This is a genomic window from Arcticibacter sp. (genome assembly GCF_053551015.1).
The window spans coordinates 345,420-401,144 of sequence record NZ_JBMQOB010000022.1 but is presented as its reverse complement, the minus strand read 5'-3'; the positions used below and the strand labels follow the sequence as shown (position 1 = coordinate 401,144).

51 protein-coding genes (1 of these 51 cut by a window edge) are annotated in these 55,725 nt (G+C 46.1%); 19 read left to right on the top strand and 32 right to left on the bottom strand.

Going from position 1 to position 55,725, the window contains the following annotated elements:
* The first annotated feature begins 252 nt into the window (after positions 1–252).
* The gene (locus ACO1NU_RS17040) at positions 253–729 is read left to right on the top strand and encodes an Lrp/AsnC ligand binding domain-containing protein (RefSeq protein ID WP_106292375.1); all 477 of its coding nucleotides are present in this window, start codon (positions 253–255) and stop codon (positions 727–729) included.
* A gap of 85 nt (positions 730–814) precedes the next feature.
* On the opposite strand, the gene ACO1NU_RS17035 is transcribed toward ACO1NU_RS17040, so the two are convergent.
* Complete coding sequence (locus ACO1NU_RS17035; protein WP_448819699.1) at positions 815–1,801, bottom strand: pyruvate dehydrogenase complex E1 component subunit beta; 987 nt, start codon at positions 1,799–1,801, stop codon at positions 815–817.
* 230 nt (positions 1,802–2,031) lie between these two features.
* Positions 2,032–2,526, bottom strand: a complete 495-nt coding sequence (locus ACO1NU_RS17030; protein ID WP_448819698.1) for a hypothetical protein — start codon at positions 2,524–2,526, stop codon at positions 2,032–2,034.
* Between the two features lie 126 nt (positions 2,527–2,652).
* On the opposite strand from ACO1NU_RS17030, the gene ACO1NU_RS17025 reads away from it, so the two are divergent.
* Genes ACO1NU_RS17025 through ACO1NU_RS17015 form a run of 3 tightly spaced genes read left to right on the top strand, consistent with a single transcriptional unit; the run spans position 2,653 to position 6,711 of the window.
* Positions 2,653–3,144 carry a thioredoxin family protein gene (locus ACO1NU_RS17025; protein ID WP_448819697.1) on the top strand — a complete coding sequence of 164 codons (492 nt, stop codon included), beginning with the start codon at positions 2,653–2,655 and terminating at the stop codon, positions 3,142–3,144.
* A 41-nt stretch (positions 3,145–3,185) separates the two neighbouring features.
* Positions 3,186–5,708 (top strand): M1 family aminopeptidase, encoded by a 2,523-nt coding sequence (locus ACO1NU_RS17020; protein WP_448819696.1) that lies wholly within the window; start codon positions 3,186–3,188, stop codon positions 5,706–5,708.
* Between the two features lie 16 nt (positions 5,709–5,724).
* Positions 5,725–6,711 carry a hypothetical protein gene (locus ACO1NU_RS17015; RefSeq protein ID WP_448819695.1) on the top strand — a complete coding sequence of 329 codons (987 nt, stop codon included), beginning with the start codon at positions 5,725–5,727 and terminating at the stop codon, positions 6,709–6,711.
* Here ACO1NU_RS17015 and ACO1NU_RS17010 read toward each other — a convergent pair.
* Positions 6,688–7,308: a rhomboid family intramembrane serine protease gene (locus ACO1NU_RS17010; protein ID WP_448819694.1), complete on the bottom strand. Its 621-nt coding sequence runs from the start codon at positions 7,306–7,308 to the stop codon at positions 6,688–6,690. The two genes, ACO1NU_RS17015 and ACO1NU_RS17010, sit on opposite strands and share 24 nt — an antisense overlap.
* Before the next feature lie 49 nt (positions 7,309–7,357).
* Between ACO1NU_RS17010 and pepT the strand changes: the two genes are divergently transcribed.
* Both pepT and ACO1NU_RS17000 read left to right on the top strand, forming a co-directional pair.
* On the top strand, positions 7,358–8,611 hold the full coding sequence (gene pepT, locus ACO1NU_RS17005) for a peptidase T (protein WP_448819693.1): 1,254 nt from the start codon (positions 7,358–7,360) through the stop codon (positions 8,609–8,611).
* Positions 8,612–8,686: 75 nt separating this feature from the next.
* Positions 8,687–11,500, top strand: coding sequence for an outer membrane beta-barrel protein (locus tag ACO1NU_RS17000; RefSeq protein ID WP_448819692.1), 2,814 nt, complete (start codon positions 8,687–8,689; stop codon positions 11,498–11,500).
* A 41-nt stretch (positions 11,501–11,541) separates the two neighbouring features.
* Here ACO1NU_RS17000 and ACO1NU_RS16995 read toward each other — a convergent pair whose 3' ends face one another.
* Positions 11,542–13,296, bottom strand: a complete 1,755-nt coding sequence (locus tag ACO1NU_RS16995) for a glycoside hydrolase family 3 protein (RefSeq protein ID WP_448819691.1) — start codon at positions 13,294–13,296, stop codon at positions 11,542–11,544.
* A 110-nt stretch (positions 13,297–13,406) separates the two neighbouring features.
* Positions 13,407–13,658 (bottom strand): hypothetical protein, encoded by a 252-nt coding sequence (locus tag ACO1NU_RS16990; protein WP_448819690.1) that lies wholly within the window; start codon positions 13,656–13,658, stop codon positions 13,407–13,409.
* A 266-nt stretch (positions 13,659–13,924) separates the two neighbouring features.
* Between ACO1NU_RS16990 and ACO1NU_RS16985 the strand changes: the two genes are divergently transcribed.
* Both ACO1NU_RS16985 and ACO1NU_RS16980 read left to right on the top strand, forming a co-directional pair.
* Positions 13,925–14,419: a hypothetical protein gene (locus ACO1NU_RS16985; RefSeq protein WP_448819689.1), complete on the top strand. Its 495-nt coding sequence runs from the start codon at positions 13,925–13,927 to the stop codon at positions 14,417–14,419.
* Positions 14,420–14,537: 118 nt separating this feature from the next.
* Positions 14,538–15,839 (top strand): UDP-N-acetylmuramoyl-tripeptide--D-alanyl-D-alanine ligase, encoded by a 1,302-nt coding sequence (locus tag ACO1NU_RS16980; protein ID WP_448819688.1) that lies wholly within the window; start codon positions 14,538–14,540, stop codon positions 15,837–15,839.
* Positions 15,840–15,884: 45 nt separating this feature from the next.
* Here ACO1NU_RS16980 and ffh read toward each other — a convergent pair whose 3' ends face one another.
* The 8 genes from ffh to recQ all read right to left on the bottom strand — a co-directional run bounded on the left by ffh (position 15,885) and on the right by recQ (position 23,655).
* Positions 15,885–17,225 carry a signal recognition particle protein gene (gene ffh / locus ACO1NU_RS16975; protein ID WP_448819687.1) on the bottom strand — a complete coding sequence of 447 codons (1,341 nt, stop codon included), beginning with the start codon at positions 17,223–17,225 and terminating at the stop codon, positions 15,885–15,887.
* A 66-nt stretch (positions 17,226–17,291) separates the two neighbouring features.
* Positions 17,292–18,293, bottom strand: coding sequence for a DUF3078 domain-containing protein (locus ACO1NU_RS16970; protein WP_448819686.1), 1,002 nt, complete (start codon positions 18,291–18,293; stop codon positions 17,292–17,294).
* A 56-nt stretch (positions 18,294–18,349) separates the two neighbouring features.
* Positions 18,350–18,676: a hypothetical protein gene (locus tag ACO1NU_RS16965; protein WP_448819685.1), complete on the bottom strand. Its 327-nt coding sequence runs from the start codon at positions 18,674–18,676 to the stop codon at positions 18,350–18,352.
* A complete protein-coding gene (locus tag ACO1NU_RS16960; RefSeq protein WP_448819684.1) occupies positions 18,676–19,428 on the bottom strand; it encodes a hypothetical protein in 753 nt (250 codons plus the stop codon). The genes ACO1NU_RS16965 and ACO1NU_RS16960 overlap by 1 nt, the downstream gene beginning before the upstream one ends.
* A 55-nt stretch (positions 19,429–19,483) precedes the next feature.
* Positions 19,484–20,347: a glucosaminidase domain-containing protein gene (locus ACO1NU_RS16955; RefSeq protein WP_448819683.1), complete on the bottom strand. Its 864-nt coding sequence runs from the start codon at positions 20,345–20,347 to the stop codon at positions 19,484–19,486.
* A 95-nt stretch (positions 20,348–20,442) separates the two neighbouring features.
* Entirely contained in the window at positions 20,443–21,114 is a 672-nt protein-coding gene (locus tag ACO1NU_RS16950; protein WP_448819682.1) for a glucosaminidase domain-containing protein, read from the bottom strand.
* Between the two features lie 3 nt (positions 21,115–21,117).
* Complete coding sequence (locus tag ACO1NU_RS16945; protein WP_448819681.1) at positions 21,118–21,753, bottom strand: O-methyltransferase; 636 nt, start codon at positions 21,751–21,753, stop codon at positions 21,118–21,120.
* Positions 21,754–21,846: 93 nt separating this feature from the next.
* The gene (gene recQ, locus ACO1NU_RS16940; RefSeq protein ID WP_448819680.1) at positions 21,847–23,655 is read right to left on the bottom strand and encodes a DNA helicase RecQ; all 1,809 of its coding nucleotides are present in this window, start codon (positions 23,653–23,655) and stop codon (positions 21,847–21,849) included.
* Between the two features lie 58 nt (positions 23,656–23,713).
* On the opposite strand from recQ, the gene ACO1NU_RS16935 reads away from it, so the two are divergent.
* Positions 23,714–24,064 carry a phage holin family protein gene (locus ACO1NU_RS16935; protein ID WP_448819679.1) on the top strand — a complete coding sequence of 117 codons (351 nt, stop codon included), beginning with the start codon at positions 23,714–23,716 and terminating at the stop codon, positions 24,062–24,064.
* Positions 24,065–24,264: 200 nt separating this feature from the next.
* On the opposite strand, the gene ACO1NU_RS16930 is transcribed toward ACO1NU_RS16935, so the two are convergent.
* The 5 genes from ACO1NU_RS16930 to panC are packed head-to-tail and all read right to left on the bottom strand — an operon-like array spanning position 24,265 to position 29,407.
* Positions 24,265–26,373 (bottom strand): M1 family aminopeptidase, encoded by a 2,109-nt coding sequence (locus ACO1NU_RS16930; RefSeq protein WP_448819678.1) that lies wholly within the window; start codon positions 26,371–26,373, stop codon positions 24,265–24,267.
* A 1-nt stretch (position 26,374) separates the two neighbouring features.
* Positions 26,375–27,619, bottom strand: coding sequence for a TlpA disulfide reductase family protein (locus ACO1NU_RS16925; protein ID WP_448819677.1), 1,245 nt, complete (start codon positions 27,617–27,619; stop codon positions 26,375–26,377).
* Positions 27,620–27,644: 25 nt separating this feature from the next.
* On the bottom strand, positions 27,645–28,139 hold the full coding sequence (gene rfaE2 / locus ACO1NU_RS16920) for a D-glycero-beta-D-manno-heptose 1-phosphate adenylyltransferase (RefSeq protein ID WP_448819676.1): 495 nt from the start codon (positions 28,137–28,139) through the stop codon (positions 27,645–27,647).
* A 25-nt stretch (positions 28,140–28,164) separates the two neighbouring features.
* A complete protein-coding gene (gene panD, locus ACO1NU_RS16915) occupies positions 28,165–28,515 on the bottom strand; it encodes an aspartate 1-decarboxylase (RefSeq protein WP_448819675.1) in 351 nt (116 codons plus the stop codon).
* Positions 28,516–28,570: 55 nt separating this feature from the next.
* Entirely contained in the window at positions 28,571–29,407 is an 837-nt protein-coding gene (panC, locus tag ACO1NU_RS16910; RefSeq protein ID WP_448819674.1) for a pantoate--beta-alanine ligase, read from the bottom strand.
* A gap of 260 nt (positions 29,408–29,667) precedes the next feature.
* On the opposite strand from panC, the gene ACO1NU_RS16905 reads away from it, so the two are divergent.
* Complete coding sequence (locus ACO1NU_RS16905; RefSeq protein WP_448819673.1) at positions 29,668–30,492, top strand: glycogen/starch synthase; 825 nt, start codon at positions 29,668–29,670, stop codon at positions 30,490–30,492.
* Positions 30,493–30,564: 72 nt separating this feature from the next.
* Here the strand turns inward: ACO1NU_RS16905 and ACO1NU_RS16900 are convergent, their stop codons facing one another.
* On the bottom strand, positions 30,565–31,599 hold the full coding sequence (locus ACO1NU_RS16900) for a Kelch repeat-containing protein (protein ID WP_448819672.1): 1,035 nt from the start codon (positions 31,597–31,599) through the stop codon (positions 30,565–30,567).
* A 4-nt stretch (positions 31,600–31,603) separates the two neighbouring features.
* Positions 31,604–33,085, bottom strand: a complete 1,482-nt coding sequence (locus ACO1NU_RS16895; RefSeq protein ID WP_448819671.1) for a DUF4270 family protein — start codon at positions 33,083–33,085, stop codon at positions 31,604–31,606.
* Between the two features lie 108 nt (positions 33,086–33,193).
* Between ACO1NU_RS16895 and ACO1NU_RS16890 the strand changes: the two genes are divergently transcribed.
* On the top strand, positions 33,194–34,552 hold the full coding sequence (locus tag ACO1NU_RS16890; protein WP_448819670.1) for a DUF4270 domain-containing protein: 1,359 nt from the start codon (positions 33,194–33,196) through the stop codon (positions 34,550–34,552).
* 66 nt (positions 34,553–34,618) lie between these two features.
* The gene (gene glmS, locus ACO1NU_RS16885; protein WP_448819669.1) at positions 34,619–36,451 is read left to right on the top strand and encodes a glutamine--fructose-6-phosphate transaminase (isomerizing); all 1,833 of its coding nucleotides are present in this window, start codon (positions 34,619–34,621) and stop codon (positions 36,449–36,451) included.
* 68 nt (positions 36,452–36,519) lie between these two features.
* Here glmS and ACO1NU_RS16880 read toward each other — a convergent pair whose 3' ends face one another.
* Entirely contained in the window at positions 36,520–38,013 is a 1,494-nt protein-coding gene (locus ACO1NU_RS16880; RefSeq protein ID WP_448819668.1) for a catalase, read from the bottom strand.
* 103 nt (positions 38,014–38,116) lie between these two features.
* On the opposite strand from ACO1NU_RS16880, the gene ACO1NU_RS16875 reads away from it, so the two are divergent.
* Complete coding sequence (locus tag ACO1NU_RS16875; protein ID WP_448819707.1) at positions 38,117–39,058, top strand: LysR substrate-binding domain-containing protein; 942 nt, start codon at positions 38,117–38,119, stop codon at positions 39,056–39,058.
* Positions 39,059–39,079: 21 nt separating this feature from the next.
* On the opposite strand, the gene ACO1NU_RS16870 is transcribed toward ACO1NU_RS16875, so the two are convergent.
* The 4 genes from ACO1NU_RS16870 to ACO1NU_RS16855 form a co-directional block, all read right to left on the bottom strand.
* Positions 39,080–39,247 carry a hypothetical protein gene (locus tag ACO1NU_RS16870; protein ID WP_448819667.1) on the bottom strand — a complete coding sequence of 56 codons (168 nt, stop codon included), beginning with the start codon at positions 39,245–39,247 and terminating at the stop codon, positions 39,080–39,082.
* A 54-nt stretch (positions 39,248–39,301) separates the two neighbouring features.
* Positions 39,302–39,904 (bottom strand): superoxide dismutase, encoded by a 603-nt coding sequence (locus tag ACO1NU_RS16865; RefSeq protein WP_448819666.1) that lies wholly within the window; start codon positions 39,902–39,904, stop codon positions 39,302–39,304.
* 81 nt (positions 39,905–39,985) lie between these two features.
* On the bottom strand, positions 39,986–40,456 hold the full coding sequence (locus ACO1NU_RS16860; protein WP_448819665.1) for a nucleoside deaminase: 471 nt from the start codon (positions 40,454–40,456) through the stop codon (positions 39,986–39,988).
* 16 nt (positions 40,457–40,472) lie between these two features.
* Positions 40,473–40,808: a tRNA-binding protein gene (locus ACO1NU_RS16855; protein WP_448819664.1), complete on the bottom strand. Its 336-nt coding sequence runs from the start codon at positions 40,806–40,808 to the stop codon at positions 40,473–40,475.
* 55 nt (positions 40,809–40,863) lie between these two features.
* Between ACO1NU_RS16855 and ACO1NU_RS16850 the strand changes: the two genes are divergently transcribed.
* A complete protein-coding gene (locus tag ACO1NU_RS16850; RefSeq protein WP_448819663.1) occupies positions 40,864–42,051 on the top strand; it encodes a class I SAM-dependent rRNA methyltransferase in 1,188 nt (395 codons plus the stop codon).
* A 55-nt stretch (positions 42,052–42,106) separates the two neighbouring features.
* Here ACO1NU_RS16850 and ACO1NU_RS16845 read toward each other — a convergent pair whose 3' ends face one another.
* The 3 genes from ACO1NU_RS16845 to pnuC all read right to left on the bottom strand — a co-directional run bounded on the left by ACO1NU_RS16845 (position 42,107) and on the right by pnuC (position 44,324).
* Complete coding sequence (locus ACO1NU_RS16845) at positions 42,107–42,904, bottom strand: TerC family protein (RefSeq protein WP_448819662.1); 798 nt, start codon at positions 42,902–42,904, stop codon at positions 42,107–42,109.
* 290 nt (positions 42,905–43,194) lie between these two features.
* Complete coding sequence (locus tag ACO1NU_RS16840) at positions 43,195–43,731, bottom strand: AAA family ATPase (RefSeq protein ID WP_448819661.1); 537 nt, start codon at positions 43,729–43,731, stop codon at positions 43,195–43,197.
* Positions 43,710–44,324, bottom strand: coding sequence for a nicotinamide riboside transporter PnuC (gene pnuC, locus ACO1NU_RS16835; RefSeq protein ID WP_448819660.1), 615 nt, complete (start codon positions 44,322–44,324; stop codon positions 43,710–43,712). Before pnuC ends, ACO1NU_RS16840 begins: the two co-directional genes overlap by 22 nt.
* Positions 44,325–44,569: 245 nt before the next feature.
* Between pnuC and carB the strand changes: the two genes are divergently transcribed.
* On the top strand, positions 44,570–47,389 hold the full coding sequence (gene carB / locus ACO1NU_RS16830) for a carbamoyl-phosphate synthase large subunit (RefSeq protein WP_448819659.1): 2,820 nt from the start codon (positions 44,570–44,572) through the stop codon (positions 47,387–47,389).
* Positions 47,390–47,430: 41 nt separating this feature from the next.
* Here the strand turns inward: carB and radA are convergent, their stop codons facing one another.
* The 4 genes from radA to ACO1NU_RS16810 all read right to left on the bottom strand — a co-directional run bounded on the left by radA (position 47,431) and on the right by ACO1NU_RS16810 (position 51,995).
* A complete protein-coding gene (gene radA, locus ACO1NU_RS16825; RefSeq protein WP_448819658.1) occupies positions 47,431–48,816 on the bottom strand; it encodes a DNA repair protein RadA in 1,386 nt (461 codons plus the stop codon).
* 203 nt (positions 48,817–49,019) lie between these two features.
* Entirely contained in the window at positions 49,020–50,570 is a 1,551-nt protein-coding gene (locus ACO1NU_RS16820; RefSeq protein ID WP_448819657.1) for an Rne/Rng family ribonuclease, read from the bottom strand.
* A 237-nt stretch (positions 50,571–50,807) separates the two neighbouring features.
* The gene (locus ACO1NU_RS16815; RefSeq protein WP_448819656.1) at positions 50,808–51,653 is read right to left on the bottom strand and encodes a tetratricopeptide repeat protein; all 846 of its coding nucleotides are present in this window, start codon (positions 51,651–51,653) and stop codon (positions 50,808–50,810) included.
* A gap of 9 nt (positions 51,654–51,662) precedes the next feature.
* A complete protein-coding gene (locus tag ACO1NU_RS16810; RefSeq protein ID WP_448819655.1) occupies positions 51,663–51,995 on the bottom strand; it encodes an HU family DNA-binding protein in 333 nt (110 codons plus the stop codon).
* 369 nt (positions 51,996–52,364) lie between these two features.
* Between ACO1NU_RS16810 and mutY the strand changes: the two genes are divergently transcribed.
* The 4 genes from mutY to argG form a co-directional block, all read left to right on the top strand.
* Positions 52,365–53,414, top strand: a complete 1,050-nt coding sequence (mutY, locus tag ACO1NU_RS16805; protein ID WP_448819654.1) for an A/G-specific adenine glycosylase — start codon at positions 52,365–52,367, stop codon at positions 53,412–53,414.
* A 22-nt stretch (positions 53,415–53,436) separates the two neighbouring features.
* Positions 53,437–53,874 carry a single-stranded DNA-binding protein gene (locus ACO1NU_RS16800; RefSeq protein ID WP_448819653.1) on the top strand — a complete coding sequence of 146 codons (438 nt, stop codon included), beginning with the start codon at positions 53,437–53,439 and terminating at the stop codon, positions 53,872–53,874.
* 432 nt (positions 53,875–54,306) lie between these two features.
* Positions 54,307–54,987 carry a GNAT family N-acetyltransferase gene (locus ACO1NU_RS16795; protein ID WP_448819652.1) on the top strand — a complete coding sequence of 227 codons (681 nt, stop codon included), beginning with the start codon at positions 54,307–54,309 and terminating at the stop codon, positions 54,985–54,987.
* A 98-nt stretch (positions 54,988–55,085) separates the two neighbouring features.
* Positions 55,086–55,725, top strand: the 5' portion of a protein-coding gene (gene argG / locus ACO1NU_RS16790; protein ID WP_448819651.1) for an argininosuccinate synthase. The gene runs 557 nt beyond the window's last position; only the first 640 of its 1,197 coding nucleotides appear in the window; the start codon lies at positions 55,086–55,088; its stop codon lies off the right edge, out of view.

Below are 55,725 nucleotides of genomic sequence, written 5' to 3'. Positions count from 1 at the left end.
GAGCTGTAAGGGAAGGAATCGAACCTTCAAGGAGTGGTTAGCCATTGCTGGTTTCCCATATTCTCCGCCACCGAGACAAGGAGGTGTGTCTGCCTGTTTCACCACCTTACAGTATTTAAGCCCGCGTTTCCGTTTGCTTGACACAAATATAGCAGCGGATATGTATTTGTTGCAAATATTTTAACAAAATATTTTAATTTTTGTAAACTTATTATTTACTTCGTATATATATTAATATCTTTCAAAAAATTTATGGAAAAGAAGAGCCTTAATTTAGAAATTGATAATCTCGATATGCAAATTCTGTCCATCCTGATGGAAGACGCTACAATCCCCTATACAGAGATCGCAAAGAAGCTGATAGTATCAGGCGGAACCATTCACGTCAGAATGAAAAAGATGCAGGACCTTGGGATCATTAAGGGATCTAACCTGCTGGTTGACGCGCAAAAGATAGGTTATGACGTTTGTGCCTACCTCGGAATTTATCTGGAGAAAGGCTCCACGTATAAAGATGCCGTTGAAAAATTAAGGGGTATAAAAGAAATCGTAGAGCTGCACTATACAACAGGTGCCTGGAGCATGTTTGCAAAAATTATATGCCGTGACACCAATCACCTTCGTTTGGTTCTGAATGACCATATCCAGTCTGTCGCAGGTATTCAGCGTACCGAGACATTCATCTCTCTCGAAGAAAGCATTAAAAGGCAGATCAGCCTGGATCTGTAAGATCTAAAAACAATCTTCTTAAGGCTCCACATAAAAAAAGCCAATCCTGTTATCCGGGATTGGCTTTTTTGTATGCTATAAATTCTTATTTGTTTACGTACAATACGTTTTTAACGGCTTTTACAACACGCTCTGCATTAGGCAGCGCCTCTTTAATCAAGGTTGGAGCGTACGCAAGTGGAACGTCAGCAGATACCACACGCACAACCGGTGCATCAAGATAATCAAACGCCTCATTCTGTACCTTAAACGCGATTTCAGTTGCAATAGATCCAAGTGGCCATGCCTCTTCAACGATAACCAGACGGTTTGTCTTTTTAACAGAGTTGATAATCGTATCGTAGTCGATCGGACGTACAGTGCGTAGGTTGATCACCTCTGCGCTGATTCCTTCTTTAGTTAACTCCTCAACAGCTGGATGAACCACGCGAGGAAGCATCTTTCCGAAAGAGACGATAGTAACATCTGTACCTTCTGTCTCAACATGCGCCTTTCCAATCTCCAGGTAATACTCTTCTTCAGGAACGTGGCCCTTATCGCCATACATTACCTCTGATTCCATGAAGATAACAGGATCCGGATCTATAATGGATTGCTTCAATAAGCCTTTTGCATCATAAGGATTAGACGGAACAACAACCTTTAATCCAGGTACGTTTGCAAACCAGTTCTCAAAGTTTTGAGAGTGTTGAGCACCTAATTGTCCTGCATTCCCGGTTGGGCCACGAAATACGATAGGAACCTGAAATTGTCCTCCACTCATGGAAAGGATCTTCGCAGCTCCGTTAATGATCTGATCTATAGCAACCAGGGAGAAGTTGAAGGTCATGAACTCAACGATAGGTCTTAAGCCGTTCATAGCAGCACCGGTAGCAATACCGGCAAAACCTAGTTCCGCGATTGGTGTATCGATTACTCGCTTTGCGCCGAATTCTGCAAGCATACCCTGGCTTACTTTATAAGCACCGTTATACTCAGCAACTTCTTCGCCCATTAAGAATATCTTTTCATCTTTGCGCATTTCTTCGTTCATTGCTTCACGAAGCGCTTCTCTGAACTGTATTTCTCTCATTATTTGCTAAATCAATATTTGGAACGCAAATATAAGCTAGTAATGCTTGGGAAACAAGTAGCAAAGCGCAGGATATTGCCTGATATCGATTCCAACAGGAATTAAATCGTAATTTTCCTCTCCCGGTAGGGGAACGAAGCAGGGCCATCAGGTAGATACACAGCAATTGTTACACTTCATCAACAAAAAAGGCTCCGCAAGGAGCCCATCTATGATGCTGGAAATTCAGTTTATCTGCCAGGTCTGACAGATGCCCTGCTGCGGTTGCTGGAGTCACGTCTGGCCATATCCCCTCTCTTTTTACTTGAATAGGCTCTCCGGTCTTTAAATTTTTCTGCTCTCGACTGCTTTAGGGATGCATATTTTGCCTGCTGCTGGCTATTCAAGATCCTGTTTAATTTCTTTTCTGAGTCGGAGCGTTCAGACTCCATCTTCTTTATTTCCTTGAGCCTCTGCTTTTGTGCTTTCTCGCGGGAGATAGCCATGTTCTTTGCTCTGTCAAGATGGATCTTATAGACTTCAGACCGTTGTTTCTCTGTTAAAGAAAGTTCCCTGTCCAGCCTCTCTGTAGCCTTACGTGCCTGTTGTTCAGGACTCTCGACACGGTGTCGCCCTTTTTCTCCTCGTCCGCCGTCCTTGCTCTGTACCTGGTTTACTCTTCCCTGTGCCATGCCTGAAGTGGCTAATCCTGCCATCAATAAGGCTGCTATAAATGTCTTTTTCATATTTTCTGTGTGTTTATATGAATAGATGACAAAATCAGGATATAGTTTAACGCCCATATGTTAAAAGATGTTAAGAAAGCGTCCTATCTTTGCGAGCTCTGCTTTTCAGCTTTACATAACCTCTGTATGAAAAAGTTTATCGTATTATTTCTTCTTCTTTCGGGTCTTAATGAGATTTCCTCGGCACAAACTGCTAAGATTTATAATCCCCAGGCCGATGCGGCAGCGGAGATCCGCCTGGCAGTTTCAAAAGCAAACCAGGAAGGTAAACATGTGTTGCTCCAGATTGGCGGCAACTGGTGCGTATGGTGTCTTCGTTTTAATGAACTGGTTACAAAAAACGACACGCTAGCTACTAAGATAAAATCAGACTATGTTGTCGTACATGTGAATTACAGTAAAGAGAATAAAAATGAACAAGTGCTGGCTTCCTTAGGATACCCGCAGCGATTCGGCTTTCCAGTATTTGTAGTCCTCAATGGCAAAGGTGACCGCCTCCACACACAAAACAGTTCCTATCTGGAAAGCGGCGATGGACATAGCCCGAAGAAAGTGCTCGAGTTTCTGACGAACTGGTCTCCTGATGCACTTGATCCTAAATCATACCAGGCTAAGTAGTTATTTTTCAAACAAAAAACAGCAAAGAATTTTCTAAGTATATGACGAACAAATCATTCAGGCAGTTTGTGCTCGCTGCTTCCCTTGCCCTCTGTGTGCCTTCTACCGGGATATCTCAGGTCAACTCAGCCGCCGGTGCTGGAAAAGAAGCCTACAGGGAAACCGCAACAAAGATCAATGCCCTTGTTCATACGAAGCTGGACGTCCGGTTTGACTATGCGAAATGTTATCTCTACGGGAAAGCCTGGATTACCCTGAAACCTTATTTTTATCCCACTGATTCCCTGCGTCTGGATGCAAAGGGAATGGAGATAAAGAACGTCTCGCTGATCAGTACAAAATCACTGGTTCCCCTGAAATATTCGTACGACGGCATGTCGCTGCAGATCAGCTTAGGGAAAGTGTACACCCGCGACGAAAAATATACCGTCTTTATTGACTACGTGTCAAAGCCGAACGAATTGAAAGCGGAGGGAAGCCAGGCAATAAAGGATGCCAAAGGACTGTACTTTATCAATCCGGATGGATCTGATAAGGATAAGCCTGTTCAGATCTGGACCCAGGGGGAAACAGAGGCCTCATCTGTTTGGTTCCCAACGATAGACCGCCCGAATCAAAAGACTACGGCCGAAATCACCATGACCGTGCCCGCAAAATATGAAACCCTTTCTAACGGAAAGCAGATCTCGAAAAAGCTCAATACCAATGGCACGCGTACAGATACCTGGAAAATGGATCTTCCTCATGCTCCTTATCTGTTTATGATGGCTGTGGGCGACTTCCGCGTATTTAAAGACAAGTGGAGAGACCGCAACGTGGACTATTATCTGGAGCCTAAGTATGCACCATACGCAAAGCAGATCTTCGGACATACCCCCGAAATGATGGAATTTTTCTCTAAAAAGCTTGGTGTTGACTTCCCCTGGAATAAATATGCACAGATCGTTGTCCGCGATTTTGTCAGCGGCGCTATGGAGAACACGACCGCAACACTGCATGGAGAATTCGTTCAGGCTACAGACAGGGAGCTGCTTGATGAGAATGAAGGTGAAGATGTTATCGTGCATGAGCTGTTTCACCAGTGGTTCGGAGATTACGTCACAGCTGAAAGCTGGAGCAATCTTACTGTGAATGAATCCTTTGCCAACTTCAGTGAAGTGCTGTGGCGGGAGTACAAATACGGAAAGGATGAGGGCGATGCCGTTAACTATAAGGATATGCAGCGCTACCTGAATTCACCCAAAGATGCCGATAAGCACCTGGTTCGCTTTCACTATCAGAACAAAGAAGATATGTTTGATCTGGTTAGCTACCAGAAAGGCGGCAGAATCGTAAACATGCTTCGCAGCTACCTCGGAGAGGATGCATTCTTCAAAGGCTTGAACCTCTATCTGAAACAAAATGCCTTTAAATCTGCTGAAGCTCACCAATTGCGCCTTGCATTGGAGCAGGTAAGTGGCAAAGATCTCAACTGGTTCTTCAACCAGTGGTACTTCAGCAGCGGTCATCCCGTTCTTGATATCAAATATCAATGGGATGAGAGTTCCGGTGTCCAGAAGATATTTCTGACACAGTCTCAGCAGGGTAATGCATTTCAGATACCTCTGAATGTCGACGTTTACTCAAATGGGAAAAAGGAAAGGTATAGCTTTTTCACAAAGAAGAAATCTGATACCCTGGTCATCAAATTAAATGGCAGACCTGATCTTGTGAACGTGGATGCTGATAAAACGCTTTTGGCAAAGAAAAAGGACAATAAGTCGCTAGATCAGTATGTATTCCAATATTACAATGCGCCCTTGTATGTAGACCGGATGGAAGCCCTCGACACCTGCAGTGCTTCGCAGCAAAGCAGTGAAGCAGCAAGGAAGGTCATGCTGGCGGGACTCAAAGATAAATTCCACGGCCTCCGCATATTTGCCGTCAACAATATCGATCTGAAAGACACTACAGTTCAGAAGCTGGCCCTTCCGGTGATACGTGAAATGGCCTCATCTGATTCTAAGACCTTGGTCAGAGCCGCCGCTCTGCAGAGCCTGGCATCTATGCGCGACGCTGCCAACCGTCCTATGTTTGATGCTTCTCTCAAGAGCCGGTCTTACTCAGTGCAGGCTGCAGCGCTTGCAGGCATCATTATGCTGAACCCAGAAGAGGCTTTCCCCATTGCGAAGAGCCTGGAGAAGGACAGCAAGGGAGAACTCACGAAAGCAATTCTTGCTGCTTATACTTACGGCGGAGGAGAAGCCGAGCTTCCTTTCTTCGCCGAATCTTTCGATAAAGCCGGCCTTCAGGACAAAGTCGAAATGGTGACTCCCTATCTGAGCATCCTGGCCAGGGCAGATGATACCGAACTCGTTAACCGCCGCATTACAGAATTTAAGAAAATTGGTCTGGATAACCGCAAATACGGCATCGATGGATATATACTGGGCCTGTTCGAGTCTTTCAAGGAAGTCAAGCAGGAGATGGCCAAAAGGGCCAGTGGTGTGCAAAAGAAGGAGCTCGAAAAGCAGGTCGAACATGTCGGCGCAGCTATTACCGAGCTGAAGAAGAAGGATTCCTAATATCAAACTCCATTTCATGGTTACTACATTATTCCGTCCGTTCGAACGATTCAATTTTAGTGAAAAGGTCTGCTTTCTCAGCGGTTCTGAGGCCACCCGGCAGCTCCAGGTCTTTCCGGAGTGGATGGTGAATCAGTTCCACCTTGCAGATAAACCGCTAAAGATGCTCGATGAGCATATACTCACGTACCCCGATATTAAGGTTCCTGTATCTGAAAGTGCTTTTATCGCGCTTGATGATCTGGAGACTGAAGTCCGTACCGCTTTTAATCAGGGATATCAGGCCGTTTCTGCGCTGGATGACCTGCGCCTCTTTCAATGGATCGCTAAACAGGTCTACGGAATGATCCATCATGAAGTAAGGGCCGGAATTCGCTTGCAAAGGGCATCCGGCGAAGCACTCAACTTCTCTCAGGGATTGACGCAGAAATTCGGAAATCTGCATCTGATGTTGCAGTCGCTCCTGCAGCCCATGGAATTTGAGGGTATACTGCCCTGGAAAATCCTGGTATTTCCAGTAAACAACCCGCCTGCGGCGTTCATATACAGGGATGAGATTAATACACTGGTGTTCTCGCTTACTATGGCCGACTTTGGTATTATTGCCTGTCTGCAGGATAACGGGGAAAATGCCAATTATCATCAGTCTGCCCTCAGCAAGGTTGCCGGTAAGCTCTTAGAGCCTGTACAGTTCGAAGAGCTCTGCGCGCGCTTCTTTTATTCTGCCTATATTTTCAATCGTCTCCCGGAATACTCTGTTCTGTCTGCCGGAGGAGTGCACTATATCGACGGTATGCCGCTCCGCATTAGCAGCAAACCTGTTTTCGATGCCTGGCAGGTAAAAACCTATGCGCAGGTTCTTGAAGCGTTCTGGAAGCCCTGGGGCATCCTGCTGTTCGAAATCCTGAAGGACCCTGAACACCCGATGAGCTTTCTGTTCAACGAGGCAGGCGATTTCATCGATAATCCGCAGCCACCCTTATCGTCCCAGCATCCTGCCTAGCTCAGCAAAGAAATGATTAATCACTCCGGGAAAGAAGATGATCGTAATGATCATCCCGGAGATGGCTCCGAAAAAGTGGGCGTCATGATTGATGCCGCTCGCCTGCTTTGCAGCATAAGCGCTGTAAATCAGATAAAGTACCCCAAAAATTACGGCAGGTATTCCGATCGGAATGAACATGATGTAGAACTTGGTGCTTGGATCGAACAGGATATAACTAAAGATGACAGCTGAAATAGCGCCCGAGGCGCCCAGGCTGTTATACCAAAAGTCATTCTTATGACGATTGATGGTACTCAGATCACTGAGTGCCAGGCTTGCTATATACAGGATAGCAAACTGCCAGCTGCCTATTATTTTTTCAAGCGTGAAAGCAAAGAAGTAGTAGGAGAACATATTGAAAAACAGATGCCCCCAGTCTTTATGGATCAAACCGCTTGTCAGAATGGAATACACCCGCTGTCCGCGTGAAACACTATAGGGGTGAAGCATAAACTTCCCGTAGATCTGCTCGTTAGAGAATGCGTAAAGACTTGTAATAATCGTCAGAATAAAGATGAACGCCGCGACAGGCGTCTGGCTAAATAGCTCTTGCATAATGGCGGTAATGTACAAAATATTTTACTTTTGTCGGAAAACCCATACCATGGACCGTTTTAAAACATACTCGTTTACGGCGCTCGACCGCTTTCTTAAATACGTAACAATAGATACCCAGTCTGATCCTTCCTCACCCTCGCAGCCATCAACTGAAAAGCAAAAGAACCTCGGCAAACTGCTCGTTGAGGAACTCCGCGAAATGGGCATTTCCGACGCAGAATTGGATGAGTATGGATACGTTTATGCCACAATACCGGCAACCAGCGATAAGAATGTGCCCGTTATCTGCTTTTGCTCCCATATGGATACGTCGTCCGATTGCAGCGGATATCAGGTTGCGCCCATCGTTCACAAGAACTACCAGGGTCAGGATCTTGTGCTGCCGGATGATCCCAGACAGGTGATCAAAGCTGCTGAACATCCCGACCTGCAACATCAGATCGGTCATGACATTGTTACGGCCAGCGGAACCACCTTGTTGGGCGCAGACAATAAAGCAGGGCTCGCCGAAATCATGGACGCGGCAGCTTTTCTAATGTCGAACCCTGATCTGAAACACGGGAAGATCCGGATACTCTTTACTCCGGACGAGGAGATTGGTCGCGGCGTAGATAAGGTAGATCTGGAGAAACTCGGTGCTCAGTACGCCTACACAGTCGACGGTGAGACGCGCGGCTCTATCGAGAACGAAACGTTTTCTGCAGACGCAGCCCGAATTACCATCACAGGGGTTAGTTCCCATCCCGGTTTCGCGAAAGGACACATGGAAAGCGCTCTGAAGATCGCCTCTCAAATTGTTGCTGCCCTGCCTAAAGACAGGCTTTCTCCTGAGAGTACCTCTAATAAAGAAGGCTTCATCCATCCCGTAGCTATGCAGGGTACTGTTGAGGCAGCATCCATTGATTTCATTCTTCGTGATTTTTATGATACTGAACTTCAGAATCATGGAAGGATTCTGAAAGCTATAGCCGACGAAATAATAGAGAGATATCCAGCCTCGTCTTATCAGCTCGATATCCGCCAGCAATACCGTAACATGAAGAATGTTCTTGATCAGCATCCGAACCTGATTGAATATGCCCGCCTCGCTATAGAGCGTGCAGGAATGGATCCCAAGCTTCAGAGCATCCGTGGAGGTACCGATGGATCGAGACTATCTTTTATGGGCCTCCCATGTCCTAACATATTTGCCGGTGAGCATGCTTTCCATGGCAAGCATGAATGGGTCTCTGTTCAGGATATGCAGAAAGCAGTGGAGACAATCGTGAACATCGCGCTGATCTGGGAAGAAAAAAATTAGTTCGTCCGTTAAACCTCAACGGACACATTGAGTCTTAAATGGGTCGCTATCAAAATAAACACTCATTTAAGCTCAATGAAACCTATTTTACTTCTCTTTTTAACCACTCTCATCAGTTCCTTTCTTTATGGGCAATCTACCAGGGATGTCAGCGGTGTCGTTCTTGATTCCACCAAAAACAGTGTCATCGCCGCAACGGTCAAACTTACATCTCCAAAAGACACCCTGTTCACCCGCACAGACATAGACGGAAAATACTCCTTCAGAAATGTCAAGTCATCCCAGTTTCTGATCAGTATCAGCAGCCTGGGCTACCGGAGTTTCAATCAGCGCTTCCTTTTTCCGGATGGCAATACTCCGCTCAAACTCAATGTCATTACGTTGAAAACACAGAGCAATGTTTTGAACGAGGTGACGGTGTCAGGAGCTCTACCGATCACGGTGAAAGAGGATACGGTCGAATACCGGGCGAGCGACTTCCCGGTACGGGAAAATTCAGTCGTGGAAGATGTGTTGAAGAAACTTCCCGGACTTGAGGTGGATAAGGATGGAAACGTAACGACGCAGGGTAAGAGTGTAACGCGTGTACGGGTGAATGGTAAAGACTTCTTTGATGGCGACCTGAAAACTGCAACGCAAAATCTTCCCGCCGAAATCATAGAAAATATACAGATCATTGATGATTATGGTGATCAGGCAAACCTGAGCGGTATACGTAGTGGTGAACCTGATAAGATCCTGAACATCACCATCAGTCCCAGTAAAAATAAAGGCGTAATAGCCAATGCAGTTGCGGGGGGAGGTAATGACAGTCGTTATATTGCTTCCGGTATGGGAAGAGTAATGAATAATGATGAGCAGCTCTCGTTTATGTTCAACCTGAATAATACCAACGCTAATCTCTTTGATTTTGCAGGAGGGGGTAACCAACGAGGTGGCCGCTTCCGGGGTTCAGGCGGAGGGCGGGGTGGAAATAGTGGTGGTATTACCAGCACGCAGGCTGGCGGTTTTGATTACCGCAAAGACGTTTCCAAAAAAGTAACGCTCTTCGGTAGTTACCGGATCTCTGCATCTAATAATAACGCCATAACCGACAGGTTCTCCTACATGTTGACAAAAGAGCAGGAAATTACTACCAATCAGACAAGCCGTTCTGAACGCGACAATGTCAATCAAGGACTCAATCTGAACATGGAGTATAAGATCGATTCACTGAACTTCCTCAAGATATCGCCATCACTGAATCTGAGTACAAGCAAGTCTGATAATCTGACTGCACGGCAAATAACGGAACTGGTAAGGCAGGATCAGAACACCGTATCCAATAGCGACGCCAGTTCTCCTGCTTTTGGTGCTGACATCCTGTATAACAAACGCTTCAGGAAACCGGGAAGGAATCTCTCTTTGACCTATGCATTTAACAAATCGTATAACAGAAACGATCAGAACGTGGGGGATGCTTTTGAGTTCTACGATACCGGAGGTATCATTGTTGCTGATTCCGCATCCAACCGGATGATAAAGACCGACAATGAACGCTTCAATAATGAATTGAATCTAACCTATACAGAACCTATCGGGGTATATTCACGATTAGATTTCACTTACGCGTTTAACCGGAGTGAATACGACAACAGCAGGATAACAGATCTCGAGGGTGCCTCCGGATATATCAGGTCTGATTCGTTAAGCAACGTGTTCGATTATTCCTTTACTACAAACAGATTTGGTTTGAGCTACCGTTATGACAGAGACAAATTATACAACTTTTCAATTGGTATTGCGGCTCAGCCAACATCACTGGAGGGCTACTCCGAAACGAATAACGTGAGGGCTGGGAAAAAAGGATTTAACTTCTTCCCAACGGTTCGTTTCTCCTATAACTTCGCCAAAACAGTATCTCTTCGCATCAACTATACCGGAGCAAGTAGTGAGCCAAGCTTTGAGCAGATCCAGCCTGTGGTTGATTTGAGCAATCCGCAAAGCCCTGTTATCGGCAATCCAAACCTGAGATCCGCTCTGAACCAAAGTCTGAATATCGAATACAATAATGTAAGTGCGGAGACAGGGTCTTATTTCAATGCCGGAGTGAGAGGAAATATTGTAAGTGACAGGATCATTAATAATACCGTCCGCATACGTCAGCCTATCTTTGGCCTGACAGATACTACATACAATCTGATCCAGGAGCGCCGCTTTCTAAATGAGGACGGATATTATACCTCCAATGCATACTATCGCTGGTCTAAGCCGTTTAAAGATCGCAAATACCGCCTGCAGCTGGGTGGATCCGTCAATTACACGAATGACATTACTTACGTTGATAATGAAAAAAACGTGGGCAAGAACTGGACATTCTCCCAGATGGCAAGGGTGCAGATTAACCCCAACGAGAATGTTGACATAACTCCTGGAGTTTCCTATCGTTATGGTTTCGTAAACTACTCCCTACCCAACAGCATCGATTCAAAGAACTCTACAGTAGCACTTGATCTGAGTGCCAAAATCTATGTTTTCAATACCTGGATATTGGGTCTGGATGGAAGTAAGAATATTAACAGTGGCTTTGGAAGGGTTAATACTAACCCCCTGGTCATCAATAGCTACCTGGAGAAGCAGTTCTTTAACAGAAAGGGTAGGTTGAGACTGCAAGGTTATGATCTGTTGAACCAGGCGGCAGGGGTAACCTCCACTCAGGGCGACAATGGGTACTCAGTAACGAATACCAATCTGCTTACCCGTTATTTCCTGCTGACCTTTGCTTATCGCTTTAATAAGTTTGCAGGCCGTTCACAGAATGATAATGGCAGAGGCCCCAGCGGTAGACGCGAAGGTGGCTTCGGTCCCGGTGGTGGTGGCCGCCCCGGAGGAAGAGAAATGAATTTCTAATATTAACAAAGAAGGGTACGGAATTTCCGTACCCTTCTTTGTTAATTGACCTGCCCGATTAAAGGCTTTGGCTCCGGAAAGAAGTTAATACCATCTCCCGTCTTGAAAAAGGAATTGATGCTTACCGGAAGCTTCCCCATTGCCGGCATCTGGCTTGTAATGACCTTGGCAGCAGATCGCTGAGCTTCTACGCTGTTTTCGTAATTCACTACTAAGCTTTTACTAGCCTCAATGCCTGGTAAGCCTGCAATCGTATAGGGGTTCGCAAAAACGCAGGTAATCGTGTTCAGCTTAGAAAGTTCAGCTATAAAGATCTTCAACTGGGTATTGTAATCCAAGCTGCTTTGGGGGCGTTTACGATAGTCATGTACCGCCATAATAACCTGATCGAATTTCTCTACTTCGCGCAGCATAGCTCTGATGTCTGTTGCCGACCCAATCTTTGACATCAGGAAGTTGGTTGCGTTGGGTATCCGTGCTCGTAGTTCTCTCTGGAATGGTGAAATCTCACTCGTTCCCAGACTGATAATGGCAGTTCTTCTGGAGGGATCAAGCGCCTTAATCATGCTGTCACTTTTCAGAACAGTTGTCGACGCATCGGTAAGTCGCTGCACAAGGCTCAGGGCCTCTGCACGTTTCAAATGAGCACTAAGCTGTTCTGTTTCCACGGGCTTCTCCATGTTCAGGCCTGCCCAGTATTTTGCTTCCAGGATCTTTTTCACGCTTGCGTTTATCTGCTCGCGCTCTATCCTGCCATGTTTAACAGCCTTCTTTACCAGCTTAATGGCACGCTTTGTATTTTCTGATAGCTCGATAATGTCATTGCCCGCGATAACCGCTCTCACATCTGCTTCTCCTTCTGGAAAGAATTTGACCACTCCCTTCATTTCCATGGCGTCTGTAATTGCAAGACCCTTAAAGCCGAGTTCTTTTTTAAGCAGGCCTGTTACAATGGGTTGAGATAATGTGGAAGGTAAGTTCTTCGTCGCGTCAAGTGATGGTATATTCATATGAGCAATCATCACTCCTGAAGCTCCTTGATTGATGAGCTGTCTGAAAGGATACAGTTCAAGCGAATCCAGGCGGTCCCGTGTGAATTTTAGCTGCGGAAGATCATGATGGGAGTCTACGTTGGTGTCGCCATGTCCGGGAAAATGCTTGATGCTGACCAAAATCCCTTCGTCCTGTAGCCCCTGCATATAAGCTTGGCTTTTCGCCGCCACATTGTACTTGGTGTCGCCGAACGACCGGTAGCCGATCACCGGATTGGCCGGATTGTTATTGATATCAACAACGGGTGCAAAGTTGAGGTGCATGCCAAGAGCCCGGAAATCTTTGCCTACCTCGCGTCCCATCTGGTAGATCAGGCTCGTGTCCTGTATCGCACCGAGAGTCATCTGATACGGATAGGCAAGTGTGCTGTCTAAACGCATTGCCAGCCCCCATTCTGCATCCATCGCAATCAGCAGGGGAACAAGTGATGCTGACTGATACCTGTTGGTCAATACAGCCTGACGGCCCGGACCTCCCTGGAAGAAAACCAGACCACCGACTCTGCATTTTCTAATCATCTTTTCTACCGAGTCTTCATAGGCCCGCCCCTTGTCTGTATGCGCCCTGACAAAAAACATCTGCGCGATCTTTTCTTTTTTATTCAGCTTTCGGAAAATAGAATCAACCCATCTGTCTTTTGCTTCATCGGGTTCGAAAAAGGGCTTCTTATGCTGTGCGGTAAGGGCGGAGCTGACCAGAAGGAGGATGGATAGTATAAATAAGCGGGGCCGGGTGGCTCTCATAATATTAATATTTGATGTGTAACTGATTTACAAATATTAATATTTCTGATTTGTTTTATCCCAAAGGATGAAATAGTAAGGCGGTCTGCAAATCCAGACCGCCCCTTCCCTTACATTGGGGATGTAGTTGAGCTGTCTGGAGTAGTTCCTGGGCTAGTTCCCGGAGTAGTAGTGCCTGGCGTACCTGCATCAGGAGTAGTAGTTCCAGGACTGGTAGTATCAGTCGTTCCAGGTGTAGTTGTCTCAGTTCCGCTGCTATCTACCATAGCACTGTCTGATCCCGATTGTGATTCGCGGCTCGCTGAACACGCTGTCAGACCTAGTCCGGCGGCGAGCGTTAACATTAATAGTTTCGTTTTCATGGCTGTATTTCAGATGTTTATGAGTTTTCTTAACAAATCAGTTGAGCATAGGTTTCTGTACTTTAAAATATTTAACCGCGGCAATATATTTTAAAGTGAGGCACTATGGTTTTAAAAATTTCTCAAATGACGCACGTTTGCAGACGTTTCTTTTTATTATTTCAATAAATTAAGCTTTTTATTATAATAATTTCATAAAAAAACGCAAATACTTGGCAAGTGCGCAAATGGTGTGTATCTTTGTTGTGAAAATAAAAACACACATTATGAAAAAGATTTTATTCCTGGTTTGCTTAGTTACTGTTCTATCTGCTAAAAGTTTTGCAGGCGCAAAGAACGATGGCAAAGACGCTGAGGTATCTTATTTCGCTGAAAACAACTTCTTGAACAAATATTATGCTGCTGAGTCTGTTAAGTGGACTGTAACCAGCAACTTCCAGAAAGCAGTATTTACACTGGATGGAAAAACAATGTCGGCTTTCTTCGACAGAAATGGCGAGTACATTGCAACAACTCAATACGTTGAAGCTAAAAAGATCCCTGCTGTAGGTCAGAAGAGATTGACTAAGTTGTATGGTGATTACAAAGTAAATGAGGTTGTTCGTTACGATTTCGATGGCGAGCCGAATGCTCATCTTCAGATGCTGACTGGTAAAAGATTCTACAATACTGTTTACTTCGTAAACGTAACAAACGATAAAGGCAACGTATTGGTGAAAGTTACTCCCGATGGAGATGTATCTTACGTGAAAAGTTTATAATAGTATTCATATCCATAGATGAATAAGAGAGCCGGCTAGTCCGGCTTTTTTTATGCCTGAAATCTTAAATCTTGTCGGCTGCTCTCCCAATTTCCTGTTATAATTGTATCAAAGTTTGATGATGAAGATAGAGGAATTATACGCGCTATACACCAGAAGCAGGATAGTTACAACAGATACACGAAAGATCCTGCCCGGAAGCATGTTTTTTGCCCTCCGTGGCGAGAGCTTCAATGGAAATGAATTTGCCGCCAAAGCACTTGAGAATGGCGCCGCATTTGCCGTCATTGATGACCTGGCATACAAGCATGATGAGCGCTGTATCCTGGTGCCCGATGTGCTTCAAACACTTCAGCAGCTGGCTGCGCATCACCGCGACCAACTGCAGATTCCGGTCATCGGTATAACTGGTACAAATGGTAAGACCACCACCAAAGAGCTGCTCTACGCCGTGCTCGCGGAGAAATACAATGCATACTGTACACAGGGGAACCTGAACAATCATATTGGTGTTCCGTTAACCTTGCTGGCTATTCAGCCGGACGTGGAAATCGCCATTATCGAAATGGGTGCCAATCATCAGAGGGAGATCGCTGCGCTATCTGCCATAGCAAAGCCTGCTTTCGGTTTAATCACCAACATCGGTAAGGCTCATTTGGAAGGATTCGGTGGCTTCGAAGGAGTGAAGATAGCCAAGGCGGAACTATATGATTTCATCAGAGAGACTGACGGTACGATCTTCGTCAATGAGGATAACCCGATACTTCGTGAAATGTACACGTCCCGCGGGTTGACCAAAGTCATCACCTATGGACTTAATGCCCAAAACCTGGTGTCTGGATCTATCGTATCCAACGACCCACTTCTCACGGTCTCGTGGTCATCGGGAGGCACGAGCGGAGAGATAGCTACCAACCTGACCGGTACCTACAATCTGGAGAACATCCTTGCAGCGATAACGGTAGGTATCCACTTCGGTCTGTCGGCAGAACAGATACGTCAGGGCCTGTCCTCCTATACACCAGGGAATAATCGTTCACAGGTTGTGCGCACGGCCACCAATACGCTGATCTGCGACTATTACAATGCCAACCCGAGCAGTATGAAAGTAGCGATCGATAACATCGCCGCCATTTCTGCTGCGCACAAGACGCTTATTCTGGCCGATATGTTCGAACTGGGAGAAGAATCTGCTGAAGAGCATCAGCGTGTTATCGACTATGCATTGAAGATAGCTGCAAACCGCAATATATTCATTGGAGAGGTATTCTACAGCCTCAGAGGAGATGCTCAGGGAATGTTCTTCCGCGATATCCAAAGTGCTGTGGAGGAGATGCAAAACAATCCGGTTACCGGATCCACGGTTCTGCTGAAGGGCTCAAGGGGGATGAAGCTGGAAACTCTCGTTCCCTATCTATAGAAATTAAAAAAGGACGTCTGGTTTATCAAGACGTCCTTTTTTGTATTATTTTCCGAAAGGCATTTTCGGCATGCCCTTCATCATTTTAGACATGGCCGCAGGATTGCTGAATTGCTTCATCACCTTACGCATATCATCAAATTGCTTGATCAGTTTATTCACTTCCTGAAGTGATGTTCCAGAACCGCTTGCAATACGTGCTCTGCGGCTTTGATTGATAGAATCGGGGTTCTCACGCTCGAAAGGAGTCATCGACTGTATGATGGCCTCTATTGGCTTGAAAGCATTATCGTCAATGTCGATATCTTTAACGGCTTTGCCCACTCCCGGAATCATGCCCATCAGATCTTTCATGTTACCCATTTTCTTGATCTGCTGAATCTGCCCGATAAAGTCGTTGAAGTCAAACTTGTTTTTACGGATCTTCTTCTGAAGCTCTGCCGACTGCTTTTCATCAAACTGCTGCTGCGCGCGCTCCACAAGGGATACCACGTCACCCATACCCAGAATCCTGGACGCCATTCTGTCTGGATAGAAAACATCCAGGGCCTCCATCTTTTCGCCGGTACCGATGAACTTGATCGGCTTGTTGACAACAGATTTGATAGACAATGCAGCACCACCACGGGTGTCACCGTCCAGCTTTGTCAATACAACACCGGTAAAGTCAAGGCGATCATTGAAAGCCTTCGCTGTATTCACGGCATCCTGACCAGTCATCGCATCCACTACGAAGAGGATCTCATGAGGGGTGGTGCTCGCTTTTACCGCAGCAATCTCATTCATCATCTCCTCGTCGATAGCCAGACGTCCTGCTGTATCGAGAATAACTACGTTATTACCGTTCCGCTTTGCTTCAGCAATACCTTCCACTGCAATGGCAATAGGGTCCTTAGATTCAAGGTTCGCGTAAACAGGAATACCTGTCTGCTCTCCAAGTACCTGAAGCTGCGTGATCGCCGCAGGGCGGTAAACGTCACCTGCAACCAAAAGCGGTTTCCTGGCTTTCTGAGTTTTCAGGTAATTGGCAAGCTTTCCTGAGAAAGTTGTTTTACCCGCACCGTTCAGTCCGGCTATTAATATAACTGTTGGATTCGCTGTGAGGCTAAGTTCTGTCGCCGTTCCACCCATCAACTCAGCAAGCTCATCATTCATGATCTTGGTAAGCAACTGTCCCGGTGAAACAGATGTCAGTACATTTTGCCCCAATGCCTTCACCTTCACCTCATCGGTAAAAGTTTTAGCGGTTTTATAGTTTACGTCGGCATCAAGAAGGGCTTTTCGAATCTCCTTCATGGTCTCCGCCACGTTAATTTCCGTAATTGACCCTTGACCCTTAAGTACTTTAAAGGCCCTGTCTAGTTTATCCTGTAAATTTTCAAACATCTTTTAATCCGCTTTTAAACAGCTCGCAAAGGTAAATATTATTTTTAGTAAGATCACAAGCCTCCGTCAATGGGGGAACTTATAAAGCAGGCCTAACGCGAGCGTTTGACTTGCCTGAATTTTGCCGCTCGCATCATCATCGTAAAGAATGACGCCGTTAATCGACACATTCACCAATCTGTTCACCTTTGCCAGCAAACTGATGTCGAGGCGTTGGTCAATGCTGCGCAGTTTCTCGTAATTGGCAAACATGGAATATCGGCTCTTTAACGAGAGATTCTGCATAATGTCTTTCTCGAAATTACTAACCAGCTGGAAAGCCAACTCGTTTCGCACAATCTTCGTAGTGTCGACCCCATAGTTTTTAGGAATTTTCTTGTGAATGTCCCTATCAAGAACAAAGGTCTGCCGGGCTGTACCTGTACCAATACGCAACCAATAATACTTGCTAGGTTTGTACTCGAAACCGAGAGACTCCGTCAGATAAGCCGGAGACATAAATCGAGATATGGTATGAGCGACTTCATATTCTTTGCCTTCATTGTCTTTTTTCTTCTCATACGAAAATCCCCTGTCAAACTGCGACTCGAAGTTCAATGATCCGAAAAAACTCCAGTTCTTGGAAAGCTTCATGGATAATTTGTTATCCCAATAAATACGGTCATTTGTTTTCCGCTGAAGCTGCCCCTTGTTTTTGATCTTTCCATACTGAAAGATCACCTCCGAAACATAGTTCTTATCGCCCTTGGTATAATCCGTTTTGTAGTTAAAGTTTGTACCTACAGCCACGGAATTGACCCCTCCTCCACTCCAGTTATCACTGAACGATGCCTGGTTCACATTGATACCAAACGATACCCAATTGCGCCAGTAATTCACCTTTAAGTCTAGTTGGGAAGACGGAATATCAACCTGTTGCAGCTGAAGAATAGGCTGTCTAACCGGAAGTGGCTTTTTTGATGGATAAAGCTTCAGATCACTCAAGTCAGTTGTGTCTGTTGAAGCGTCCTGAGAAAATGCACTTAATGAGCAGGTTAAGCACAGTAGAAAGATTAGCCTTTTCACCATATCGCGGCAAATTAATGAAAAATTGGGTACTATTAAAAATCTAATGTGTTTCTTGCTTACCCGAAAAACCGGATCCAGGCAAAGGGTTTGCGGCTTTTCAGGTACAAAAGGTCCCTATCCATACGATATGCCTCCCGCTCGAAGACGATGTTCAGATACGCCTCCTGATGATTTCGATATCTGACGAGATTAATGCAATAGTGAATCAGGTAGAGGATATAAAAGAAGATCAGCAGAAGCTCCAGCTGTTGCCTCAGATGAATCTTTTCATGATTGATCAGCACCCGGTCTTCCTTGTAAACCTTGCGTTTGACCAGTATAAACGGAAATAACGCCATCCCGGCTGCCGGCAGACCGGAGATATGTATCACAGGAAACTTCATTACTTGTATTCGGGCACCAGAGGCGGGAGTCGATTAAGTGCCGGATTCATGGTGTATTGCCTGAATGCATCCTTGATAAAGCTGATTAGCCCATAATCTTTTGCTTCCAGTATAAAATAGTAGGAGGGCCGGTACTGCTCCATAAAATCCTTAAGCTTTTCTCCTTTCAGCCCCGTTACACTGCTCACAAGCGCCGGTGTGTAACGGTAGTTGATCAGATTGTCTTTATAGTCGCGTTCAATGATCTCCTGAAGATAGCGTGCATTTTTGCCTTCGCGGCTTAGCAGGCTGTAAAGGGCGTCAATTCCCAGACCTGCCCCGCCCGGCCTGTTAGGCGTACCCAGCTGCAGAAGATCCTGTGGATCGCCTTTCCGGTATATTCCACTATATTCTTTGCGCGTACGGTTGAGCCGTTCCTGCGGGCTCAGTAGGCTATCAGTTACTTTTACTTCCTGCAGAAGAATGCTGTTCCGCTTTAGATAGAACAAGACTGTATTTGCCGGTGGAACGATCAGCGTGTCTACGTTATAGCCTTGCAGGGCAGCAACGAGTGTATCACCCACCACGGCTTTTGTGTTAAACTCTCCTTTGGTATTGTTGTAAAATCCTGAATGGGTGCGCATGTTATAGAGGTAGACACGCGTAAGGCGGGCTTTCGAGTCCTTATCAAAGATAATGCCCTGCACCGTTTTCTCCTGGGCAAAAGCGGTGCAGGTAACAAAAAGAAGAAGTAGGGCGATAATACTTTTCAAGCAACGTAAATCTACCAAAAATGATCCTGATCAGGAGTTATTTAACAACTCTTAACTATTTGGAAACAACTAAAAGCTGTCCTGGTTTAAGATCATTTCCAGCCAGAGAGTTCAACACCTTGAGGTCTTCAACGCTCAGACCCACTTTCCTGCTAATGCCGTACAGGGTATCCCCCGCCGCCACTTCGTAAACCTTCATGGTCACAGCTGGCTTCGCCGCTTCCATCTTCGGTTCAGCTGGCTTCTCTGCGATTTGTGCAAGTACCCGCTCTTCACGGTTGACTTTGGCTATTACGGTTTCTTCGCGGTCGTAACGGTCAAGGCCGTAACGCTCAATCAGACTGATTAATAATTCCGGATAACGGGGATTGGTGGCATAGCCAGCCTTTTTAAGCCCGTTCGCCCATCCCTTATAGTCATTCCTGTCCAAATCATAAAGAAAGGCATAATGGCTGCGCTTCAGAAATTCACTGTGATCGCGGTACGATTCCTCGGCAGAATTGTAATACCGGAAGCATTCACCCAGGGCATCATCATCTTTCAGAATTGTTTTACCGTTCCATCCACCATGGCATTTGATGCCAAAGTGATTGTTGGCCTCTCTGGCCAATGTACTGTTCCCGCTGGCTGATTCAAGCATGCCCTGCGCCAGGGTAATGCTTGCCGGAATGCCGGTTTTCAGCATCTCTTCCACCGCAATATCTTTAAAGCGTTCTACATAGCCGCTTGAGGAATAGACCCTGACGATCTTATCTTCAACCACCGCACCCTGGTGCTTTGGAAATTTTACCTTTTCAGGCTTGTTTGTGATGATCTTGTCGGGCTTCTTAGCAGGGTATCGCGAAGCGGTATACTGTTTTTTGCTGCTACATGAAGCCAGGAAGAGAGCCACGAAGGCCATCAGTAAAATATTTTTCATTCAGATTTAATCTGTTTTTTAAAAAGTGATGAAGCGTTCATGAGCTTTTCCCTTGCTCGAAAGAGGGGCATGCTCATGACGATTTCATGCAGATCTTACAAGTGTAATCGCTGACCAATGTCGAGCAAGCTGCTCGATAGGCCGTTCTTATTTTTAATTTCTTTGACTGTTGTTCTGAAACGTTGCGCAAGCCTTGCCAGCGTGTCGCCCCTCCGAACGTAATAGACAACCGGCTCTGACTGTTTGCTTTCCATTTTGCCGGCAGCAAGTATACTGCTTTTAGCTGTACTTCCGGAACTCTGGTCGAACTGGTCGAGGTTGTATTTCTTGATGATGCCCATGACCTGACTGGCCCAGGATCTGCTGTGTGCGTATCCGCCGCGTTGTATGCCCAGCGCCCAACCCCGGTAATCATCAGATGAGTAACGGTTAAAAAGCCCCGAAAATCTGGTCTTGAGGTAGCTGACGAAGTCATCATAGCAATCGTCTACCTCCTCATAGCCTTTGTAGGCTGATTTGATGGGCTTGGGGCCCGACTTTCCTTTCAGTCCGAAATGGTTGTTTAAGTACTTGGCGATTCTGCTGGTGCCGCTGGCTGATTCATGAATGGCAATTCCTAAAATGACGCTGGCAGGAATTCCATGTTGATTCATGGTGCTCACTGCCACCTCTTTGTAGTTCTCGATGTAGTTTTCTGCAGGGCTTTGCGCTGCTGCAGTTCCCGAAATGAAAACTATAAGGCTGGCATAAATGAATTTTTTAAGCATAGATTACAGTTTACGGATTATCAATAGACCATCGCGTACAGGAAGTATCAGTTTCTCTACGCGTTGGTCGTTAATTACTTTTTCATTGAAATTACTGATGTTCTGCGTGTCTTTGTCCTGTGCCCCTGAAGTGATTTTCCCATGCCATAACACATTATCCACTATAATAAGGCCCCCGGGTCTGACCTTATCAAATATCATATCGTAATAAGTACCGTTGTTCTTCTTGTCGGCGTCAATGAACACCATGTCGAACACCTCACTGAGCGTTGGGACAACTTCAGCGGCGTTAGCGATCTGGTACCTGATTTTCGATCCGAAAGGGGATTTACTGAAATAGTCACGAACCCGGTCTTCGAGTTCTTCGTTAATGTCTATCGTGTACAACAGTCCGTCTTCCACGAGGCCTTCAGCCAGACATAAAGAGGCATATCCGGTGAAAGTTCCTATTTCAAGTATGCGTTTTGGCGACTGGATTTTACTGAGAAAGCTCAGGACACGACCCTGATAGTGCCCCGAAAGCATCCGGGCCATTGGCACTTTCAAATGCGTTTCCCGACTTATATATCTTAGCAATTCAGGCTCTGGTTCGCAGTGTTGCTCAAGATAGATTTGCAGTCCCTCAGTTAGCATTTCCATAGATACAAATATATAGAAATATATATTTAACAAAACTTTATTTGGATAAAGTCAAGATTATCAGATAAGTAGTGAAAGTGTGTTGATTTTAAGTTAACGTCTGAGGCTTTTTTTGCGACTGGAATATGCGCTAATCATGTCCAGAAAATCTTCACCATAGCGGTCAAATTTGTGTTCTCCCACACCCGAAATCAGCAGCATTTCCTCCTCGGTAAGTGGCTTTTCTTTCGCCATTTCGTGCAGCGTGGCATCGCTGAAAATGATATAGGCCGGCACATCTTCTTCCACCGAAAATTTTCTCCTGACCTTTTTCAATTGTTCGAAGAGTTCGTCTTCATCATTCACATGTGAAGATGTGCTACCCGTTTTGTTGCTTTTGATCAGCAGCGGAAGAACCGTAAGTCGCGCCTTCGTCTTTCCGAACAGGATATCGCGTCCATACGGCGTGATCTTCAAAGCAAAATCTTCGTCATAGGCCATCTCCAGGATGCCAAGGTTCAGCATTTGCATCAGGTAACGCTGCCAGTCGAAGCTGCTGATATCAGAGCCTGCACCATGTGTTTTCAATAAGTGATAACCTGCTTCTTTCAGGTCGGTACGCATGGATCCGCGCAGGACGTCGATGATCATGCCTGCCCCCTCCTTTTCTTTCATGCGCGAAATAGCAGAGAGTGCCTTCTGCACGAGGAGCGTGCCATCAAAGTGCTTCCGCGGGTTCCTGCATACGTCGCAGTTCCCGCAGTCTTCATTAAAGTTCTCCGAAAAGTAGTTCAGCAGGATCCTTCGCCGGCAGATGTCGGCCTCGGCATAGTGCTGGATACGTTTGAGCTTCTCGAGGTTTACATCGGCCTGCCCGCTTTCAGCTGCAAAGCGGTTAAGTGTGACCAGGTCCGCATAGTTATAATACAGGATCGTTTCTGCAGGCAGGCCGTCCCTGCCCGCACGCCCGATCTCCTGGTAATAACCTTCCATATTCTTCGGCAGATTATAGTGGATCACCCAGCGGACGTTGGATTTGTCGATCCCCATGCCGAAAGCGATCGTTGCACATACCACCTGCAGGTTGTCATTCAGAAAGTCTTCCTGCACCTTTCCCCTTGCGTTAGCGTTCATGCCGGCATGGTAGAAGCTCACCTGGATTCCCAGCTTCCGCAAGTCAGACGTGAGCTCTTCGCAATTGTATCTGCTCAGGCAATAGATAATGCCCGCACGCCCTTTCCGCTGCCGGATAAAGGAGGCGATCTCTGTCAGTCGCTGCTTGGGCTTAATGCCCGCCCTGACCTCGAGGCTGAGGTTGCTGCGGTTAAAGGAAGATATGAATATCTGCGGATCCTGCAGCTTCAGCTGTCTGACGATGTCCCTGCGGGTCACCTTGTCGGCAGTTGCTGTCAGTGCCACAAAGGGAACATGGCTGAAGCGCTCGCGAAGGTGGCCGAGGTGCATATATTCAGGACGGAAGTCATGACCCCATTCTGAAATGCAATGGGCTTCGTCTATCGCAAACATGGATGGACGCGCCATCTGCGTGATCATCTGAATGTCGGAGATCAGCTTTTCCGGCGATACATACAGCAGTGCAATCTCGCCTCTGTAGCACGAATCGAGAATAGCTTGTTGCTCGCCGAAGGTCTGTGAGCTGTTCAGATACGCTGCCGAGATGCCGTTGGCTCTTAGTGCATCCACCTGATCCTTCATCAGCGATATCAAAGGAGAAACTACGATGCAGACACCATCCAGCATAAGGGCAGGAATCTGGAAGCAAACTGATTTTCCTCCCCCGGTTGGTATCAGAACGAGAGTGTCTTTTCCAGATACAACGGCTTGAATGATCTGTTCCTGCATTGGCCGGAACCGGTCGTATCCGAAATATTTCCTGAGGATTTCGCCAGCAGATAAAGCCATCGGATAAAAATAGGAAACTTTATGTTTAACAGGGCGTTTATGTCTTTATTTGCATGATATGAGATTTATTATCGAGCTTTTACTAACCGGGATTGCTGTTTCGGTAGCCGCGTTCCTCTCTCCGGGCGTCCACGTTGACGGGTTCCTTAGCGCACTGATTGCGGGTATCCTGTTGGCCATTGTAAACGCAACCGTCGGCACTATCCTTCGGATCTTCACCTTTCCGGTGAATATATTAACCCTCGGCCTGATGTCATTCGTGATCACCGTGCTGATGGTCTTACTGGTAGATGCGATGATGAAAGGTTTTGAAACCCAAGGCTTTTGGGCGGCCCTGATCTTTGCACTTATCCTCTCGGTGATCAAAATGGTTTTTGGCTCACTTACCAGTGAGCGCGACCGGAAATAGTTAGGTACAGCCTCCCGGCTACAGGGGGGATGAAGAGGTATCTGGGTTGAGCTTCAGACCTTGTTCAGCCGATGCTCACCCAACGGTGACCCGACACTGACCAGTATTTTTACCTGTTAGCAGCGGTTCAGCATCGGCTTAAGGTCCTGATAGCCACCATCAAGATTCTACGTAAATTCCCTCTTCGCGGGGTGTTCCTATTATTCAGATAAGGCTTTTAATACCGTTGGAGATTGATCCTGCTGGGCTTTGCTCAGCGTTTCATCGTTTCGGTCGGCTTTATACACTTTCCGCAACGCGCTTATCGCTGATGCCCTCACATAGGAACGGGGATCATTTAAGGCCAGTTCTTTCAGCTTAGCGTGTGCCGAAGCCTGCGCTTCTTTACTCAGGGAACCGATGGTCTTTACAGCAAGACGACGGATTACCCAATGCTTATCTTGCAGCGCGCTGATGATCGTGGCGGCAGATTGCTTGTCGCCGGGCTGCTTCGCAAGTGCCTGGATGGCTTCAATCCTGTCGACAAACAAAGGTGCCTGCTGATACTGGATGACGTATTGAGCTGCGGTCTTATTTTCCTTTTTAACACATAACAGGTATTTTTCTGCGTCAAAATTGACAAGATCCGGCTGCTGGGGCATATCAAAGGAGAAGCTCTGTTCTGCCTGATCTACGATGACCTGCTTTCTCTCTGCCTTGCCATTGATGTAGAAATCTATAGCAACAGGTAAGCGGTACAGAGGTGCGTTGGACAGCGATTGTGTCTGTTTAACGGTAACCAGCGATTTCTTCGTGGTGGCATCGTACTGGGTGTTAATGTCTAGCACAGGGTTTCCAGCTGCCAGGAACCACTGGTTGAAGAACCAGTTAAGATCTCTGCCGGTAACTTCTTCAAAGGCCAGGCGAAGATCGTGGATCTCGGCTGTCGCAAATGAATGACGCTTCAGGTAGAGGTTGAGAGTTTCAAAGAAGGCCTCGTCGCCCACCGTTTTGCGCAGCATGTGCAGGATGCGCCCACCTTTCTGATAGCTGACAACGTCGAACATCTGCTCGCGGTCGGGATAGTTGAAGCGGATCACGTCCGCCTCTTTTGCCCTATCGTCATTGAAATAGGCATTTGCGTCGTTCCATCCCTTGTAATCGGCCTCGTCGCGCCCATATTTATATTCGTTCCAGAGGTATTCGCCGTAGGTGGCAAATGATTCGTTTAGGGGGAGATTGGACCAAGACTCGGATGTAACGAGATCACCGAACCAGTGATGGAAGAGTTCATGGGATATGATATCTTCATGACTCTCGTCCAGGTATTCTGCAGGAGTCATGTTCATGCCTTCAAAAAAGGTCGTTGCGGTGGTGTTTTCCATGGCGCCTCCGGAAAAGTCGCGGAGTACAATCTGTGCGTATTTTTCCCAAGGGTAGTCAACCTTGAGTTTGGTGGAGAAGAACTCGATCATCTCAGGTGTTTTACCGAAGATCAGTTGGGCATTGTCTGCGTATTTCGGTTCCATGTAATAACTGACCTCTTTTTCTCTCCAGGTATCTTTCACGATTTTGAAATCGCCGCCTGCCAGCATGGTTAGGTAGGTAGAGTGAGGTTGTTCCTGACGCCAGCTGTCGGTGTGCGTGCCATCTCCGTTATCTGTAGAGAAATCGAGCAGTCCATTCGACAGGGAGACCATCCCTGTAGGGAGCGTGATGCTGATCTCCTGGGTCATTTTTTCCTGGGGATCATCTATCGTCGGGAACCAGCAGGAGTTGTTCTGGGTCTCTCCCTGCGTCCAGAATTGTCTGGGTTTGCCGGGCTCCGCATTATCTCGGTTGATGAAGTAGAAGCCTCTGCTCGCAGGATCCCCGATATCGGTGCCGACCTTTAGCTTGTCGGGCATGGCAACATAGTCCACCAGGATTTTGAATTTCTGCTTGTCGGTGAATGTTCTTCCAAGATCAATGCTGAGTTGCTTGTTGTTGTAGGTATATTTCAGTGGCTTGCTGTCGAAACCATCTACCAGTGAGACCTGATTGATTCTGAATCCCTTTGCATCGAGGACGACTTCTGAAAGTGGATTTAGATAGGGTTTGGCTTCGATGGTCGCCTTTCCGATGACGTAGGCACTGTCCCAGTCGAGCTTGAGGTCGAGGCTGGTATGCAGAATGTCGGTCACGCGGGTATAGCTCGCCTGATAGATATCGGCGTTTTTTCTGGCGCCGTGGACGGATATCGGGTCTAGAGCGATGTTTTTGGTGCTGGAGCAGGAGCAAAGGAAGAGCGCTGCCATTAAAGGGCAGAGCAGCAGATTGGATGCTTTCATATTATTTATTGGCAAGCAGCTTGTTGATATGCGTTTCAAACTCCTGAACGTAATCTGTGTAATGCTGGCCAGTGCCAGGTCCACTGAATCCGGTATGGATTTTATTCACTTTACCTTGCTTGTCGATGATGATGGTTGTAGGAAATGCCCTGAACTCATTCAGTTCGGGGATGCTTTTGAGAACTTCTTTGTTGGTATGCCCGGTTACGAGCACTGGATAGCTGATATTGAACCGCTTTCTAAGCTGTTCAAGGCTGTTTTTGGATCTTTCAATATCGTTTGTGCGTTCGTACGCAAGGCCGATGATCTCCACGCCTTTTGATTTGTATTCTTTGTAGAACTTGGTTAGGAAGGCTGTTTCGTCCATGCAGTTGGGACACCATGATCCGAGGAAGCTGATGATCACCACCTTGTCTTTGTAGCGAGGGTCTTTCAGGGATACCTGCTTGCCGTCGAGGTCAGGGAAGCTGAAGGATAAACTGGTATAACCCGGCTTGAGGCTGGTCAGTGTGTAAGCATCCGGCAGGATAGCATGTTCATCTTTTCTGGCCGACCAGTTGCGTACTGTAGACAGCCCGGAGTAGAATTTCCCGTCGATGATGGTGTTTCCTTCTATCGTTCCGGTAAACAGCATGCAGTTCGATCCGTCAAATGTGGAAAGGAAGAGGCGACCGCTGGAGATTGCACCTTCCAGGAAGCGGTAGTCGCCTGTACTGGTGAGGAATGAGCCTGTTACTCTGGATTTCTCCTGGCGGAACTCGCCTACGGCGATAGTGGTATCCTTATTGTCGAGGCTGACGATGGTTGTAGACCACCTTCCGCCGATCTGTTCGGGTACATCGGGATTGTCTTTGAAGAAGCGGTAGCTGACGTCCTTGCTGGCAGTGATCTCCATGGCTACGTCTTTATCCACCAGATGTTTTATCCATTTTCCGCTAAAGCCGTCGGCAGTAAAGCCGGCTTTGATCTCAGAATCGAACAGCGGCAATTTGATGGTAACTGAATCCCGGTTGACAGCAATATCGTCTACCAGCAAACGATCGCTGGCATTGAGAATATAAAGACGCCTCACTCCTGCAGAATCTGTTACTTCAAAGTTGAAGGGTACTTCCGTTCCTGACTCGTTTTTGATTGTAGCCCTCCAGGTTCCGGTAGAAAGGTCGTGGCTTTTCGTTCCGCAGGAGACAATCGTCAACGTGAGGAACGAGAGAAGAGCTGTCAGTTTATGGAAGTTTTTCAAAAGCATCTAAACCCGTATTATTGATCAAAAACTAGTGTTGGCTGCGAATCTTCTTTTCGATGGCGGTAGTAGAATAACCGTCTATCAGCGGAATGGTTTTTACTTCTCCGCCTGAGGCGAGCACGGTATCGGCACCCACGATCTGATCGATAGTGTAATCGGCGCCTTTCACCAGTATGTCGGGCTTAATGGCAGCGATCAGATCTGCCGGTGTGGGTTCATCGAACAGCACGACGGCATCTACGAAGAATAGTGCAGCGATAAGCGCGGCCCTCGACTGCTGATCGGTAATCGGCCGGGAAGGACCTTTGATCCTGGAAACGGAAGCATCGGTGTTGAGGCCGATGATAAGCTTATTACCCAAAGCAGCAGCTTGTGCCAGATAGTCAATATGGCCGAGGTGAAGCAGATCAAAACATCCATTGGTAAAGACGATCTTCTTCTCCTGAAACTTCCAGACTTTTACGAGTTTGAGAATTTCGGGCAGGCTAAGTATCTTATTATTGAGCATTTCCAGTTTGTTCATAAGCTACTTATCAGCTAGGGGTGATTTACTTAATTAGATGGTTGTTATCATCGGGGAACACGAGTATTGGCTGGTATTTCTTCCCCTCTTCAATTGTAAGCTGCCCGTAAGACATGATAATGATAATATCTCCTACCTGAGCCAGGCGGGCACATGAGCCATTTAAGCAAACAATTCCGGAACCTCTTTCGCCTTTGATGACGTATGTTTCAAAGCGTGCGCCGTTGTTGTTATTTACAATTTGTACCTTTTCGTTAGGGATGATATTGGCTGCGTCAATTAAGTCTTCGTCAATGGTGATACTTCCCACATAGTTCAATTCCGCCTGAGTCACCTTCACCCGGTGTATCTTTGACTTCAAAACCTGAATAATCATGATGCAAAATTAGCAAAAGCTATTGAAAGAGTTATAGTTGATCTACGCTACCGTGTTAATTTAAAATCATATTATCTATGAGCCGTGTTTTGCCTACCGAAGCAGCGATGAGGGCGACGCGTCCGGCGCTTGCTGCATCCGGCGCAAGGAGCGTATCCTTGTCGAGTACCTCACAATAGTCGAGCCTGATGCCTGGTTCGGCGTTCAGTACTTCAAGGCCTGCCTGACGTACTGCAGAAGCATCAGCTTCGGCGGCGTGTTCCTTCATTTTCAGGAGGGCGCGGCTTAGGGTATAGGCCTGTTGTTTTTCCACAGGCGAGAGGTGGACGTTCCGGGAGCTTAGTGCCAGACCTTCTTCGCTGCGCTGAATAGGGCACATGATCAGTTCTACGGGCAGTTTAAAGATGTCGGTCATCTTTCTGATGACGAGCACCTGCTGATAGTCTTTCTGACCGAAGAAGGCTTTATCCGGGGATGTCAATTGAAATAACTTGTATACAATCTGTGTAACACCCTGGTAATGCCCCGGTCTCGACTGACCTTCGAGAATGGACTCGAGGTAACCCAGATCTATATGCCAGGTTTCATTGTGTCCGTACATCTCGCTGACCTCAGGGAGGAAAAGGATGTCGCATCCGGCTTGTTCCAGTTTCTGGATGTCGTTTTCTACAGTTCTCGGATATTTCTCGAGATCTGACGGGTCTGTGAATTGCGTTGGGTTAACGAAGATACTGCATACCACAACGTCTGTTTGCTGCCGGGCTGCATTGATCAGCGAGATATGACCTTCATGTAGGGCACCCATTGTGGGAACCAGGCCAATCTGTTTCTCCTGTGCTTTAAGATCTTTAAGAGCGTCTGAAAGTTCGGATTTTGAAGTGAAGATTTTCAATTTATGATTTTTTTAGACGGATTTTAACGCCTGAACGTGTTAAGAGAGAGTTAAAATAGAACACTCTGGCAACTGCTGTAAACACCTAATGACTTCGTTCATGATCGAGGAAATTTTAATTAAAACGATAATGAAAATGCCGGTGCAAAGGTGTGAAATCCTGCAGTTATATCAAAGGGTATTGCGTAATTCATTGATATATCATAATATATATGTATATTTGCAGTCCCAAATTCTTTCATAAAATTTAACATTTGGAGATGGCAAAAACGAAGTTACTGTTTATTACTCACGAGATGTCGCCTTTCCTCGAGTTAACAAAGATTTCTGAGATAACGCGGAAACTCCCGCAAGCGATGCAAGACAAAGGATTTGAAATCCGCATTTTAATGCCTCGTTTTGGCAACATCAATGAGCGTCGTAATCGCCTGCACGAAGTGATCCGTTTATCAGGAATGAACATCATCATAGATGAAAACGATAACCCGTTGATCATTAAAGTCGCATCAATTCCTTCAGCTCGCATGCAGGTGTATTTTTTGGATAACGAAGAATATTTCCAGCGTAAACATGTTTTCAGGGACAATAGTAGTAAGTTTTACGAAGACAACGATGAGCGGACAATCTTTTTCTGCAAAGGGGCATTGGAGACGGTTAAGAAATTAGGTTGGTCGCCAGACGTGGTACATTGCCATGGATGGATGAGTTCTTTGGTTCCGGTTTATATGAAAACCACTTACAAGGACGATCCGACATTCAAGACAGCTAAGGTTGTATACTCTGTATACGACAATTGCTTCAACGAGAAGCTGAATGCTGACTTTTCAAAGAAGGCGATTATGAGCGGCATGGACGCATCTCATATGGTGCCTTATGGTGACGGCAGCTGCGAAGCGATGCACTTGGGTGCTATTGCTTACTCTGAGGCTGTTGTGATGGGTGGGCCTAATACACACCCTGAAGTGCTGAAAGTAGTTGAGGCTACAGATAAGCCGGTGCTAAAGTATGATGCAACCGCAGATTATGAGAATTATTTCAACCTTTACGAAGAGATGCACAACGAAGAAATGGCATCTTTGGCATAAAGGCTTTTAATAGCATAAAAAAAAGGCTGCTCCTTACTCGGGCAGCCTTTTTTTATGGATGATATTCTGGGATCAGTCGTTATCTGAGCTGTTCGGGTCATACTTCCATAGGTCGTCGAGCCTTGTTGTGCCCGAACGTCCGGTCGTTACATATCCTAGATTGTTCAGAGCGAAGCCTACTGCTCCTTCTCTGGAGCTTCCTTCAAAGGCATCAACCTGGTTCCAGAGATCTTTTCCGGGATTGTACTGCCAGGTTGTGTTCATTACCGAGTTGTAGGTTCCGGTAGTGATATACCCATATCCGTTCAGGCTGAAGGCTGCAGCAGATGTTCGTTGCAGGTTGTAATCATAGTCGTCATTAGCCTGGATTTCATCCGTTTCTTCGTCATCTCCATAAGGATAGAGGGAGTGTAAGCGGGTCCAGTTATTTGCGACGGGATCAAAGGCGAAGAACGTGTAGACATAAGCACCGTTATTGGATCCACCTCCTACATAGGCTTTGCCGTTGATGACAAAGGCAAAGGGATTTACCCGTTTCGACTTCATGCTGGCTACCTGAGTCCAGCTGTTTCCTGCCGGATCATACTTGTAGAAATCCTGCTGGTCGTTATCGCCATCATTGCCACAACCCACGTATCCATTTTCGTTCAGACTGAATGCGATAGCTCCGTAACGTCCTTTTGTAGTTGGAAAGTCGGCTATCTGCTTCCAGCTATTTGTTGCAGGGTTGTATTCCCAGAAGTCTTTCAGCAGATTAGTACCGTCGGTACCCAGACCCACATATCCTTTTCCGTTGGCGGCGAATGCGACTGCTTTACTTCTGGCCTTCCCGGGAAACGCAGCAACCGCATACCAGTTGTCTTGCTGAGGATCGTACTGCCAAAAGTCAGTAAGCCGGGTTTCTGTTGAAGTAGCTGAGGTGTAGCCGGTGCCGACATAAGCTTTATTGTCGATCACGAAGGATGCTGCGTCGCTTCGGGATACACCTTCGAAGTCGGATTGTCGTGTCCAATCGCCCGCGAGGTCTTCATCGTCATCGCTGGGTGAACAAGCGGGGAGCACAGCGAGCACAAAGAGGCAGATAATAAAAGAAAACAGTTTAGACATAGTACTAAAATTTAGTGTAAGTGATTATTAATTTGATTTTGGATGAAAGATGATCCTGGGAGCCCAGTTCAAGCCGGGTCAGCGATTTTTCCAATTCTTCGACCGGCAGGCTGAGCAACAGGGAGGTTTTGTTGTACGACTTGAGGTAGTTGCCAATGAAGTTTGTGAGCGGGGCCGAATAGGAGGCCTTCGCAATTCCATCTGAGCGGAGGCTGAGGGGGATACTGATGTTGTTACCCGACTGGTCGGTCAGGATGCTGATGGGGACATTGTTCGAATTAGCGAGAAGAAGGCTAAGCTGCCGGGGAAGGGCAAAGGGCGTATCGCTGCCGCTAGTGCTTTGAACAAGCAGTTCGGCTTTGTTGATGGAGACGTGGTCGTTACCGCTCAGGTAAGCTATAGAGGGTATGGCGATTTTTGTAACGAGGCCAATGCCGCCCTGGATGTATGTTTTGTTGTTTGTGGCCGAAGCGGGTATTATTTTATTTCTCAGGCTAAGGGATTTCAGGGCGGTCTGACTTCTGTCGGCACTGAAGCTGTTGAACTGGTAGTTGGTGTCGTAGATTTTGAAGAGAAGCTCATTTCTTTTCCTGAGTCCGTCTGATCCGGTATATGAGTAGTAGAGTTTCACCTGAGCGGAATCTTTGAAGCCAGTAACGGAGTTGCCCGTAGCTTGAAGTGCAATTCCTTTGAAGTAGTTAAGGAACTCTTCGGTATTGCTGATGCGGGTATCGTTGTTCCTGATCATCTTGAATAGCTCGCTTCCAAGGTTCGGATCTAGTTTGAGCAGGAGACTGTCACCTGATGCGGGCCTGGGCTTAATCGTCAGGCTTGCCAGCGGCTCATCGTGCATGGCAGGTTTGCTCAGGTTGTAGAAGGTTGCGGAGGATGAGAAGACGCTGGATTCTTCAGGCTCGAGATAGCCGGGGAGCTTAGCGATGCTCAAGCGTTTGCTGATCTGATGGACGGAGATGGTCTGGGATACGGTGGTGTCGCCATAGTAGTAGCCCGAATACTGAAGCTTCAGCCGGGCGGAGTCCAGCATGGCGTCGTCGGGGAGGCTCAGTCCGCTCAGTTCGGCCGGCTGTATCTGAAAATACGACGTGGCCTGAATCCTGCCGAGCTCGGCATCATCGATGGTTCCTGTAAGGAGCACCCCTTTGGCTGCGGTTGGCAGCGAGTCGAGCAGCATGGTCGACGTCTCGACAAGCAGCGTGTCGGTGATGTTCACCCCCAGAAGCTGATCCTGAGTGAGGCCGACGGTATCCTGTTTGGTACAGGATGCCAGAATAGAGAGGGCCAGAAAAATGGTGGATCGGAGATAGACTTTTGTATCGGAAAGCCCGTTTATGATGTTGTGCATTTTGTGATGACGTGAAATAGTTCCGTCACAAATATTGGTTGACGTGATCAGAAAGCTATTTTCTTTAACAATCTTTAACCTGAAGGGCTTCAGAATGATCTCTTCGTTAACAGTCGTTAACACTGACCGGTATTTACCCCACCTTTCATTTAACAACCTTTAACAAAGCATAAAAAGAAAAATCTATATCTTAGCGCGAAATATTGAATGACAAAGAATTATTATACACATATGAACTATTTAAGCAGGGGCTTATTCATTCTGGTAAGTCTGGTTGCTTTCAGCAGTTGTGAGAAGACTGATACGATTGGGCTGGATCCTAACGATACGCTCAAGAGCAATTATATTGAAGATTTTAATGTGAGCACTGTAACTGTGAGAGAAGACAGTGTACTAGCTACCAATCAGCCGCAATTTCCTCTGGGATCTATCACCGACCCGGCCCTGGGAAGGACTGATGCAGCGATGGCTATGGGTCTTGCTCTGCCTTCGTCGGCTGTGAGCTTCGGTTCAACAGCATCCCTGGATTCGGGAGTATTGGTTCTAAAATATGGAAAAGGCTTTTTCGGCGATTCGACCAATACCACTTACAATGTGACGGTTCACCAACTTAAGGAAAACTATATCTCCACGTCTTCCTACTATACAAACCGCAAGTGGAATTATGACAGTACGAATGTGGTAGGGCAGTTGGCAAACGTAAACCGTTTCAGGTGGAATGACAGCATTCGTGTTACCCAGATCGTTAAGGGCGGTCGTGACACGCTGCAAAAGGTTGTGCCTCAGATTCGTATCAAGATGTCGGCTGAGTTCATGAGAACGTACTTCCTGAATGCTAGTTCCGATAAGTTTGCCAATGCTGCTGCATTTCAGAACCATATCAAAGGTTTGTACGTGAAAGTCAGGAAAGAACAACCCGACGGAAGAGGCGGAGTTGCCTATTTCGATCTTGCCTCTGCCGGCGTAAGCGGACTGGAAGTTTACTACAAATCAACAACAGGGTCTACTGTAGACACGAATAGGGTTGTTTTCGGTCTGGGCCAGACAACGACGGCTGCAGCGATCAAACATAACTATACCACGGCAGTGCAGACCCAGCTGAACAATCCTCAGCAGTCATACAGCACCGTTTTCGCTCAACCACTTGCTGGTTTGCGGACTAAGGTGACGTTCACGAATCTGGATGCAATACGCGCACTTGGAAATGTAGCTATTAACAAAGCTGAGTTGGTTGTGTATGTGGAGCCAGGCTCAGAATCGATCTTTAAGCCGGTTCCCCGTCTGAATCTCTACCGTACAGATATTGCAGGTCAGCGTCAGGCTGCGGATCAGGTATCTTTCCTGGGTTCGCCTTACGACAAAGACAAAAAACGTTATGTTTTCAATATCAGCAGCTATATCCAGAATCTGGTAAATGGAAAGGATAAGCAATACAGTACGTATATCGCTCCTATTGATGAAAACTTCCTGAATACGCAGTCGGCGAATATCGCGCCGGTGCTAACAACAGCTGCCCGCTCCGTTCTGGCGGGAAATAATCATGTGAATAGCAAGATTAAGTTGAACATTTATTATACAAAGCCTGATTAATATCAGGCTTTTCTGTGTTGCGCTATTTTTTTTTATAATTTCGCTCCCCTCAATGATTAATTTTATATGTGTGGAATCGTAGGATATATAGGTCATCGCGAAGCCTGGGATATTGTCATCAAAGGTCTTAAAAGACTGGAATACAGGGGTTACGACAGTGCCGGTGTTGCATTGATGAATGGTGGATTGAAAATTCACAAAAAGGCGGGAAAAGTATCAGATCTGGAAGCTCATACGCTTCACGAAAATAAATCGGGCACGATGGGGATGGGGCATACCCGTTGGGCTACTCACGGAGCTCCGTCTGACCGGAACTCTCACCCGCATCGTTCGGGGGATGGCAAGCTTTCGATCATCCATAACGGGATCATTGAAAACTATTCGGTCATCAAGGAGGCACTTCAGGCGAAGGGCCATGTTTTCAGCAGTGACACCGACACTGAGGTCCTAATCCACCTGATAGAGGATATTCATACCGATACAAGCGATCTTCTGGAGGCCGTAAGGCTTGCGCTGAACGAAGTTATAGGAGCCTATGCTATCGTGATCATGAGTCAGGACGATCCTGATCAGCTTATCATTGCCCGTAAAGGAAGCCCTATGGTGATTGGCGTGGGTGAAGGCGAGTACTTCATCGCTTCTGATGCGACACCTATAGTGGAATACACGAAGAATGTTATTTACCTGAAGGACTCGCAGATTGCGCTTGTAAAACGCGACGAGCTCGTTGTAAAGACCATCGATAATATCATCCAGACTCCCTACATACAGGAGCTTTCGCTGAAGCTTGAGATGCTTGAGAAGGGCGGCTTTGAGCATTTTATGCTGAAGGAGATCTATGAACAGCCACGTTCTGTCAGGGATTGTATGCGCGGGCGCATTTATCCGAATGATGGAAAAGTTCAGCTGGGAGGTATAAAGGAATATGCAGATAAGCTGAGAAACGTGGAACGCATCGTGGTCATTGCGTGTGGTACGTCATGGCACGCGGGACTTGTTGGTGAGTATCTGATTGAGGAATATGCGAGGATACCTGTAGAGGTGGAATATGCGTCAGAATTCAGATACAGAAATCCGATTATCTCGGAGAAGGATATTGTTATTGCGATATCCCAGTCGGGTGAAACAGCAGATACCATGGCCGCTATTGAGCTGGCTAAAGAGCGTGGAGCGACCATTTTCGGAATCTGTAATGTGGTTGGGTCTTCCATTCCGCGGATCACAGAAGCAGGTGTATATACACATGCCGGTCCTGAGATCGGCGTTGCCTCAACGAAGGCGTTTACCGCTCAGGTGACTGTTCTGACGCTGATGGCTCTCTATATGGCACAACAACGTGGTACGATCAAGAAATCAGACCTGGTTAGCATGCTGACAGAGCTGGATTCGATCCCTGCGCTGATTGAGCAGGCATTGAAGTCGGATGAGAAGATTGCCGAGATTGCTGAGAAATTTAAAGATTCTTCGAACTGCTTGTTCCTGGGCCGCGGAAGCGGATTCCCGGTAGCACTGGAAGGTGCACTTAAGCTGAAGGAGATTTCATACATACATGCTGAAGGATATCCTGCTGCAGAGATGAAGCACGGACCTATTGCCCTGATCGACGAAGATATGCCGGTTGTCTTTATTGCGACCAAAAACTCCTCATACGAGAAGGTGATCAGCAATATTCAGGAGGTAAAGGCACGGAAAGGAAAGGTCATCGCGATTGTTACGGAAGGCGATAAAACGGTGAAGGAGATGGTGGATTACACCATTGAGATACCGGCCTGCAACGAAGCCTATCTGCCACTTCTGGCAACTATACCACTACAGTTACTCTCTTATCACATTGCTGTTCTGAGAGGCTGTAATGTAGATCAGCCACGTAACCTGGCCAAGTCGGTTACCGTTGAGTAGAAAGAAAAGAACATAAAAAGAGCCGCCTGATTTATTCAGGCGGCTCTTTTTTATTTAAGGGGCATGTATTAAGCCGGCATGTGCTTCATCGCAGCATCCAGGTCGACGTTCAGACCTTTGGCGACGCCGATGCCGAGACTAAGGTCGGCTCTGAACCAATGGCATAGCTGGCGGTTCACGATCTCATCTCTCTTCGGCCCCTCGATGCCACTCATTGATCCCACGATGTTCGATATCAGGTTCGCTTTATCAGCGGGGCTCAATAGTCGGTAAAGATCTCCGGGCTGCGTATAATGATCATTTTCTCCTTCCGCGTTACGATCATACCAATCAGCAGTTGTTGCAGGGATAGGTAATCCGGGCTCTTTGTAAGCAGGATCCGCTTCTATATGATCAAAGCTATTGGGGGAATAGTTGGGAGATGATCCGCCATTTCCGTCCATTCGCATGGCACCGTCACGCTGGTAGTTATTCACCATGTAAGGACAACGGTTTACCGGGATGTGTTCGTAGTTTGTTCCAAGACGGTAACGCTGTGCATCCGTGTAGGAAAGTATTCTTCCCTGGAGCATCCTGTCGGGAGAGAAGCCTATTCCATCAACGACGTGGGCCGGGGCGAAGGCCGCTTGTTCCACGTGGGCGAAATAGTTGTCAGGGTTTTCGTTGAGTTCAAGTACACCCACGTCGATAAGTGGGAAGTCGCCCTGTGGCCAGGTTTTGGTCAGATCGAAAGGGTTCCAGCGGAACTCCTCGGCCTGCTTTTCTGACATGATTTGTATTTTGAGGGCCCATTTAGGGAAATCACCTTTATCGATGGATTGTACCAGGTCACGCTGCGCCCAATCCGGGTCGGTACCTCTCATCGCAGCAGCTTCAGCATCAGTAAAGTTCTTGATGCCCTGTAATGTTTTGAAGTGGAATTTTACCCAGTTACGCTCTCCGTCTTTGTTGATCAGGGAGAAGGTATGGCTGCCGAAACCGTGCATGTGGCGGTAGCTGTAGGGCGTTCCACGGTCAGACATCAGGATGGTTACCTGGTGAAGGCTTTCCGGATTAAGTGACCAAAAGTCCCACATCATGGTTGCACTTTTGCAGTTGGTATAAGGATCTCTCTTCTGTGTATGGATAAAGTCGCTGAACTTCTTTGCGTCTTTCACGAAAAATACCGGGGTGTTGTTTCCAACAATGTCCCAGTTGCCATCTTCTGTGTAGAATTTGAGGGCAAATCCCCGCGGGTCACGTTCAGTATCGGCAGATCCTTTTTCGCCGCCTACAGTTGAGAAGCGAAGGAATACCCTTGTTTGCTTCCCGATCTGGTTAAATACTTTGGCGCGGGTATATTGAGAGATGTCGTGTGTAACAGTGAAAGTTCCGTAGGCACCGGAGCCTTTTGCATGAACGACACGCTCGGGGATGCGCTCTCTGTTGAAGTGTGCCATTTTCTCGTGAAGAATGAAATCCTGAAGGAGAACCGGACCTCTGGGGCCCGCCGTCATGGAGTTTTCATTTTCATAATAAGGGATTCCGGATGCGGTGGTAAGTTTCTGTTTATTAGTAGCCATGTACTTGGAATTATAACGTCTTTGTTAAATCTTAGATAAAGATGAGGCTTTTAAATGGATGGGAAAAATCGATATTTGCTATGAATACATAGATTTTCCCTATATGACCCTGGTTCAGTTAGAGTATATTGTTGCGGTTGATACGTACCGGAATTTTGTTGTTGCAGCGGAGAAATGCTTCGTTACGCAGCCCACCCTGAGTATGCAAATCCAGAAGCTGGAGGATACATTAGGAGTCATCCTGTTTGACCGGAGTAAACAGCCTGTTGTTCCGACAGAGATAGGCATCCCGGTTATCGACCAGGCACGGGTCATTTTGGCGGAAGCTGATAACCTGAATGAGATCATCAACTCGTACAAGAAAGAGCTTAGCGGAGTGATCAAGGTAGGTGTGATCCCGACGGTAGCGCCTTATCTCCTGCCGAAGATTATTACGAGGTTCATGGAGAAGTATCCGAAGGTGCAGCTTCTGATTTGGGAATATACGACGGAGCAGATCGTTCAGAAACTGAAAGTTGGCTTGTTGGACTGCGGCATCCTGTCAACACCTCTCGATGATAAGACGCTGAATGAGCTTCCGCTATTTTATGAAGCCTTCGCGATATATGCATCTAAGGGGAACGCTGTTTTAAATAAGCGCAGCATCACTGCTGAAGATATTGACATAAATGACCTGTGGCTGCTCAATGAGGGGCATTGTATGCGGAACCAGGTGTTGAACCTGTGCAGCAAAAAGGTTGAGCTAAACAAGCTGAAGCCCTTTGAGTATAACACGGGCAGCGTTGAAACGCTTAAGCGAATGGTAGATATTAATACGGGGATTACGGTACTGCCGGAGCTGAGTATTATGGATTTGAATAAAGAAGAAGCTAAACGGGTAAGGCGGTTTAAGGATCCGGTGCCTGCACGCGAAATCAGCATTGTGACCCACCGTAATTTTTTGAAACGGGGCATTATCTCTGCTCTTGAAAAGGAGATAGTGGAGTCCTTACCGGAGGAAATGATCAGCAACTCAAAGAAAGAAATACTGGAAGGCTTTATGTAAGAACTCCGGCCTTCCGGTATTTTATCTCCTTCTGAAGAAGCTGAACAGCCAGTAGATTAATATCAGGACGGCTACCACCATGAATATGCCGACGTAGGCGCCTGCCTTGAATATGTCGCCAACAAGCTCACAGCTTGAGAGCATGCTGATAAATAAAAGTGCTGAAAGGTATGTGATTTTCTTTTCCATAAAAAAAGTAGTATACAGTTAAGTACACTACTTTTTATGAAATGTTTTTAGAACTTATTTTTTGAAGCGCTCAGCAACTGCAGACCAGTTTACTGCGTTCCAGAATGCCGCGATATAATCAGGACGCTTGTTCTGGTATTTCAGGTAATAAGCGTGCTCCCAAACGTCAAGACCCAGGATTGGAGTTCCTTTAACTTCGGCAACATCCATTAAAGGGTTGTCCTGGTTTGGAGTAGATGAAACCTGAAGTTTTCCTTCTGAAGAGATGGATAACCAAGCCCATCCTGATCCGAAGCGGGTTGCTCCGGCTTCAGCGAACTTCTTTTTAAAGTCTTCGAATGAACCGAAAGCCTCATTGATCGCTTCAGCAAGCTCACCTGTAGGTTCGCCGCCACCGTTAGGGCCTAATACAGTCCAGAACAGGCTGTGATTGTAATGACCACCACCGTTGTTGCGTACAGGCGCCGGGTAAGAAGAGATATTCGCTAATATTTCTTCGATTGTTTTGCCTTCAGCATCGGTACCAGCGATAGCTTTGTTCAAATTGTCAACATAAGCCTGATGGTGCTTTCCGTGGTGGATTTCCATTGTTGCTTTGTCGATATTCGGTTCAAGGGCGTCAGATGCGTATGGTAACGCAGGAAGTTCAAAAGCCATAATATTAAGTTTTATAAGTTTAATTTTTAAGCTGCACAAATATAACTTTTGTATAAGTGTTTTGTTCAGCACAGTGTCAATTTACTTCCTTTTCTTCAGGAAGAAGTCTTTTACGAGCGTGGCACACTCTTCCTGAAGTACGCCGGAGCTCACTTCTGTTTTTGGATGTGTGAGTGCGGGGCTGATCCTGCTGAATCCTCTTTTTTCGTCATGCGCTCCGTAGACAATGCGACTGATCTGCGTCCAGTATGATGCGCCGGCGCACATGACACAGGGCTCAATGGTTACATACAGGGTGCAATCTTTCAGGTATTTACCTCCCAGATAACTTGCAGCGGCAGTAAAAGCCTGCATTTCGGCATGAGCGGTAACATCGTTAAGGCGCTCAGTGAGGTTATGGCCGCGGCCGATTACCTTTCCTTTGCTCACGATCACCGCACCGATAGGGACTTCATCCTGATCGAGAGCCTTACGGGCTTCTTTCAGGGCTTCCTTCATAAATAATTCGTCAGGCGGACTTACCGGGTCGTCTGTAAAGCTTATATATCTCATCTTGTGTGTAAATACGTTATATCAATTTGGAACCATTTGGAACTGGGCTTTGAGTGGTGGAGAGCACGATGTCACCGTTTTCATCTGCGAAGCCGGTTACGAGGAATTCGGACATGAATTTGCCGATCTGTTTCTTTGGAAAGTTGATGACACCGATGATCTGTTGCCCGATCAGTTCATCAGGCGAGTACCGTTTGGTAATTTGCGCACTGCTCCACTTTATTCCCCAGTCGCCGAAATCAGCCTTGATCTTGTAAGCAGGCTTCCGTGCTTCAGGGTATGGCAGTACCTCCAGGATAGTGCCTGCCCGGAGTTCTACTTTTTCAAAGTCGTTCCATGTAATCTCGTTCATAAGCAAATGTAGCAGTAATACGAGAATTTGAAACGATCGTATTACCTTTGATCTTATGTCTGAAGTGCGTCTAAAAAAAGGAAAAGAGAAAGCAGTACGTCAATTGCATCCCTGGATATTTTCGGGAGCGGTTGAACAAATAAAAGGGAAGCCGCAGAACGGTGAGATTGTGGAGGTGAAGGATCATTCGGGAGCGTTTCTGGCCCGGGGATTTTTCAATGACCAATCGCGCGTAGCAGTGCGTTTGCTGGAATGGAACGAGGACGTGATGATTGATGAATCATGGTGGAGAATGCGGGTGCGCAGAGCGGTTTCGGCGAGGAAAGATCTGCTGGCATCAGCGGAGACGAATACCTGCAGACTTATCTTTAGTGAAGCGGACTTTTTGCCGGGACTGATTGTGGACCGTTATGCCGACTATCTTTCGGTACAGATACTGACCTCGGGAATAGAGAAGGTAAAAGATATCATTGTGAGCGAACTGGTGAGCCTGCTGAAGGTAAAGGGCGTATTTGACCGGAGTGATGCTTCAGCAAGGGCACATGACGGAATGGAAGCCTCCTTTGGGACTCTTTACGGCGAGCAGCCACCGGAGTTTGTTGAGGTAGTAGAGAATGGACTGAAGTATCATATCAATATAGCGGAGGGACAGAAATCAGGCTTTTTCTGCGATCAGCGGGAGAACAGAAGGATTGTTGCAGGCTATGCTCAGGATAAAAAGGTGCTGGATTGCTTTTCCTATTCAGGAGGCTTTACCTTGAATGCATTGAAGAGCGGCGCCAGTGAGGTGGTTAGCGTTGATAGTTCTGCTTTGGCAATCGAAACGTTAAAGCAGAATATCGAGCTAAATGGCTTCGGTACGAAGAAACATGTTGCGGTTCAGTCGGACGTAAACAAGTATCTGCGGACACTGAAAGAGGAGCAGCAGAAGTTTGATGTTATTGTGCTGGATCCGCCGAAGTATGCACCATCTAGATCTTCGCTTGATAAAGCTTCGAGAGCCTATAAGGACCTGAACCGGATGGCCATGGGGCTTTTGAACAGTGGTGGCCTACTGGCTACGTTTTCTTGTTCAGGAGCTGTGGATATCAGCCATTTCAAGCAGATACTCGCCTGGGCTGCCCTTGATGCAGGAAGGGAGATTCAGTATATCTATCAGTTCTGCCAACCGGAAGATCATCCGGTAAGGTCTTCCTTTCCGGAGGGAGAATACCTGAAGGGACTCTTCTGCCGGATCGTATAAAGAATTTGAGAATGTTATAAAAAGGAGCACTATTGGTGCTCCTTTTTATGGGCATTTATCCCTGCTTGCTGACCTCATCCCCATCGGGGAAGTTCTTCAGATGTACAGGTGCCTTGGAGGAGCCTTTTACCTTGAGGTTGAGCATTTCAACCATTACGGAAAACGCCATGGCGAAGTAGATATATCCTTTTGGAATATGCTGATCAAGTCCCTCAGCGATAAGCGAGACGCCTATCAGGAGTAAGAACGAAAGTGCCAGCATTTTAACTGTCGGGTGTTTGTTTACGAAGGAGCTTATGGAGCTTGCGGAGAACATCATGACGATAATGGAGATGACAACGGCAGCAATCATGACCATTACTTCGTCTGCCATTCCGACTGCGGTGATAACAGAATCGAGTGAGAATACCACGTCGAGCACCAGAATCTGTGCGATTACTCCCGCGAAGGAATAGGTCTTTTTGATACCTGTTTCATGCTCGTGACCTTCCAGCTTATCATGGATTTCGGCCGTACTTTTATAAAGCAGGAACAAGCCTCCGGTCAGAAGAATAAGGTCTCTTCCGGAGATGGCAGTTTTTTCGAGCCAGTCAGGATCGCTTAGGCCTATCCAGGAGCCCAGGTTGAACATCGGGTCGGTCAATGACATTACCCAGCTGAGTGAAAGCAGAAGCAGTATGCGGGTAATCATGGCAAGAGCCAGACCGAGCTGGCGCGCTTTTTTCTGCTGGTGTTCAGGTAGTTTGCCGGATAATATAGAAATAAAAATGATGTTGTCTATTCCGAGAACGATTTCGAGAACGGTCAAGGTAAGAAGGGATATCCAGATTTCCGGATTGGAGAGTAGTTCCATGATTGTTTTTTGCGAATCTAGTTAAAGTATGTTTAAACAAAAAAACCTTCTGAAGAGCAGAAGGTTTTTTAATCATTAACTAAAAAAGAACGTATACTTAGGAGAGCTAAGTCAGGATTAAAGAACACCTGGCACAAAATGTTTCATCCTCTCAGTCCCGCGCTACATTCGTGCCTCATCAGGCGATTCGTTTTATTCTATCGATAAAGAGGATCCGTATGTATATTGACGGCCACTCTTTTTCTGCTTGGTGTTATCGTAAAACTATGAAAATTCCTGCATAATATGTGTTAAAACAGGTTAAAGAATTCATTAATTGTATCGATTGCATGGTTTTTTCTCGCTTCTTGAGTCCCGTTGATAATGGCGTAATTGGCATTTAGCCCTTCAAGTTCTTCTTTCCAGACGCCCATAAAGTATTCCCGGAGGTCAGGAAAGTTTCGAAGAGGGTCATCTTCCCAAGGGAGATCGATGTCCATCAGGAGGTATAAGTCGTAATGTCGCTTAGGTAATTCGCTGAGAACCTCTTCCGGAGCTTTCCCAAAGACATAGTCGCTCCATATTTTGACTGTGATGAATGTTGTGTCGCAAATGAGCAATTTATTTGCGCTAGGGAGGAGCTCTTCTTCGAGGGCGAGCTGCCCTCTGAACATGTTAATCTCATCTTCCCAGCTGCATGGCCCGGTAAGCTTGCTGCAGTATTCCCGGGAGTATTCGGGAACCCACACGGTTTGATAATGATCGGCAAGCTGCTCCGAAATGGTGGACTTCCCTGTAGATTCAGGTCCGACCACAGCTATCTTTTTTATGCTTGTGTTGTTTTCCATGTTGTTTTCCAATCCCTATATCCGATGGCTGCTATGACTAGAAAAAGTATGTAGAGAATTGCTGTAAGCGCCAGTTGCTTGTATAGATACAAGGGCACATACATGATGTCGACAATAATCCAAAGTATCCAGCTCTGAAGGACCTTTCTGGTAAGTAAGACCTGTGCAACGAAGCTGATGGCCGTACAGGTACCGTCGATATAAGGGACGTCAGTGGGTGTAAAATGATCGAGAAAGAGCCCCAGGATCCCTGATAGTACGATAATAGTAGCAACGACGATAACGTACTCCCGCGGCCTGAGTGAAACAACGGGTTTTTGGTCATCCTGCCGGTTTTTTCTCCAGAAATACCATCCATAGATGGCCGTTCCAAGAAAGTAGATCTGCAGGGCAGCATCACCGAAGAGGTGATACTCGAAGAATAATACGGCGTAGCTGAGGACGCTGATGATGGATATGGGCCAGTTCAGGATATTTTCTTTGGCTGCAAGGTAGACGCATAGAAATCCGGTAATGGTACCGAGCCATTCGAGCGCGGATGTCTGAACGAGTTGACTGAGAATTAGTTCTCCGAAACTGAGGCTGGCGGTCATCACCTTGCAAAGGTATAAAAACCCCAAAGGGCTGCAAGTGGAAGGCGTGATTGTTGAAATTTTCGAGGGCTTAAGCGGGACTGTAAAAGATGTTTGTTTTTTTTGTACTTTATATAATTAAAAGTATTATTATTCCGTACCTTTGCATCCCGACAATCAGGCCGGGATTTTCATAAACAGCATAGGAAATCTCGCTGGTTATGAAGTCTTAAGACTTCGATTTAACTTTTGACTTTAACAACCCTATGCCAAAAGATCCATCTATTAAATCAGTCCTGATAATCGGTTCAGGGCCAATTATTATCGGTCAGGCTTGCGAATTCGATTATTCAGGATCGCAGGCTGCACTATCTCTTAAAGATGAAGGGATAGAAGTTTCCATCATTAATTCCAATCCGGCGACAATTATGACAGATAAGGTGATCGGAGATCACGTTTATCTGCTTCCGCTAAACTGCGACAGTTTGGAACAAATTCTTTCGGAGCGTCAGATCGATGCTGTTTTGCCAACCATGGGAGGACAAACAGCATTAAATCTATGTAAAGAGGCTGAAGAAAGAGGCATTTGGGCTAAATATAATGTTCGCGTAATCGGTGTTGATGTTGCGGCCATTGAGAAGACTGAAAACCGTGAGGAATTCCGTCAGCTGATGGTGGATATCGGAGTAGGTGTTGCTAAATCCAAAATTGCCAACTCTTTCCTTGAAGGTAAAGAGGCTGCGCAGGAGATTGGTTTCCCGCTGGTTATCCGGCCTTCTTACACATTGGGAGGTACCGGAGGTGGTATCGTTCACAAGAAAGAAGATTTTGACGCTGCTTTAAGTCGCGGACTGCAGGCATCTCCGACACATGAGGTGTTGGTAGAGCAGGCTGTTCTGGGATGGAAAGAATACGAGCTGGAGCTTTTGAGAGACAACAAGGATAATGTGATCATTATCTGTTCTATCGAAAACTTCGATCCGATGGGTGTACATACCGGTGACTCGATCACTGTGGCTCCGGCTATGACATTGAGCGACCGTTGTTACCAGGATATGCGTAATCAGGCAATGAAGATGATGCGCGCTATCGGTAATTTCGCCGGAGGGTGTAATGTGCAGTTCTCGGTTAATCCAGCAGATGAATCGATCATTGCTATCGAGATCAACCCACGAGTATCACGTTCATCAGCACTTGCATCGAAGGCGACCGGTTACCCTATCGCGAAGATCGCTGCTAAGCTCGCCATCGGATATAACCTGGACGAGGTTCAGAATCAGATTACAAAGACTACTTCTGCATACTTCGAACCGACACTTGATTACGTTATCGTAAAGGTTCCGAGATGGAATTTTGATAAGTTCAAGGGAGCAAATATGGAACTGGGACTGCAGATGAAGTCCGTTGGTGAGGTAATGGCTATTGGCCGTACGTTCATCGAAGCGCTTCAGAAAGCCACCCAGAGTTTGGAGATCGGCCGTTCAGGCTTAGGTGCTGACGGAAGACAGTGCCGCAATTTGGACGAGATCATGCACGGACTGGAGCATCCAAGCTGGAACCGCTTGTTCCTTATCAAGGATGCGATGAGCATGGGTGTACCATTAGAGTCAATCCGCAAGGCAACCCGAATTGATAAGTGGTTCCTGGTTCAGATACAAGAGCTGGTTGCTCTTGAAACGGAGATCAAGAGATATTCGCTGACGAATATTCCGAAGGACTTCTTCCTGACATTGAAGCAGAAGGGTTATTCTGATGTTCAAATCGCCTGGTTACTGGGTAACTCCGTTACAGAAGACGATGTTTACGAGCGCCGCAAGGAGCTTGGTATTAAGCGGGTTTATAAGATGGTGGATACTTGCGCGGCAGAGTTTCAGGCGCAGACACCGTACTATTACTCAACATATGAAGACGAGAATGAGTCATTCCCGTCTGATAAGAAAAAGATTATTGTACTTGGATCAGGTCCTAACCGTATCGGTCAGGGTATCGAGTTTGACTACTCATGCGTTCATGGCCTTTTAGCGGCTAAGGAAGCCGGCTACGAGTCGATCATGGTAAACTGTAATCCAGAGACGGTATCGACTGACTTCAACATGGCTGACAAGCTTTATTTTGAGCCGGTATTTTGGGAGCATGTGCGTGAGATCATCGATCTGGAGAAGCCAGAGGGTGTAATTGTTCAGCTGGGTGGCCAGACTGCTCTTAAAATGGCTGAAAAGCTGCATGAGAAGGGAATCAAGATCATCGGTACATCTTTTGACAATATGGATATTGCAGAAGACCGGGGCCGGTTCTCGGATCTTTTAAAAGATCTGGGTATTCCTTATCCGAAGTATGGTGTTGCTGAAAGTGCTGAAGAAGCGATTCAGGTTGCTGCTGAGGTAGGTTATCCTGTTCTGGTTCGTCCGAGCTATGTATTGGGCGGTCAGGGTATGAGTATCGTGATCAATGATGAGGATCTGGAAAAAGCCGTAGTGAAGCTGTTGGGCGACCTTCCTGGAAACAGGGTGCTGATTGACCATTTCCTGGATCGTGCAGAAGAAGCAGAATCAGATAGTATCTGTGATGGTGATGATGTACATATTGTAGGTCTGATGGAGCATATAGAACCGGCAGGTATCCATTCGGGAGACTCAAGTGCTGTTCTTCCTCCGTTCAATCTGTCAAAGAACGTTACGGATCTGATGGAAGAGTACACGATCAAGCTTGCAAAAGCGCTGGACGTAAGAGGTCTGCTGAATATACAGTTTGCTATTAAGGGCGAAGCCGTATATGTGATTGAAGCGAATCCGAGAGCATCACGTACGGTTCCTTTCATAGCTAAGGCTTATGATGTACCTTATATCAATATCGCCGCGAAGGTGATGTTGGGTGTGAATAAGCTGAAAGACTTCACGATCGAGCGTAAGCTGGTGGGTTACGCCATCAAGGAACCTGTATTCTCTTTTGATAAGTTCCCTGAGGTGGAGAAACAGCTGGGTCCTGAGATGAAGTCTACAGGTGAAGCGATCCGCTTCATTAAGGATCTGGAAGATCCGTACTTTGTTAAATTGTACAAAGAGAAATCGATGTATCTAAGTAAATAGAATTAGAAAGGCCGCTTTTAAAGCGGCCTTTTTTTTGTCGTTTATCCGAACAAGGATGTAAACACGTCTTCGATCTTGGAGGCTGTTTCGACCTTTATGGAGTATCTGCTGAGATCGAGTCCCTTTTTATTATACTTCGATATAAAAATTCGTTCAAAGCCAAGCTTTTCGGCTTCAGCAATCCGGTGTTCTATCCTGTTTACCGCCCTTACTTCGCCGGAAAGGCCTACTTCGGCAGCAAAGCAGATTTTAGAGGATACTGAAATATCCTCGTGAGAGGAGATGACGGCCACAATGATGCCCAGATCTACTGCGGGATCTTCAACACGCAGACCACCTGCAATATTCAGAAATACATCTTTAGCACTAAGGCGGAATCCGCATCTCTTTTCAAGCACCGCAAGCAGCATGTTCAATCTTCTCGTATCAAAGCCTGTTGCAGACCGCTGGGGCGTTCCATAGGCCGAGGGGCTAACAAGTGCCTGTGTTTCGATTAGCATCGGTCTTACGCCTTCTAACATGGCTGAAATGGTTATGCCGGTAAGCTCTTCGTCACGTTGAGAGAGCAGTATTTCGGAAGGGTTTGAAACTTCCCTGAGCCCAGCTCCCTGCATCTCATAGATTCCTAACTCAGACGCGGAGCCAAAACGGTTTTTGACGGCTCTTAGTATTCGGTAGATATGGTGGCGGTCGCCTTCAAACTGAAGTACCGTGTCTACCATGTGTTCCAGTATTTTCGGGCCGGCAATGGATCCGTCTTTGGTGATGTGTCCGATGAGGAAGACTGGAGTTGAGGTTTCTTTAGCGAAGCGCATGAGTTCCGCTGTACACTCGCGGACCTGGGATACGCTTCCGGGGGTGGACTCGATATGAGCAGAATGGAGCGTCTGTATAGAGTCGATCACAACCAGGTCAGGCTGCATGAGCTCGATCTGTTTGAATATATTTTGCGTAGATGTTTCTGTAAGGATATATACGCCCCCCTGTTTTGAAGGAGTCTGAGTACTGAGCCTTTCTGCACGCATTTTAATCTGATGTTCGCTTTCCTCGCCCGAAATGTACAGGATTTTCCGTTCTTTCAGGTGGAGAGCCAGCTGGAGCATCAGGGTTGACTTACCGATGCCGGGTTCGCCTCCAATCAGGACGAGCGAGCCAGGAACAATGCCTCCACCGAGCACACGGTTAAATTCTGCATCAGGACTTATCCATCTGCTTTCCTCTTTATAAGTAATTTCATGAATCGCGGAAGGCTTTGCAGCTCTTGTGCTGTTGCCTGATCCTTTCCACTCAGGCACAGAACTACCTGGTTTTTGTATTACCTCTTCGACGAATGAATTCCACTCATTACATGAAGGACACTTGCCCAGCCACTTTGCTGACTCGTAGCCGCAGCTTTGACAGAAGTATGCAGATTTCGTTTTTGCCAATTTCTCTATTCTATTTAGGACGAATTTACTACTATGATGTGGCAATTGCCGAATTAATGTAGCTGAGACACCTTTCTATCTTGCATATGCTACGGCAGGGTTCAGGGGCCTGTTTTTTCGAATGTCTGACGGAGTGTCTGGGTAATGTTGAGGTGGCTAAAAAAAGTAAGGCCCTGGTTGAGTGAACCAGGGCCTTTACGAAGCTAGAGCTTAATTTCTTCGTCTTTAGAATTCATGAAATGGAATTCCGTAAGATAATAAGACGGAGAGGATTTGACTTTAATCCACTTTCCGTAACTCAGAAACCACTTCCATTGTCTGGATATGATTCCTTTTTTAATGTACGCTTCTATGTAAGGATGTACAGTGAGTGTGACGCTTTTTTCATTTTGTTCACTCAAGATGTAGTTCAGGTTGTTCTCGATGTCGTCCATCAGAACAATACTGGCCTTTATCTCTCCTGTTCCATTACAAGCGGGACATTTTTCATTTGTGACAATGTTCATCTCAGGGCGTACACGTTGCCTTGTGATCTGAACGAGTCCGAATTTGCTTGGAGGCAGAATGGTGTGCTTAGCTCTGTCAAGCGCCATTTGCTGCTTCAGGTAGTCAAATAGATCTTTGCGATTGTTTGGCTTGTGCATGTCAATAAAATCGACCACAACGATGCCTCCCATATCTCTCAGACGCAATTGTCTGGCAATTTCCTTGGCTGCTTCCTTGTTTACCATAAAGGCATTCTCCTCCTGGTTTTCGGGGTTTGCAGTCCGGTTTCCGCTATTCACGTCGATGACGTGAAGGGCTTCAGTGTGCTCGATCACCAGGTATGCTCCTCCGGGAAGGTTAACAGTCCGGCCAAAAGTAGATTTGATCTGCTTTTCCACGCCAAAGTGCTCAAATATCGGCTCTTTATGCTTATACAGCTTAACAATTCTCTCTAGCTCGGGAGAAATATCCCTGACATACATCCGAATTTCTTCGAATATTGCTGTGTCGTTAACATGGATATTTGTGAAGTCTGCATTCAGCAAGTCTCTCAAAATAGTAGATGTACGACCCATTTCTCCAAGAATCTTCTTGGATGGTTCTGTCGCATCTAATCTGGCAGAAATGGTCTCCCATCGGGAAATCAGATCCAGCAGGTCCTTCTGTAACTCAGCGACACCCTTGCCTTCTGATACAGTACGTATAATAACGCCAAAGTTTTTTGGCTTAATGCTTTCAACTATCTTCTTAAGCCTAACCCTCTCTGTATTGCTTTTAATCTTTTTGGAAATGGATATCGATTCCGAGAAGGGAACCAACACGACAAATCGTCCTGCGATTGAGAGGTCTGAACTTAAGCGTGGGCCTTTAGTTGAAATAGGTTCCTTAGCAATCTGAACAGGCAACAGCATGTTGCGATTCAATACTTCGGAAATTTTGCCGGATTTATTGATGTCCTCTTCCAGCTTAAAATTATTCAGCAATTTTTCTTTATAACTGCCGTTCTTTACAATCTTCGTCAGCTTAATAAGTGACTGAACCTGAGGCCCCAGGTCAAGATAATGCAAGAAAGCGTCCTTTTCATAGCCCACATCAACAAAAGCAGCATTTAACCCAGGCATGATCTTTTTGATCCGCCCGAGGTAAATGTCTCCAACAGCATAGTTGTTGTTAATGTGCTCTGTGGTCAGTTCTACGAGTTGCTTGTCTTGCAGTAAAGCTATAGTTACCCCATTAGGGGCTGAATTGATTATTAATTCCTTTACCAACAGCTACCTTTTTAGTGACAGTTTTACCCGTCATCGTTTGACACAAGAAAATGATTTATAACACAAGAACCTCCGGTCGCAAGAGCGTGGAGGTCTTTTTTACTAGATAGTAGCTAGACTACTTTTTCTTGTGTCTGTTTTTTCTTAAACGTTTTTTACGTTTGTGGGTAGCCATTTTATGTCTTTTTCTTTTTTTACCGCTTGGCATAATTTTAAGTTTTAAATGTTTTTATTTAATTAATTACTCTTTAGTGTTTTGATGCGTTGATCTATGTATGAGCTGAATCCGGGGTCAGCAGCAAGTGTCTTGCTTTGCTCATATGCGTGAATAGCTTCAGCATTCTGTCCGATGTTTTCATAACAAGTAGCCAGGTAAAACCAGGCTTCCGGAAGTTGCTGTTGCTCGATAACCGTTTTGAAACGGTTGATTCCTTTGTCGAACTGTCCTGATTTGATGGAAAACAGGCCAAGATTCATATTTGCTTTGATGTTCTTTGGATCTTGCTTTACTACTTCAAGGAGAAGAGTAATTCCTTTCATCGGTTCAGGAGTACCGCTGACGTATGCTACGCCCAGTCCGGTTTTGGCACTCAGGCTGTTTGCATCAAGATCCAATGCTTTTTGATAGGCGACGATAGCCTTCGCGACAAGGGTTGGTTGGATAAGAGAGTCTTTGGTGGTACTGTAGGCGCTTGTAAATAAGTCACCTGTTTTTAACCAGCTTGAAAGGGTGTTTTCTTTGCCGGCAATTTCTTCATTATAGAAAGCACTGGGAGCAGGTTGATTGACATCATCCCACTTTTGAGCAAGTTCTTTAAGAAGGTTTAGCCTCTCTGGTTCGGCAGCAGATTTAAGCTGAGTTTCCAGAGAGGTTATTTGGGCAGATAAATTAGCATTTAGCGTTTGTTTAGCCGTTTCAGAAACAGCCTGCACTGTAACCAGAGAGGTTTGAGAAGCACTCTCGGCAGCCTCCCCCGAATGCTGGCCGTCTTCTTTAACCAAACCTTTGATGTCCAGGGAAAATAAAAGTCCCATGAGAACAACTACAAGTCCGATTACCGCTATCTGCTTACCATTTATCATATTCAGAAATTATGCTTCCGCTGCCGTTTTTGCTTCTTCGGCTGCTGCCGCTAATTTTGTTACATTACCGTTCTTTACTTTCTCAACAAACACCTTAGCAGGTTTGAAGCTTGGTACGAAATGCTCAGGAATAATGATAGCTGTATTTTTAGAAATGTTACGTGCTGTCTTTGTTGCTCTTTTCTTTACAACAAAGCTCCCAAAACCTCTCACGTAGACATTTTCGCCATTAACCATTGAATTTTTAATTACTTTAAAAAATGCTTCTACCGCTTCCTGCACATCTAGCTTTTCGATTCCTGTTTTGGTGGATATCTCTGCGATAATTTCTGCTTTAGTCATATCTTATTGTGTTAAACTTTTTCGTAAACTCTTAATTGTTTTGGGGTTGCAAAAGTATTGGTTTAATTCGAAATCGTAAAATAAATCAATTTATTTTTCTTTTAACTTCTGAAATGCCAGACAGATAGCACGGAAAATTAGTCTTTTTATTTTGTTAAATGTAGGTAAATGCTCTGTAAATCTGCGTTCTGCATGTGTTTTGTGACAGTAATAATGACGAAGCGCTCTGGTTTTGTATCATTATAGCGAGGTTAAAAATAGAGATGTAATTGGGTCATAAGATATTGTCCGGCGCGGTTTTGCTGTGTTCGGAACGTCAGATTCTCGTCGGGAAGAAGTGAAAGCTGCAAGTTTTTCGGAACTTTGTATATGCAATTTATCGAAGAGCTTATCAGCTGGTACAACGCGAATAAACGAGATCTTCCCTGGCGAAATACAAGTGACCCCTATGTTATATGGCTCTCGGAAATAATTCTTCAGCAAACCCGTGTTGAACAGGGTACGCCCTACTTCCATCGTTTTCTGGAGAAATATCCTACTGTTGCAGATTTTGCATCAGCAGATGAAGGAGAGATACTCAGACTGTGGCAGGGTCTCGGTTATTACTCACGTGGACGGAACATGCATCTTACTTCTAAAATGGTGATGGAAGAGCATGGTGGTTACTTCCCGAAGAAATATGACGATTTATTAAAGCTGAAGGGTGTGGGGGAATACACAGCTGCTGCTATCTCTTCATTTTCCGCAGGAGAAGCCAAGGCGGTTGTGGATGGCAATGTATTCAGGCTGTTGGCGCGATTTTTCGGTATTGACGAGGTGATCAATAGTCCGCAGGGTAAACGCATATTCACAGATCTGGCCAATGAGGTTATTGATCAGCGGGATCCCGGTACCAGTAATCAGGCCATGATGGAATTCGGATCACTTGTTTGTAAACCCAGGAATCCGGACTGCGTAGTTTGTCCCTTAAGTAGTCATTGCTACGCTTTACAGCATGATAAGATTGCAGTTCTGCCGGTTAAGAAGAAATCACAGGCCCCCCGTTCCAGGTACTTCAATTATGTTGTCGTCATGGCGGAAGGATCTATTCTGATGAACAAACGCGGACCTAAAGACATTTGGGAGAATTTGTATGAATTCCCACTGATTGAGACAGATACCATGGTTGAACTGAGCGGAGTGCTCAAGCATCCGGCTTTCATAGCAGTTTTCGGAGAAGATGTTGTAGTGAAGTCATTACAGGGTCCCGTGAAACACCAGTTAAGCCACCAGACCATTTACGCCCGTTTCATTGAAATAGAAGCGAAGAACATATCTTTCATGCCAAACTCGGGGTATGATTTTATTCGTATGGAGGACATCGATAAGATCGCCCAGCCCAAAATAATTTTCTCGTTTCTTAGAAACTTCTTACATTGATTCACATTATAAAACTTAAATTATGGCTGGAGTTAACAAAGTTATCCTGGTTGGACATCTCGGAAGAGATCCAGAGGTTCGACACCTCGACGGTGGCGCAAGCGTTGCCAATTTTACCCTCGCTACCTCAGAAAGTTACACAAGAGACGGTAAGAGGATAGAGCAGACGGAGTGGCACAATATCGTGGTGTGGCGCGGTCTGGCAGATGTTGCAGCAAAGTACCTTCGAAAGGGCGAGTTAGTATACGTGGAAGGAAAGCTTCGCACGAGGAGTTATGATGATAAAAATGGAGCTAAACGATACGTTACAGAGATAGTAGCCGATAACTTCACTATGTTGAGTAAGAAGGGTTCTTCAGGGGAAGAAAATGCCGACCCTTCAGGTCACAAAAGTGCGTCTGATTATCAGGAACCACAAGTAGACTATTCCGCTGATACTACGGACGATTTACCGTTCTAGGTACATCGGGAAGAATAATCGGAGACCGTTTAATTGATTACATGTTCAGGAATTAAAAAGTGAATTGCTTATTTATTGACTTACAGATGAATAAAAATGTTTATTGATGTTGCAATACTTGCATTTAATTCGATAATTTTGCATCACATATAAGAATTTTACACATCGTAAGTTGACACAAATGAACAATTCTCTTTTTAACATTACTTCAGCACGCCCTTCTTCAATCGGCTGTGTTCCTGTAGTGATAGGTGAAAAGAATATCAATGGGAGATTGGTGTTCAGGCACCGACGACCATTTATGCCGAGAGTTTGATACTTTAGGCATCCCTCCTCTATAAGCTCTGGGGTCAGCAGAGTACAATCAACTAATTTTTCTGGAAAATAGTCAAGACGCATAGTCTTCGTCCGTTAAGAGCGGATTTCTTTAAAATGAACGAAAAAGATTTTTCTGTAATAGTAGCTTCGGACATCCATACTGGTTACGCGGAGCAAATTTGTGATGAGATGGCAGAATCTGCCAAGGCTCGGGGAACCGGAATAGCACGCAGAAGTCCGGAGTATGTTGCAACCAAAATGCGGGAGGGGAAAGCTGTTATTGCTCTTCACCGGGATGGTACGTGGGCAGGCTTTTGCTATATAGAAACGTGGCAGCATGAAAGTTTTGTTGCTAACTCGGGACTTATCGTGAACCCGCAGTTTAGAAAGTGCGGCTTGGCAAAAGCGATAAAAAACAGGATATTCAGACTTTCAAGAGAAAAGTACCCGGATGCTAAGATTTTCGGGCTAACTACCGGCCTGGCGGTGATGAAGATAAATTCTGAACTGGGATATGAACCGGTAACGTATTCGGAACTCACACAGGATGATAAATTCTGGCAGGGTTGCAAAAGTTGCGTGAACTACGACATTCTTACCATGAAGGAGCGTAAGAATTGTCTTTGCACTGCTATGCTTTATGATCCGGTGGAGAAGATGAAAGAGCTTGAGGAGCAACAGCGTATTCAGAACGAAAAGCTTAATAAGGTTACACGCAAAGCTTCACTGTTCGAAAGGATAGAGGCAAAGCTAAAAGGATCAGCAAAAGTGCTGTTATCTGCAGTTCATCCTTAGTATCAAATGAAATCAACGCGGACGCATAGTTCGTAAATTATATACATTGAGGAAGAAGCTTACGCAGGTTTGCTTCTTCCTTAGCAAATACATATTAAATGAAAAAGAAAGTTGTTTTAGCCTTCAGTGGTGGATTAGATACTTCTTACTGTGCTATTTACCTGTCGAAAGATCTTGATCTTGAAGTTCATTCCGTGATTGTTAATACCGGTGGATTCAGTGAAGAGGAACTCCGACAGATTGAAAAGAGAGCATACGAGCTGGGAGTTGCTTCACATCACGCTGTAGACGCAGTTAGAGGCTATTACGACAGTTCTTTGCGTTATTTGATCTACGGGAATGTTCTGAAAAATAATACCTATCCTTTATCGGTTAGTGCTGAGAGAGTTACGCAGGCAACTGCTATTGCAAATTACGCGAAAGAGATAGGTGCCGACTTTGTCGCTCATGGAAGTACCGGGGCGGGTAATGATCAGGTACGTTTCGATATGATCTTCAATATTCTTGTTCCCAAGGTAGGCATCATCACTCCTATTCGCGATCAGAAGCTCAGCCGCGAGGCTGAGATAGCTTATCTTCATCAGCATGGAGTAGAGATCAACGCACAGAAGGCCCAGTATTCCATCAACAAAGGCATCTGGGGAACTTCTGTTGGGGGAAAGGAAACACTCACATCAAAGGGAATGCTTCCTGAAGAGGCCTGGCCGACACAGGTAACAAAATCTGCAGCGGAAGACC

Bases quoted from the DNA above. Each gene is read 5' to 3' on its own strand.
- ACO1NU_RS17040 (WP_106292375.1), top strand. From the start codon at position 253: ATGGAAAAGAAGAGCCTTAATTTAGAAATTGATAATCTCGATATGCAA.
- mutY (WP_448819654.1), top strand. From the start codon at position 52,365: ATGCAATTTATCGAAGAGCTTATCAGCTGGTACAACGCGAATAAACGA.
- ffh (WP_448819687.1), bottom strand. From the start codon at position 17,225: ATGTTTGAAAATTTACAGGATAAACTAGACAGGGCCTTTAAAGTACTT.
- ACO1NU_RS16980 (WP_448819688.1), top strand. From the start codon at position 14,538: ATGATGAAGATAGAGGAATTATACGCGCTATACACCAGAAGCAGGATA.
- recQ (WP_448819680.1), bottom strand. From the start codon at position 23,655: ATGGCTTTATCTGCTGGCGAAATCCTCAGGAAATATTTCGGATACGAC.
- ACO1NU_RS16810 (WP_448819655.1), bottom strand. From the start codon at position 51,995: ATGACTAAAGCAGAAATTATCGCAGAGATATCCACCAAAACAGGAATC.
- ACO1NU_RS16950 (WP_448819682.1), bottom strand. From the start codon at position 21,114: ATGCTTAAAAAATTCATTTATGCCAGCCTTATAGTTTTCATTTCGGGA.
- ACO1NU_RS16840 (WP_448819661.1), bottom strand. From the start codon at position 43,731: ATGGAAAACAACACAAGCATAAAAAAGATAGCTGTGGTCGGACCTGAA.
- ACO1NU_RS16995 (WP_448819691.1), bottom strand. From the start codon at position 13,296: ATGAGAGCCACCCGGCCCCGCTTATTTATACTATCCATCCTCCTTCTG.
- ACO1NU_RS16800 (WP_448819653.1), top strand. From the start codon at position 53,437: ATGGCTGGAGTTAACAAAGTTATCCTGGTTGGACATCTCGGAAGAGAT.
- ACO1NU_RS16795 (WP_448819652.1), top strand. From the start codon at position 54,307: ATGAACGAAAAAGATTTTTCTGTAATAGTAGCTTCGGACATCCATACT.
- ACO1NU_RS16875 (WP_448819707.1), top strand. From the start codon at position 38,117: ATGACCCTGGTTCAGTTAGAGTATATTGTTGCGGTTGATACGTACCGG.
- ACO1NU_RS16865 (WP_448819666.1), bottom strand. From the start codon at position 39,904: ATGGCTTTTGAACTTCCTGCGTTACCATACGCATCTGACGCCCTTGAA.
- glmS (WP_448819669.1), top strand. From the start codon at position 34,619: ATGTGTGGAATCGTAGGATATATAGGTCATCGCGAAGCCTGGGATATT.
- ACO1NU_RS16955 (WP_448819683.1), bottom strand. From the start codon at position 20,347: ATGAAAAATATTTTACTGATGGCCTTCGTGGCTCTCTTCCTGGCTTCA.
- ACO1NU_RS16845 (WP_448819662.1), bottom strand. From the start codon at position 42,904: ATGGAACTACTCTCCAATCCGGAAATCTGGATATCCCTTCTTACCTTG.
- ACO1NU_RS17010 (WP_448819694.1), bottom strand. From the start codon at position 7,308: ATGCAAGAGCTATTTAGCCAGACGCCTGTCGCGGCGTTCATCTTTATT.
- pnuC (WP_448819660.1), bottom strand. From the start codon at position 44,324: ATGACCGCCAGCCTCAGTTTCGGAGAACTAATTCTCAGTCAACTCGTT.
- ACO1NU_RS16855 (WP_448819664.1), bottom strand. From the start codon at position 40,808: ATGAACGAGATTACATGGAACGACTTTGAAAAAGTAGAACTCCGGGCA.
- ACO1NU_RS16890 (WP_448819670.1), top strand. From the start codon at position 33,194: ATGAACTATTTAAGCAGGGGCTTATTCATTCTGGTAAGTCTGGTTGCT.
- ACO1NU_RS16815 (WP_448819656.1), bottom strand. From the start codon at position 51,653: ATGATAAATGGTAAGCAGATAGCGGTAATCGGACTTGTAGTTGTTCTC.
- ACO1NU_RS17025 (WP_448819697.1), top strand. From the start codon at position 2,653: ATGAAAAAGTTTATCGTATTATTTCTTCTTCTTTCGGGTCTTAATGAG.
- ACO1NU_RS16905 (WP_448819673.1), top strand. From the start codon at position 29,668: ATGGCAAAAACGAAGTTACTGTTTATTACTCACGAGATGTCGCCTTTC.
- ACO1NU_RS16850 (WP_448819663.1), top strand. From the start codon at position 40,864: ATGTCTGAAGTGCGTCTAAAAAAAGGAAAAGAGAAAGCAGTACGTCAA.
- ACO1NU_RS16880 (WP_448819668.1), bottom strand. From the start codon at position 38,013: ATGGCTACTAATAAACAGAAACTTACCACCGCATCCGGAATCCCTTAT.
- ACO1NU_RS16935 (WP_448819679.1), top strand. From the start codon at position 23,714: ATGAGATTTATTATCGAGCTTTTACTAACCGGGATTGCTGTTTCGGTA.
- ACO1NU_RS16930 (WP_448819678.1), bottom strand. From the start codon at position 26,373: ATGAAAGCATCCAATCTGCTGCTCTGCCCTTTAATGGCAGCGCTCTTC.
- ACO1NU_RS17000 (WP_448819692.1), top strand. From the start codon at position 8,687: ATGAAACCTATTTTACTTCTCTTTTTAACCACTCTCATCAGTTCCTTT.
- panD (WP_448819675.1), bottom strand. From the start codon at position 28,515: ATGATTATTCAGGTTTTGAAGTCAAAGATACACCGGGTGAAGGTGACT.
- ACO1NU_RS17015 (WP_448819695.1), top strand. From the start codon at position 5,725: ATGGTTACTACATTATTCCGTCCGTTCGAACGATTCAATTTTAGTGAA.
- ACO1NU_RS16925 (WP_448819677.1), bottom strand. From the start codon at position 27,619: ATGCTTTTGAAAAACTTCCATAAACTGACAGCTCTTCTCTCGTTCCTC.
- ACO1NU_RS16945 (WP_448819681.1), bottom strand. From the start codon at position 21,753: ATGGAAATGCTAACTGAGGGACTGCAAATCTATCTTGAGCAACACTGC.
- pepT (WP_448819693.1), top strand. From the start codon at position 7,358: ATGGACCGTTTTAAAACATACTCGTTTACGGCGCTCGACCGCTTTCTT.
- ACO1NU_RS16970 (WP_448819686.1), bottom strand. From the start codon at position 18,293: ATGGTGAAAAGGCTAATCTTTCTACTGTGCTTAACCTGCTCATTAAGT.
- ACO1NU_RS17035 (WP_448819699.1), bottom strand. From the start codon at position 1,801: ATGAGAGAAATACAGTTCAGAGAAGCGCTTCGTGAAGCAATGAACGAA.
- ACO1NU_RS17020 (WP_448819696.1), top strand. From the start codon at position 3,186: ATGACGAACAAATCATTCAGGCAGTTTGTGCTCGCTGCTTCCCTTGCC.
- ACO1NU_RS16990 (WP_448819690.1), bottom strand. From the start codon at position 13,658: ATGAAAACGAAACTATTAATGTTAACGCTCGCCGCCGGACTAGGTCTG.
- ACO1NU_RS16870 (WP_448819667.1), bottom strand. From the start codon at position 39,247: ATGGAAAAGAAAATCACATACCTTTCAGCACTTTTATTTATCAGCATG.
- ACO1NU_RS16965 (WP_448819685.1), bottom strand. From the start codon at position 18,676: ATGAAGTTTCCTGTGATACATATCTCCGGTCTGCCGGCAGCCGGGATG.
- ACO1NU_RS16860 (WP_448819665.1), bottom strand. From the start codon at position 40,456: ATGAGATATATAAGCTTTACAGACGACCCGGTAAGTCCGCCTGACGAA.
- carB (WP_448819659.1), top strand. From the start codon at position 44,570: ATGCCAAAAGATCCATCTATTAAATCAGTCCTGATAATCGGTTCAGGG.
- ACO1NU_RS16985 (WP_448819689.1), top strand. From the start codon at position 13,925: ATGAAAAAGATTTTATTCCTGGTTTGCTTAGTTACTGTTCTATCTGCT.
- rfaE2 (WP_448819676.1), bottom strand. From the start codon at position 28,139: ATGAACAAACTGGAAATGCTCAATAATAAGATACTTAGCCTGCCCGAA.
- ACO1NU_RS16900 (WP_448819672.1), bottom strand. From the start codon at position 31,599: ATGTCTAAACTGTTTTCTTTTATTATCTGCCTCTTTGTGCTCGCTGTG.
- ACO1NU_RS17030 (WP_448819698.1), bottom strand. From the start codon at position 2,526: ATGAAAAAGACATTTATAGCAGCCTTATTGATGGCAGGATTAGCCACT.